Source organism: Youngimonas ophiurae (nom. illeg.) (assembly GCF_049803795.1).
Lineage (GTDB): Bacteria > Pseudomonadota > Alphaproteobacteria > Rhodobacterales > Rhodobacteraceae > Thalassobius.
On record NZ_JBNAGJ010000008.1, the window covers coordinates 54,438 to 111,819 of the forward strand.

Here is a 57,382-nt window from a genome sequence, read left to right on the forward strand (position 1 = left end):
CGGTCTCGGAATCGGCCTCTTCCGTCCCGTTTTCCCCATTCTCCGAGCTGCGGCTGCGGCTACGACGGCGGCGGCGGCGGCGCTTCTTGGGTTTGGCCTCTTCTTCGGTATCGGGCTTGGCGTCTTCTTCGATCACCTCGGCCTCGTCGATCTCTTCCATCAAGGAGCTGTCCACCGACACGACCGGCGCGCTTTGTTCGGGCACGTTGCGGGTGGCGGTCTTGAACTTCTCCATCGAGAAATCGGGGCTGATCAGCATCGGGTCGCCCTCGATGCGGACGGACAGGCCATAGCGCGCTTCGATCTGGGCGACGTGTTCGCGCTTCTGATTCATGATGAAGTTGGCGATGCCGACCGGGCATTTGACCAGCACTTCGCGGGTGCGGCGGCGGGTGCCTTCCTCTTCGATCTGGCGCAGGATGGACAGGGCCAGGTTATCGTCCGAGCGGATCAACCCGGTGCCGTGACAGGCCGGGCACGGCTGCGTGGTGGCCTCGATCATGCCGGGGCGCAGGCGCTGGCGGCTCATCTCCATCAGGCCGAAACCGCTGATGCGGCCCACCTGGATGCGCGCGCGATCCGATTTCAGCTTGTCCTTCATGCGTTTTTCGACGGCGTTGTTGTTCTTACGCTCGTCCATGTCGATGAAGTCGATGACGATCAGCCCGGCCAGGTCGCGCAGGCGCAGCTGGCGGGCCACCTCTTCGGCGGCCTCCAGGTTGGTTTTCAGCGCGGTTTCCTCGATCGAGCCTTCCTTGGTGGCCCGGCCTGAGTTCACGTCAATCGCCACCAGCGCCTCGGTCACGCCGATCACGATATAGCCGCCCGATTTCAGCTGAACCGTCGGGTTGAACATCGAGCTCAGGTAGCTTTCCACCTGGTAACGCGCGAACAGCGGCATCGCCTCTTGGTAATGCTTCACGTTCTTGGCGTGGGACGGCATGATCATTTTCATGAAGTCCTTGGCGATGCGGTAGCCGCGTTCGCCTTCGACATGCACCTCGTCGATCTCGCGGTTATACAGGTCGCGGATCGAGCGTTTGATCAGGTCGCCCTCTTCATAGATCTTCGCGGGCGCGATGGATTTCAGCGTCAGCTCGCGGATTTGTTCCCACAGCCGTTGCAGATATTCATAGTCGCGCTTGATCTCGGATTTGGTGCGTTTGGCACCGGCGGTGCGGATGATCAGACCGGCCCCCGAGGGCACGTCGATCTCGTTCGCGATTTCCTTGAGTTTCTTGCGGTCCGCGGCGTTGGTGATCTTGCGGCTGATCCCACCGCCACGGGCGGTGTTGGGCATCAGGACGCAGTAGCGGCCGGCCAGGCTCAGATAGGTGGTCAGGGCCGCGCCCTTGTTGCCGCGTTCCTCTTTGACGACCTGCACCAGCAGGATCTGGCGGACTTTGATGACTTCTTGGATTTTATAGCGGCGCGGGCGGGGTTTGCGGCGCGGACGGATTTCCTCGGCGTCGTCCTGTTCGGCGACGTCTTCGATTTCGGTATCCTTGTCCACGGTTTCGACGGTGTTGTCGTCGCTGCTGTCTTCCTCGGCCTCTTCTGCCTCGGCCTGCGCATCTGCGGCGGGGGCCTCTGCTGCTGGCTCTTGTTCCGTTTCGGCCGGGGGGTGCTCTGCTACGGCGTCCTCTGCCGCAGCCTCAGCGGTTTGCTCGGCTTCGGCCTCTTGCGCCGGCTCTTCTTCCGCAGGCTCTTCGACCGGAGTTTCCGCCACCCGCTCCATGGGCGAGACGGCCTCATCAACGGCCAGGGTGTCATTTTCCCCCTCGCCCAGATCAATCGTCTCCATCCCGGCGATTTCGGCGCCGGAGGCCTCTTCCGGGGCGGGGGGGTCGGCGGGCGTTTCGGCCACTTCGCGCGTGGCGACCGCATCCTTGCTCTTGCTGGCAGCCGCCTTCGAGCTGGAACGCGACCGGCGGCGGCGCTTGGGTTTGGGTTCGTCCTCGGCCTCGTCCTCGGCTTTTTGGGCCTCGGCATAGGCGCGCTCTTCTTCCATCAGCGCTTCGCGATCGGCGACAGGGATCTGATAGTAATCGGGGTGGATTTCCGAAAACGCCAGGAACCCATGGCGATTGCCGCCATAGTCCACGAAAGCCGCCTGAAGCGACGGTTCGACCCGCGTTACTTTTGCAAGATAGATGTTGCCAGCAAGCTGGCGCTTGTTTTCGGATTCAAAATCGAACTCCTCGACTTTGTTTCCGTCCACCACCACGACGCGAGTTTCCTCGGCGTGGGTGGCGTCGATGAGCATTTTCTTTGCCATGTTATCCGTTTGCACTGCGGCAAAGCCCCCTGGCCCAGCGGAAGATCCGGCGGGCGGGGGCGTTGCGGCAGGTGTCTGTCAGGGGCGAGTGCGGACGCGCGGCAGGGCTGGCCGGTTATGGCCCCTGCTCTCTCACTTGGGTGTCTCGCGCGCCTCATCGCGTTTCTTCTCCGACGGTTTCGCAGGCTCTGCGATCCGCCCATTCATAGCCCTCATCACCGTTTTCGCGGCTCGGGGCGTTTTTCGTGCCTTTTTCAAGGCCAATCGGTCTGCATGGTAGGGCCGTTTTCGGCCATCCGGCCATGCAGCGAAACTCATTGCGGCGGGCACAGAGGTGCCATGCGCCGTTCTGTCAACATAAGGGGTGCTGGGGATAAATGACAATATGCAAAATACCTTTGCGGCCAATCCTTTGATATTCACAGGCGAATTTGACTGTCGTTTACCCGTTACCAATGTTTTGCACCGCCGTTACCGTTGCTTTGCGCGCATGTCACACAGCCCGTTCACCTCGGGGGCATTCTGATTTCCGACTGGGAGACACCGTAATGAAAACTCTGAGCCTGCGCGTTCTGGCCCTGACCGCCCCTGCGCTGACCGCCCTGACTGCCCCGGCCCTGGCCGACCGGATCGAGCTGGGCCCCCGCCCCGCCTATCTGATTGACGCCCTGCCCGATGGCGCGCTGAAAACCAAACTGGCCGCCTGCGCCGATATCGAACCCATGCGCACCGATTTTTCCATCGGACACCGCGGCGCGGCGATGATGTTCCCTGAACATACTGTCGAAAGCTACACCGCCGCCGCCCGCATGGGCGCGGGCATTCTGGAATGCGACGTGACCTTTACCAAGGACCACGAGCTGGTCTGCCGTCACGCCCAGAACGATCTGCATACCACCACCAATATCCTGGCCTCGGATCTGGCCGATACCTGCGTGCAGCCCTTTGGCGTGACCGATGGCAAAGCCTCGGCCGAGTGCCGCACATCAGAGCTGACCCTGGCCCAGTTCAAAACCCTGAACGGCAAGATGGACGCCGCCGATAAATCGGCCACCGATGTGGCGGGCTATATGGATGGCACCGCCGGCTGGCGCACCGATCTGTACGCCACCACCGGCACCGTGATGACTCATGCCGAATCCATCGCCCTGTTCAAGAAGCTGGGCACCAAGTTCACCCCCGAACTGAAAACCCCCGCCGTCCAGATGCCTCATGATGGCTTCTCCATGGACGATTACGCCCAGAAGATGATCGACGAATACAAGGCCGCTGGCGTTGATCCCAAAGACGTATGGGCCCAGAGCTTTGACCTGGATGTGATCAAATACTGGATCCAGGCCGAGCCGGAATTCGGCGCGCAGGCTGTCTATCTGATGGATGAATATGACATCGAGGGCTACTCCCCCATGGACGAGGCCACCTGGCCCAACACCATGGCCGAGCTGAAAGCCATGGGCATCAACTACATCGCCCCGCCGATGTGGATGCTGGTCACGACCGAGAATGGTCAGATCGTGCCCTCGACCCTGGCGATCAAAGCCAAAGAGGCCGACCTGGAAATCATCACCTGGACCCTGGAACGCTCGGGCCCGCTGGCAAACGGCGGCGGCTGGTACTTCCAGTCGATCAAGGACGTAACCAACAACGATGGCGTCTATTTCGAGCTGCTGGACGTTCTGGCGCAACAGGTCGGCATCGCCGGCATGTTCTCGGACTGGCCCGCCACCACCACCTACTACGCCTCCTGCATGGCCCAACAGGCCAACTAAGCGCTACTGATCTTTAGGAAACACCCTCGCTGGAACCAGCGGGGGTGTATTTTTTGGGAACGTCGGTTCAGCGGACAAAAGCGCGCTTTCGCTGCGGTTTCACCAATGTCTACTTGGGGCGGCAAGGCGTCCTGTTACAGGCTGGCATCCAGATCCCAAGTTGAGACAGGCGCATAACCGAATTTCATGTAGGCATCTTGCAACAGGATTTTACGACACCCGTGCACTTGAAATCATTCACACACAGAAAGCGTTGCAAAACCGTTCCGTTCTAAGACAGTGAATCAAAATTTTTGAATGAAGTCTTGATCCAAGTATGTTCGCTCCGCTCGGATGATCGCTTCGTGAGGGATAAGTGACTTCATCCACTCTTCTAGCTCTTTTTGCGTGTCTCCAATAAACTTACCGGATGTGATCTTTTGATCGCTTTGAGGTATCCAGTGACCGTAAGTTGAAGTGACAGAGATCCTGTATATGCCCTTGGGATTGTATCCTATCGAAAGGCGCAGGCTTGGGCCTTTCGTCTCTAATGTGCAAGAGTGAAACTGGCGCTGCGAGTTAATTAGCTTGCATTCTCCACCCAACTGTTCAGCTTTTTCATAAACGTCAGCGATGATTTCATTTCGAAACTCATCCGTTAGATACGTGTCATCAATAAAGACTGATGAAGTCGAAATAGATTGGGCGCATGCGCTCAAAAATAAAGGCGCACCTAAGTGAACTACCCGTTCTTTTCTAGAAGTGGCCTTCTTCAAACCTTCCCACAAAGGGCGCACAGACAGGGTATGGATCAAACGCATCGGGAGTGCCCAAAAAAATTCTCTCAGAGGTTGTCACAAGCCAAAAGTCCAAACAACCGGAAATTCGGGACTCGCGCAGTATCCGTCACTTTGGGCTCAAACCAGACATTAGATCTACGATATTGCCGTTGATCGCACATGATCAGCGGCACCGCGTGTCAGGGTCGCCCGAGCGGGCCTTATCCCAGGTAATCCGCGCGTTGCAGGCCGTATTTGGCCATCTTCTCGTTCAGGGTGCGGCGGGGCAGGCAGAGTTCCTCCATCACCGACGCGATCGAGCCCTTGTGGCGGCGCATCGTGTTGTCGATCAGCATCCGCTCGAACGCCTCCACGTATTCTTTCAGCGGTTTGCCCTCGGTGGTCATGACCGGCTGCATTTCATCGTGATCGGCCATCAGAAGCGAGGTGATCGTCCCGCTGCCCCGGCGCGATTGCAGCACGGCGCGTTCGGCGATGTTGATCAGCTGGCGCACATTGCCCGGCCACGGGGCCTGTAGAAGCTGCGCGGCCTCTTGCGCGCTGACTTTGGGGGCATCGCAGCCGTATTCCTCGGAGAATTGCTCGGACAGGCGGGTGAACAGGGTCAGGATGTCCTCGCCCCGCTGACGCAGGGGCGGCAGGGTGATGCGCAAAGCGGCCAGACGATAGAATAGATCGGGGCGCAGGGCGTCCTCGCAGGTGCGATCCTGTTCCTGCATGTTGCAGATCGCCACGATCCGGGTTTCGGGCGGGGTGCCCTGATCGTTGATCACGCTCAGCAGACGGGCTTGCAGACTGTCTGACAGCGCCTCGACATCCTCCAGCACCAGCGTGCCGCCGCGGGCCTCTTCGATGGCGGGCAACTGGCTGTCCTCGGGCAGCATGGGGCCAAAGAGGCGCTTGGCCAGCGCGTCCTCATCCCAGGCGGAACAAGACAGCAGCACGAATTTCTTACCGGCCCGCGCACCAACCGCGTGCAGGGCATGGGCGACCAGCGTCTTACCCGTGCCGGTTTCCCCGTCGATCAGAACATGGCCGTCGGCCTGGCCCAGATCCAGAATATCCTCTTTCAGGCGCTCCATCACGGGCGAGGCGCCGATCAGTTTCTTCATCAACTGGCCACCATCGGACAGCTCGCGCCGCAGGGCGCGGTTGTCCATGGTCAGCCGGCGGGCGTTGGTGGCCTTCTTGGCCAGCTCGGTCATGCGGTCGGGGTTGAAGGGCTTTTCCAGAAAATCGAACGCGCCCACGCGCATTGCCTCGACCGCCATGGGCACATCGCCATGGCCAGTGATCATGATCACGGGCAGCGCACTGTCAGAGCCCATCAGTTTTTTCAAAAACTGCATCCCGTCCATGCCGGGCATCTTGATGTCGGAAATCACAATGCCGGGATATTCGGGGCCCAGGGCCTTCAGCGCGTCCTCGGCGCTGGCAAAGGTTTCGGTGTCATAGCCCGACAGGGCCAGCCACTGGCTGATGGACTGACGCATGTCCTGTTCGTCATCCACAATCGCGATTTTCATCACTTTCGACATATTGGCCATTGAGGGGGTTACTCCGCCGCTTCTATTTCTGAGTCGTCTGTTAAAATAGGCAGTTGCATTTCGAATACAGCCCCCCCGCCCTCGGCATTACGAGCGGTTAACCGCCCACCAAGGTCACTGACAATCCCTGAGGAGATGGCCAGACCCAGCCCCACGCCCTCGCCCGGTTTCTTGGTGGTGTAGAACGGTTCGAACAGCTCATCGAGGTCATCAATCCCGTGGCCATTGTCGCGCACCGTCAGGGTTGCGGTTTCACCGGCGGCCAGGATGATGTCCACCTCGGGGTCGTCCTGGCCCTGCGTGGCGTCCAGCGCATTGCGCAGCAGATTGATCAGAACCTGCTCAATTCGCACCCTGTCGCCCATCACCATCACGGGGGTTTCGGGAATGGCGCGGGTGATGCGCACATGCCTGTTTTTCAACTGCGGTTCCATCATCGACAAGGCCGAGGCCAGCGCGTCATTCATGTTCACCGGGGTGAAACTGTCGCCGCCTTTGCGGGCATAGGATTTCAGCTGCCGGGTGATCGTACCCATCCGTCCGATCAGATCGTCAATGCGCTGAAACGAGGACAGGGCCTCGTCCGGGCGGTTGCGGTTGAGCAGCAGCCGCGCCCCCGCCAGATAGGTTTTCATCGCCGCCAGAGGCTGGTTCAATTCGTGGCTGACAGCGGCTGACATTTCCCCCAAGGCGGCCAGTTTCTGGCTTTGCGCCAGGGTCTGTTCGGCCACGGCCAGGGTTTCCTGCACGCGCTCGCGCTCGGCGATTTCCCGCTGGAGCCGCGCGTTCAATGCGCGAAGATCCGCCGCATCGCGCTGAAACAGAGCCATTCTGACCGCCGTTTTCCGGCTGAGAAAATAGAAGGCCAGCGCCAGCAGAATCGCGAATCCCATGATCTCCAGCGCCAGAAAGCCGTTCACCTTCTCGCGCACGCTGTCATAGGTGGTGAAACTGGTGATGCGCCAGCCGCGGAAGGGAATGCGCGTTTCCATCCGCATCACGGCCTCGCCGGCGACATAGGCATCGGCCGGCACCGCCGCCCAGTCGCTGGTGGCCTGAATGGCGCGGGCGATGGCGCTTTCGACCGGATCGGTTTTCAGCGCCTCTTCCTCGGACAGGCCACGCCAGCGCGGCTCGGTTGCCATGATGATCCGGCCCGCGCTGTCCGTCACCAGAACCGCGTCGGAAATCCCCGCCCAGGCGCGTTCGAACTTGGCCAGGTCCACCTCAACCAGGATGACGCCGGCCACCTCGCCCTGGCTGTCGATCCGGCGCGAATAGGTGAAGCTGTAGCCGCCGCTTTCGCGCCGGAGCACGGTAAACACCGTGTCCGAGGCCCGCACCGCGTTCAAAAAATACGGATCCTGCCGGTGCTGCGAGCCCAGCCGGTTGCGATCCGTCGCCGCCACCGCGCGCCCGTCCTTATCCAGCAGCATCAGGCTGGCGGCGCCAATTTCGTCAACAAAGGAGATCAGCCGCTGCGTGGATTGCGAAAAATCGCCCGAGTTCAGCGCCCCGATCAGCGCCGCATCGCGCGCCAGCAGCTGCGGCACGATGGCGTTGCGGCGCAGTTCCGACAGCAGGTTGCCGCCATAAAGCGCCAGGCGCAGCTCGGCCCGGTTGCGGGTGTTCTGGGTGAAGCGGTCGGTCAGCAGGTTGTTGGTGACGACCACCGTCACCACGGCCAGAACGGTCAGCACCAACAATGCCACACGCACCCGCCAACTGATGGGGCCGGTGCGTTCAGGCATGTTCTGCAATTTTTCGGTCAGGGCCATGCCGCAGACTACGCCGAGCCGCGGGCACGCTCAAGTCACGCGGTAACAAGCTGGTCCATCAACGCGCGGAACATTGCCACCCCATCGGTGCCGCCGTGGCGTTCGTCTGCCGCGCGCTCGGGGTGGGGCATCATGCCCAGCACGCGCCGGTTCTTGGAAATCACACCGGCAATATCCGCGACCGAGCCATTGGGGTTATCGGTATAGGTAAAGGCGATGCGCCCCTCATCGCGCAACTGCGCCAGCTTTTCATCGGTGACATAGTAGTTGCCATCGTGGTGCGCGATGGGCACGTTGATCACCTGCCCCGCCTCATAGCCCGAGGTAAACGCAGTGTCGGCGGTTTCCACCTTCAGACCCACGGTTTTGCAGATATATTTCAGATTGGCATTGCGGCGCAGGGCACCGGGCAGAATGCCGGTCTCGGTCAGCACCTGAAACCCGTTACAGATGCCGATGGCATAGCCGCCGCGCTCGGTATGGGCGATCAGCGACTTGCAGATGGGCGAGTTGGCCGCGATGGCCCCGCAGCGCAGATAATCGCCGAAGGAAAACCCGCCCGGCACGCCAACGATGTCAATATCGCCAGGCAGTTCGGTGTCCTTATGCCAGACCATGCTGACATCCGCGCCGGCCTGTTCAAAGGCAACGGCCAGGTCTCGGTCGCAGTTGGATCCGGGGAATACGATGACGGCGGCTTTCATGGCGCGGGCTCCTGTCCGGATCAGTTCAGTTCGATCGAGTAGCTTTCGATGACGGTATTCGCCAGCAGCTTCTCGCACATCTCTTTGACGGTCTCTTCGGTGGACCCTTCGGCCAGGTCCAGTTCGATCACCTTGCCCTGTCGGACGCCTTCGACGCCATCAAAGCCCAGCTGGCCCAATGCGTGGCGCACGGCCTCGCCCTGCGGGTCCAGAACGCCGTTTTTCAGCATGACATGAACTCGAGCTTTCATCAGTCTTTCCTTATCTCGCGCTTGGATCGTTATGGTGGATCAGTTGATCAGGGTCGGTTTGATGGGGGTCGCGCCCTTGGGCAGAACGCCCAGGCGGCGAGCCACTTCGGTATAGGCGTCGGTCAGGCTGCCCAGATCGCGGCGGAACACGTCCTTGTCCAGCTTCTGATTGGTTTCCAGATCCCACAGGCGGCAGCTGTCGGGGCTGATTTCATCGGCCACGACCAGACGCTGGAAATCGCCCTCGTAGACGCGGCCGATTTCAATCTTGAAGTCGATCAGCTTGATGCCCACGCCATACATGACCCCCGACAGGAAATCATTCACACGCAGCGCAAGCGACAGAATGTCATCCATGTCCTGCTGGCTGGCCCAGCCGAAGGCGGCGATATGTTCCTCGGTGACCAGAGGATCGCCCAGCTTATCGTCCTTATAGCAATATTCCACGATCGGGCGCGGCAGTTGCGTGCCTTCCTCGATGCCCAGACGTTTGGACATGGACCCGGCCGCATAGTTGCGCACGATGACCTCCAGCGGGATGATCTCGCAGCTGCGCACCAGCTGTTCGCGCATGTTCAGGCGGCGCAGGAAATGCGTCGGCACGCCGACATTGGCCAGGCCCAGCATGAAATATTCGGACAAGAAGTTGTTCAGAACGCCCTTGCCCTCGATCACGTCTTTTTTCTCGGCGTTGAACGCGGTGGCGTCATCCTTGAAGTACTGAACGATGGTCCCCGGTTCGGGGCCTTCATACAGTGTCTTCGCTTTGCCTTCGTAGATTTTCTTGCGCCGTGCCATGGCCACTCCGTCGCTGTGGCCGGGATGAGTCCCGGTGTTTTCGCGTGTTTTGCGCCCTCTTAGTCTATGGGAGCCCCTGTCGCAAGAGAGCGCGCACCGAATGCCCCTTTCGCCCCCGCTTGCCCCTTGCGCGAGGCGCGCCATACGGGCATATCTGTGCAAACACCAACGTCAGCCGAGGACACTGGAATGACCACCTTTGACGATCGCGAACAAGCATTCGAAGCAAAATTCGCCCATGATGAAGCAATGCAGTTCAAGGCCGATGCCCGCGCCAATAAACTGCTGGGCCTGTGGGCGGCGGAATTGCTGGGCAAATCGGGCGATGAGGCCGCGGCCTATGCCAAAACCGTAATCGTCGCGGATTTCGAAGAAGCCGGTCACGAGGACGTCGTGCGCAAAGTCGCCGCCGATCTGGAAGGCAAGGCCGACGCAGACGCCATCCGCGCCAAACGTGCCGAACTGCTGGCCGTTGCCAAGAATGAGATCATGACAGATCTCTAATCCTGTCTGATTTCAACAGGTTACACGAAACGCGGCCCCTTGCGGCCGCGTTTTTCTTTGGCGCTGCCGTGATGCTTTCGTGATGCGGACTGTCGCGGCGCTCACAACCTTCTTGAACAATATGAATTTGCGCTTTGCCCGCAAACGTGACAGGTAGCGGGCAAAATCCGCCCACCCTGAGGATCCGAAAATGACCAATGCACTTTCGAAACTGCTGGAAACCCGCGACTGGCTGATGGCCGATGGCGCGACGGGCACGAACCTGTTCAATATGGGGCTTAGCTCGGGCGATGCGCCCGAACTGTGGAACGAAGAACACCCCGACCGGATCAAGAAACTGTATCTGGGCGCGGTGGATGCCGGCTCGGACCTGTTTCTGACCAACTCGTTTGGCGGCAATGCTTCGCGACTGAAACTGCACGGCGCGGAAAAACGCGCGCGCGAATTGTCGCGGATGAGCGCCGAGATCGGCCGCGAGGTCGCCGATGCCTCGGGGCGCACCGTGATCGTGGCCGGTTCCGTTGGCCCCACGGGCGAGATTTTCGCCCCCATGGGCCCGATGACACATGCCGCCGCCGTTGAAATCTTCCACGAACAGGCCGAGGGCCTGAAAGAGGGCGGCGCAGACGTTCTGTGGCTGGAAACCATCTCGGCCCCCGAAGAATACAAAGCCGCCGCCGAGGCCTTTGCCCTGGCCGATATGCCCTGGTGCGGCACCATGAGCTTTGACACCGCCGGGCGTACCATGATGGGCGTGACCAGCGCCGCGATGGTGGATATGGTGGAAAAACTGCCCAATCCTCCGCTGGCCTTTGGCGCGAACTGCGGGGTTGGCGCGTCTGACCTGCTGCGCACCGTGCTGGGCTTTGCCGCGCATGGCACCGAACGGCCGATCATTGCCAAAGGCAACGCCGGCATTCCCAAGTATCACGACGGCCACATCCATTACGATGGCACCCCCGAGCTGATGGCAGAATATGCCGTTCTGGCCCGCGATGCCGGGGCCACCATCATCGGCGGCTGCTGCGGCACCATGCCCGAGCACCTGTCGGCCATGCGGGCGGCACTGGAAACCCGCGAACGCGGCCCGCGCCCCTCGCTGGAACAGATCGCCGAGACACTGGGCGGGTTTTCCTCGGCTTCGGATGGCACCGGAGAGGACGCCGACGCCCCCGCCAAGGGCCGCCGGGGCTCGCGTCGCCGGCGGGGCTAACCCCCCCCGTGCAGGAACGAAAGGGCCGTGTCTTCGCGGCCCTTCTTTTGGCCCGGATATGCCCCCCTATATGACACAGGTCAGAGCAGAGCCTCGCGCTGTGCCGTAGACTCATGCTTGCGCGAACGTCGTACTTCCGGAGGAGAAGCCATGACAAGCCAAGCCGATTTCAGAACCCGTTGGGCCAGCATGTCCGCCCAGAAACGAGACGATTTCCTGGGGGCGATCCGCGCCTGGGGCAAGCTGAGCGACGACCAGATCGCCGCCTTTCCGGACGTCCCGCAATTGCGTGACATGATGGATTGCCTATGCGCCTGCGAGGAATCCTATGACAAGTCCATCGAGAAATGCAAAGACAGCGCAGACCCGGACAAATGCCGCATCGGAGCGCGCGAGGCCCTGACCCAGTGCTGCGCGAAATGCGGTGACTGAGCGCCCCTCTTGTGCGGATCTGGACCGCGCTCTGGCCCGGTGGCAGGCGATGTCTGCGCCCGAAAGATTCGAATTCGCCCAGCGTTTTCAGTCTCTTGGGTTGGTTGCGGATGCCCTTGGGCGGCCCGTATTCGAAACCGCCCGCCCCCTTCCGCCTGAACCGCCCGAAGAAGAGGACGAAGACGCCACCCCCGAACAGAAATGCGTAAACAGGTGTTTTCGCGCCTTTGATCGCATGATGACAATCTGCGGCCAGGTCCACGAAGAGGGCGGCGATTCCGAGGCCTGCGCATTGTCAGCCCAGATGGCGCTGCGCAGTTGTCTGGCCGCGTGCCGGGGGGAGGATTAGGCGTCAGAAAAGGCTCAGCTGATCGCCCTTTCGGGGTGGCGGCTGAAACAGGTCGCAGCGCAGCGCGGGCTGTTTGCAGTCCAGCCCCAAGCGGCGCGCTGCGGTCTTGAACCGGGCCGCGATCATTTCGGCATAGGGCCCCTGCCCGCGCATCCGGCGGCCCCATTGCGCATCGTAATCCTGCCCGCCGTGCATTTCGCGCAGCCGGGCCATGATCCGGGCCGCACGCTGCGGAAAATGCGCCTGTAGCCATTCCTGAAACAGCGCCGAGACCTCCAGCGGGAGGCGCAGCATGATCCAGCTGGCCGCATCGGCCCCGGCGTTTTTGCCCGCCTCAAGCAGCGCCTCGATCTCGTGATCGTTCAGCATCGGCACGATGGGCGAGGTCATCACCCGCACCGGCACCCCTGCCCCGGTCAGCGCGCGAATCGTGGCCAGGCGCCGTTTGGGCGAGGGCACCCGCGGCTCCATCCGGCGTGCCAGCCTGGCGTCCAGCGTGGTCACGGACACCCCGACCCGCACCAGCCCCCTGGCCGCCATCGGGGCCAGAATGTCCAGATCGCGCTCGATCAGCGTGCCCTTGGTGACGATGGCCACCGGATGATTGAAGGCCTGTAGCACCTTCAGGCAGGCGCGCATGACGCCGTGGTCGCGCTCGATCGGCTGATAGGGGTCGGTGTTGGTGCCGATAGCGATCGGCGCAACCCGATACGAAGGTTTGCGCAGCGCGCGCGCCAGAACCTGCGGCGCCTCGGGGCGGGCCACCAGCTGCGTTTCGAAATCCAGCCCCGGCGACAGGCCCAGATAGGCATGAGTGGGCCGCGCGAAACAATAAATGCAGCCGTGTTCGCACCCGCGATAGGGGTTCAGCGTCCGGTCAAACGGCAAATCGGGCGAGCGGATATAGTTGATCACGCTGCGCGGCCGTTCCTCGCGCACCTCGGTCCGGAAGGCGGGCATGGGCTCGGGCAGATCCCAGCCGTCATGCACGCGCAGCTTCTCTTGCTGTTCGAACCGTCCCGTCCGATTGCTGACAGCGCCCCGCGCGCGGCGTCTTTCCGCCTTGATCTCATGCCGTTCGTCCCAGTTCATCCCAACATTATGAACAAAACAAGAACATTTGCAATAAACGTCACAATCATGGTGAAGATTTTTCAATCCACCTTTGTCACAAACCTCCCTATAAGTCGGAACCAACCCCAGTCCGGTCGCAATCCGTCTAGTCTGACGCGCATTTTGCCGCCACATCTGGAAAAATTAAGACACCGGCGGATCACCCGCCCATAGCTAGGAAGCGCGCCATGTCGGAAGAAGAAGACATCATCCTGTCTGAACTGAACGATGAGGAACTGGTCGAGCAGATGTTCGACGATCTGTACGATGGCCTGAAAGAAGAAATCGAAGAAGGCGTGAACATCCTGCTGGAACGCGGATGGGAGCCCTACCGCGTCCTGACCGAGGCCCTGGTCGGCGGCATGACCATCGTCGGCAACGATTTCCGCGACGGCATCCTGTTCGTCCCCGAGGTGCTGCTGGCCGCCAACGCGATGAAGGGCGGCATGGCAATCCTCAAGCCTCTGCTGGCCGAGACCGGCGCGCCGCGCATGGGCAAGATGGTCATCGGCACCGTCAAGGGCGACATCCACGACATCGGCAAGAACCTGGTCTCGATGATGATGGAGGGCGCGGGTTTCGAAGTGGTCGATCTGGGGATCAACACCGATGCGGATGAATACCTGGCCGCGCTGGAATCCGAAGGTGCCGACATCCTGGGCATGTCCGCCCTGCTGACCACCACCATGCCCTATATGAAAACGGTGATCGACGCGCTGGCCGAACAGGGCAAACGCGACGATTACATCGTGCTGGTGGGCGGCGCGCCCCTGAACGAGGAATTCGGAAAAGCCATCGGTGCCGACGCCTATTGCCGCGATGCGGCCGTGGCCGTGGAAACCGCCAAAAGCTTTGTTGCGCGCAAGCATAATCAGCTCAGCGCCTGACCCCGGATCGGCCCGCCCCGCGCGTGCGGGCCCTTTTGCCTCTGTTGTTTCATGACCCTGCCCAGCGATGACAGCCTGACCTCCCAGGGGCTTGCCCCCTCGCACAAGGCCGCAAGCGTGCTGATCATCGCCTGCGGGGCGCTGGCGCGTGAAATCCTGGCGCTGATCGAACGCAATGGCTGGTCCCATATGGACCTGACCTGCCTGCCCGCCATCCTGCATAACCACCCCGAGCGGATCGCCGATGCGGTGGAACGGGCCATTCTGGACCATCAGAGCAGCCACAGGCATCTGTTCGTCGCCTATGCCGATTGCGGCACCGGCGGCGCGCTTCAGAAGGTCTGTGAACGCCATGCCGTGCCGATGATCCGCGGCCCGCACTGCTATGCCTTTTTCGAGGGCGTCGATCGGTTCGCACAGCACGACGACGAGATCACCGCCTTCTACCTGACCGATTTCCTGACCCGGCAATTTGACGCCTTTGTCTGGAAACCTCTGGGGCTGGATCGCCACCCCGACTTGCGGGACATGTATTTCGGCCATTACACCAAACTGATCTATCAGGCGCAAACCGACGACCCGGCCCTGACCGCCAAAGCCCAGGACTGCGCCACCCGCCTGGGCCTGCAATTCGAGCGCCGCTTCACTGGCTATGGCGATCTGCAAACGGCCCTGGCGGCATTGTGACTTAGGGCAGCAGGGCCTTACGCTTTACTCGCAGCGATGGCGCACCTTGCGCTCAAAGGCACACTAAACCCCCAAAGACCCTATGCCGATCCAAACGGCGAAGCCCATATCACCACCATGCCGCGCCCCCGCGCACAGTAAAACTATAGGGACTGTCCATTTAAACGCACCTCGGGGGCCATAGGCCCCCGACGCCGCTTCGGCGTCTGCCGAAGCTCCCCATGCGTGGCGCAGCCACTCCGCTGGATCACGCCCCCCGGATCACACTGCCCGCATCACGCCGCCGCACATACCTGCCGGATCCGCTCGATCATCGCCCGCACCCCGTTCGAGCGCTGCGCCGACAGATGTTCATTCAGCCCCAGCCGCGCCAGTTCCGCATGGGCATCCACCGCTGCGACCTCGGCCACCGGCACCCCGTTGTACAGCGCGCGCAGCACCGCAATCAGCCCGCGCACGATCAGCGCGTCACTGTCACCATCAAAGGAAAACACCCCGCCCTCGATCTTGGGATGCAGCCAGACCTGACTGGCGCAGCCATCCACCTTGGTTGCGGGCACTTTCAGCGCGTCCTCCAGCGGATCCATCGCCTTGCCCTGTTCGATCACATAGCGATAGCGATCCTCCCAGTCCTCCAGGAAGTCAAAATCCTCAACGATGTCCTCAAACGCTTCGGTGGCCATGCCCGCCCCTTTATCGCTGTGCCGTTTCAGTCTGTCCCCACCTAGGCTGCATCTTGCCAAAGGTCCAGCCCCCGCGCGCGCCTTGCGCCTTTTCAAGCGCGCGCTGATAAGGTAACCCACTCAGGACAGCGACAAAGGCGAATGTAATGCGCAAACCTTTCACGGCCCTTCTGATCTCGTCCCTTCTGCTTGCCGGTTGCGGGGGCTCTGGCCTCAATCCGCTGAACTGGTTCGGACGCGGGCAGCCCGTGCCGGTTGCCACCGAAGGGGCCAATCCGCTGATCCCGGCCAAGCGCCGCAACAGTTTCTTTCGCCGCGGCGAAAAGATCTATACCGGCGTGCCCATCCATCGCGTGACCACCCTGAAAATCGAGCGCGTGCCCGGCGGCGCTCTGATCCGGGCGACGGGCGTGGCGCAGGTTCAGGGCTCGTATGATGTGGCGCTGATCGCCACCAATGACGATCGGCCCGTGGATGGCGTTCTGACTTATGAATTCCGTGCCGAGATGCCCAAACGCCGTGTGGTGCAGGGCTCGGAATGGAGCCGCACCGTCACCGTGGCCACCTTCCTGACAGAGAATGAACTGGACGGGGTGCGCAGCATCAATGTGGTCGGCGCCCAGAACGCGCTGAGCGCGCGGCGCCGGTAATCCACGGCCGGCACCCAGGTTAGCCCCGACGTTAGCCTCCGGCCCCGCTGACGATCCGCCGCTTAAAGCTCGACGATTTTCACCTGTTTGCCCTTGGCAGCCAGGGCGATCTCTCCGTCGCACAGACGCAGCGCATCTTCGCCGAAAACCTCGCGGCGCCAACCGCTTAGCGCAGGCACATCGCGCATCCCGGCGGCAATCGCGTCCAGATCCGCCGCGGGCGCGATCAGCTTCGAGGCCACCCCCGCCGTTTCCGTCTTCGCCTTCAACAGCACGCGCAGCAGATCGGCCAGCGCCGGGTTTACCTGAAGCTTGTCCTTGGCGTTGGACACTTTGGGATGGTCCTCGGGCGGGCAATCCATCCCGATTTTCACGGCGGTCAGAATGCCCTCTGCGATTTCACCCTTGCGGGCCTCGCGCAGCAGCAAGCGCGAGCGGCCCAGATCCTTCATCGACGCCGGTTTGGTCGAGGCCAGCTCGACCAGCGCATCGTCCTTGAACACCCGGTTGCGCGGGATATTGCGCGATTGGGCATAGCCTTCGCGGAACCGGGCCAGTTCACGTACGATGGCCAGGAATTTACCGCTGCTGGTGCGGGTTTTCACCCGCTGCCAGGCGTTTTCAGGATGCACGATATAGGTTTCGGGGTTTGTCAGAACCTGCAACTCTTCCTGCACCCATTTCTCGCGCTTGTTTTTCTTCAGCTGAGCGGCCAGGAATTCATAAATCTTGCGCAGATGCGTCACATCCGCCAGCGCATAGGTTTTCTGATTATCTGTCAGCGGACGGCGGGACCAATCGGTAAAGCGGTGCGATTTGTCCAGGCTGCCCTTGGCGATTTTGCGCACCAGGGTCTCATAGCCCACCTGTTCGCCAAAGCCGCAGACCATCGCGGCAACCTGCGTGTCGAACAGCGGCTCGGGGAAGACACCGGCATCGACAAAGAAAATCTCAAGATCCTGACGCGCGGCGTGGAACACTTTGACAACCGAGGTATCGCGGAACAGATCGTACAGAGGTTCCAACGACAGATCCTTGGCCAGCGGGTCAATCAGCACCGCGTTGTCGTCGGTCTCGCCCGGCATGGCCATCTGGATCAGGCAGAGTTTCGAATAATACGTCCGCTCGCGCAGGAATTCAGTGTCCAGGGTGACGTAATCATGAGTGCGGGCTTCGGCGCAGAATGCGGCCAGGTCTTCCGTCGTCGTCAGTGTTTTCATGCGGGCGGGTATCGTCTCTGCCTAAGTGCGGTTCTGGGCGGTTTTATGCGTATACGTCAAAGCACGGCCAATGGAAAGCCAGCGCGCAACGGAAGCCTAGCCCAGCATCAAGGGCGCGGTTTCCCCTGCTGCAAAACGGCGCAAAACAGCGGGGTAAAGCTGGTGTTCGCGCAGCAGAACGCGCGCGGCCAGGCTGTCGGGCGTGTCGCCGTCCTGAATCGGAACGCGGGCCTGGCCCAGGATCGGGCCGTCATCCAGCGCAGGGGTCACCAGATGAACGGTGCAGCCGGCCTGAGTATCGCCAGCCTCCAGCGCGCGGGCGTGGGTGTGCAGGCCCTTGTATTTGGGCAGCAAGGACGGGTGAATATTCAGCATCCGCCCATCGAATTCACGCACGAAGCTTTCGGTCAGCACCCGCATGAACCCTGCCAGACAGACAATATCGGGCTGAGCGGCCTTCAGCTGGTCCAGCAGAGCCGCCTGAAACGCCTCGCGGTCGCCTTTGAACGGGCGGTGATCCACGGCGAAGGTATCCACGCCCATGTCAGCGGCTTTTTGCAGGCCACCGGCCGCAGGGTCGTTCGAGCCCACCAGAACAGCACGCGCCGGGTGATCGCCCACCATGCTTTCCACCAGCTTCACCATATTCGAGCCACCGCCCGAAATCAGGATGGCCACCCGTTTGGTCACAGCAGCGCGCCCTTATAGGACACGCCCTCGCCCGCACCGATGGTGCCTAGGGCGGTGACGGTCTCGCCTGCCTCGGTCAGCAGTTCGGTCAGGGCGGCGGCGCGGTCTGCGTCCACCACCAGGATCATGCCGATGCCGCAGTTAAAGGTCTTCAGCAGCTCGGATTCTTCCATGCCGCCGGTGGCTGCCAGCCATTTGAACACGGGCGGCAGATCCCAGGCGTTCAGGTCAATCGTGGCGCCCAGCCCCTCGGGCAGAACGCGCGGCAGGTTTTCCGTCAGCCCGCCGCCGGTGATATGCGCCAGCGCGTGCACGCCCCCTGCCCGGACAGCCGCCAGCGATTGTTTGACATACAGCCGCGTCGGCGCAAGCAGGGCCGCGCCAAGGCTGCCCTCTTCCCACGGGCAATCGGCGTCCCAGCCCAGGCCGGACACCTCGACCAGTTTGCGCACCAGGCTATAGCCGTTCGAGTGCACCCCGTTCGAGCCCAGCCCCAGCAGAACCATGCCCTCGGTCACGCCATCGGGCAGATCCGCGCCGCGCTCCATCGCGCCAACGGCAAAGCCCGCCAGATCGAAATCGCCTTCGGAATACATGCCGGGCATTTCAGCGGTTTCCCCGCCGATCAGCGCGCAGCCGGACTGCACGCAGCCCTCGGCGATGCCTTCGACAATGCGGGCGGCCTGATCCAGCTCCAGCTTGCCGGTGGCGAAATAATCAAGGAAAAACAGAGGCTCAGCCCCCTGACACACCAGATCGTTGACGCACATGGCAACCAGATCAATGCCGATCGTGTCCACGTTGCCAGTGTCGATGGCGATGCGCAGCTTGGTGCCCACCCCGTCGGTGGCCCCCACCAGGATCGGATCGCTATACCCTGCGTCCTTCAGATCGAACAGCGCGCCAAAACCGCCCAGCCCCGACATCACGCCCGAGCGTTTGGTCCGTTTGGCGGCCGGTTTGATCCGGTCCACAAGTTCGTTGCCTGCATCAATATCCACGCCTGCATCTGCATAGGTCAGGCCGTTCTTGCCAGTGGTCATCAGCATATCCCCGATTACGTTGCGGCCCCCTTAGACCATTGCGCGGCGCGTGTCCACCGGCCCGCACCAGACACACCAGACACACCAGGCCCCGCATCCGGCAATCGGAGCGGGGCCAGGCACGTGGCGACGAAGGAACGGGTGTCTCCACGGGTTCGAAGGGCCTAGGGCTTGTGTTCTCCGACGGGGCAGTCCCCCTCTTCGGTGAAACAGGCATCGGCGCGCAGCTCCAGCCACATCGCGTTCAGAACAGCGAACAAAGCGGCCAGCGGCAATCCCAGAAGCCAGGCAAAATACCACATGTCATCTCTCCTTTAATACACGGTGTCGGCGTTTTCGGTGACGTCGGCCTCGGTGACCTTGCCCCACAGCACCTTATACACCCAGGCGGTATAGGCCAGGATCAGCGGCATGAAGATCGCCGTGACCACCAGCATGATGAACAGCGTCTGATGCGAGCTGGAGGCATCCCACACGGTCAGCGAACTGTTCGGATCCACGGTCGAGGGCAGGATGAACGGGAACATCGTCAACCCGACCGAGGCAATGATCCCCGTGATCCCCATCTTGGACCACAGCAGGGTCGAGACCTCGCGCCCTGCCCGCAGCCCCAGAACCGCCAGCGCGGTGCCGACAAAGCCCATGATCGGCGCAATCGCGATCCAGGGGCGCGCGGCATAGGCCGACATCCAGCTGCCACCGCGCGTGACCTCGGAATAGAGCGGGTTCGACGGGCCGTTGGGCACCACCGCATTCGTCAGCGCGAACCCATCCACCCCAAGCGCCAGCCAGACACCGGCCAGCGCATAGCCCGCCATGGCCACCAGCCCGGCCACCGTACCGATACGGCGCGCGCGCGCGGCCACCTGGCCTTCGGATTTCAGCGTCAGCCAGGCCGCGCCGTGCATCATCAGCATGGAAAAGGACACCACCCCCGCCAGCAGCGCAAAGGGGCGCAGCAGGCCAAGGAACTTGATGGCAAAGTTGCCGTCATACATCGGCATCAGATCCGGCGTCAGGTAGAAGGGCACGCCCAGCAGCACATTGCCCACAGCCACGCCGAACAGCAGCGACGGCACCGCGCCCCCCACGAACAGCGCCCAGTCCCAGCCATTGCGCCAGGCCGCGCCTTCGCGTTTCGAGCGGTACTTGAACGCCACCGGACGGACAATAAAGGCGGCCAGCACCACGAACATCGCCAGATAAAACCCCGAGAAGCTGACCGCATAGAGCGGCGGCCAGGCGGCAAAGATCGCGCCGCCCCCCAGGATGAACCAGACCTGGTTGCCCTCCCAGACCGGGCCAACGGTGTTGATGGCCATGCGGCGCTCGACATCGGTTTTGGCCACGAAAGGCAGCAGCGCCCCCACCCCCATGTCGAACCCGTCGGTCAGGGCAAACCCGATCAGCAGCACGCCCAGAAGCGCCCACCAGATCACGCGCAATACGTCAAAGTCGATCATTTCATACAGGATCATGTCAGTTACTCCGCCGGAGTTTCAGAGAAAGGGCCCTTGCCGTCATGCGTGCGCAGGCGGTGTTCGTGGCGTTTCAACCAGGCATCCGTTTCAGCGACGTCCAGATAGGGCCCCTTGCGGATGTATTTCACCATCAGGCTCATCTCGATCACAAAGAGGATCGAATAGAAGGTGACGAAGCCGGCCAGCGTGATCACCAGATCGGCGATGCTCAGATGCGAGGCCGACAGAGCGGTGGGCAAAACCCCGTCCACCGTCCAGGGCTGACGGCCGAATTCAGCGACAAACCAGCCCAGCTCGGCCGCGATCCACGGCGTCGGGATGATCGCCACCGCCGCATAAAGCGACCAGCGCGGGAATTGCATCTGCCGGAAGGACGCCCGCCAGAAGAAATAGGCCATCACCGCAATAAAGCTGAAGCCCAGCCCCACCATCAGACGGAAGGCCCAGAACAGCGGCGCCACGCCCGGCACCGTGTCATCGGCGGCCTGGCTGATCTGCGCATCCGTGGCCTCGCGCGGGTCATCGACATATTGTTTCAGCAGCAGGGCATAGCCCAGATTGTCGGAATGTTCCTCGAATGTGGTGCGCACCTCTTGCGGGGTGGCCTCGCGCTGATCGCGGATCGTCATCAGCGCATCATAGGCGATCAGGCCATCGCGGATTCTCAGCTCGGATTCGGCGACCAGATCGTTGATGCCGGGGATTTCCTCGGTCAGGCTACGCGTGCCGATCAGCCCCATCACCCAGGGGATTTCCACGGCATAATGCGTCTCGCGCGCCTCTTGATCAGGGAAGCCGACCAGGGTGAACTGCGCCGGGGCCTCGTGGGTTTCCCACATGCCCTCGATCGCGGCCAGTTTCATTTTCTGGGTGTGGCTGGCCGAGTAGCCGGACTCGTCCCCCAGCACCACGACCGACAGCGCCGCCGCCAGCCCAAAGGCCGAGGCCACCGCAATCGAGCGCCGCGCCAGATCCTTGTGCCGGTCCTGCAGCAGATACAGCGCCGATACCCCCAGCACGAAAATGCTGGCCGTGACATAGCCGGCGGAAACCGTGTGCACGAATTTGGCCTGCGCGACCTCGTTGAACAGCACCTCGAAGAACGAGGTCATCTCCATCCGCATCGTATCGGGGTTGAATTCCGCGCCCACCGGGTTCTGCATCCAGCCATTGGCAATCAGGATCCACAGCGCCGAGAAGTTCGAGCCGATCGCCACCAGCCAGGCGACAACCGCGTGCTGCACCTTGGTCAGCTTGTCCCAGCCAAAGAAGAACAACCCGACAAAGGTGGCCTCCAGGAAGAAGGCCATCAGCCCCTCAATCGCCAGCGGCGCGCCGAAGATGTCGCCCACGTAATGGCTGTAATAGCTCCAGTTCATGCCGAACTGAAACTCCATCGTGATGCCCGTGGCGACGCCCAGCACAAAGTTGATGCCGAACAGCGTGCCCCAGAATTTCGTCATCTGCCGCCAGATCGGGCGGTTGGTCATGACATAGACGGTCTCCATGATCGCCACGAGGATCGACAGACCCAGCGTCAGCGGCACAAAGAGAAAGTGATACATAGCTGTCATCGCAAACTGTAAGCGAGACAGCTCGACTAGTCCGATTTCCATGGTGAACTCCTATGGACGGTTAAAGGCGCATCTGTCACATGCATTCCCCTGACTTATATTCCGCACTCAGAATGTGGATTTGATCTGAATCAATTCTGCATTCAAAATGTGCTTTTAATCACGCAGCCCCCAGCGGCCGGGCCTCAGGCGCGCCAATCCGGATGCGTTGATCGGCGGCCTCTATTTCGGCCGGCCGGTGCGCCGCCATCAGAATCATCGCCTCGGGCAGAGCCTGGCGCACCCCCAGCATCACCGCCCGCGCGGTTTTGTCATCCAGCCCCTCGGTCGGTTCATCCAGCAAAAGAATGGCCGGATTGCGCAGGATCGCGCGCGCCAGTACCAGCCGGCGTGCCTCGCCGCCTGACAGGCCCGCCCCGCGAAATCCCAGCGGAGCCTCCAGCCCGCCTCTGGCTGTGATCACATGGTCCAGACATGCCGCACGCAAAGCGGCCCACAGGCGATCATCAGAGGCCCCCGGCGCCCCCAGCCGCAGGTTCTGCGCAACCGTTCCCGCAATCAGCCCGTGACGCTGAGGCACCATCGCAATCTGCGGCTGCGGGCCATCAATCACGGCTTCCTGCCCGTCGTCCGCCCCCAGGATCACCTGGCCGCCCGCAGGGGGCAAAGCCCCCGCCACCATCAGCAAAACCGTGCTTTTGCCACTGCCGCTTGGGCCTGTCAGCGCCGCGGTTTCCCCAGGTTTCAAGCACAGATCCACAGGGGTGAACAGATCAGAGCCCCCCGCCCCGCCCCGTCCTGCAAGAGCCCTCAGCCGCAATGAAACCGGCGCGCGCGCGGCGGGGGGGATCGGAGGCGGGCCGGCCGGCTCTGCCAGCATGGGACGCACACGGCGCGCCGCCTGGGCCATGCGCCCGATCTCGGTCAGGGCACGCCGAATGGGCGCGACAGTTTCCGCAAGCGCCAAAGCCGCAAACACGCCAATCGCAGCACTGGCCGCGCTCAGATGCCCCGCCTGCGCAAGCGCCGCTCCGGTGCCCAACGCAAGCGCCACAATCGCCCCCCCGGCAATGTCCATCCCCAGCCCCGAGCGCCGCTCGATCCTGTCCAGTTTCTGGCGCGCCGCCCCAAACCGTTCAGACGCGTGATGGCACTGCGCGGCAGCCGCGTCGATCTGGCCATAGACCGTCAGATCCTCTCTTGCGGTAACCATTTGTATTAACCGGCGGCGCGTGGCCTGCAAGGCTGCCTCGGCCTGCCGCGCAGGGGTGCGCGCCAGGCGTTGCCCCAGGAAGAACACGAAATTCGCGCCGATCAGATACCCCGGCCCGACGATCAAAGCCACCAGCGGATCCACCAGCCAAGCCAGCACCCCCGTGACCAACAGCAGCGTCAGGCCTCCGGCCAGCCCAGGCAGAACCAGGCGCAGCAGCACACCGTCCAGGGCGTCAATGTCCGCCGTGACGCGATTTAGCATCGCATCGGCCCTCAGCCGCTCTAGCTGGCGATGCGGCCACCGCAGCAGCCCCGTCAGCAAACGCACCCGAAGAGCCGAAAGCGCCCGTAGCACCGCATCATGCGTCGAGAGCCGCTCTCCGTAGCGGGCAACGGTCCGGCCAAGCGCCAGAAACCGCACCATCGCAGAGGGCGCAAAGACGTTAAACAAGATGCCGATACCCGCGATCCCAGCCGCCGCTGCCGCCGTGATAAACCAGCCCGACAACCCCAGCAGCGCGACCCCCATCAACAGCACCACAGCCGATAGGGTCAGACCGATCAACAGCGGGCGTCTTTCGGCAAGAAACAGCAATTTTGCTATATAAAACAAGTTATTCATGGCGACCGCCCTTCCCCAGATCCAGCACATGATCCATCTGCCGGATAAGATTCGGATCATGTGTCGCCACGATCAGAGTCCCGCCCGAAACCGAAAATTCCAGCAATCCGCGCAGGACAAATCGCGCCGTTTCGGGGTCCAGATCCGCCGTTGGCTCGTCCGCCAGCAGCACTGCCGGATGCCCGTGCAAAGCGCGCGCCAGCATGACGCGGCGGGCCTCTCCTCCGGACAATCCGGCTCCGTTTTCGCCCAGTTGCGCCTGCAATCCGCTGGGCAGGGACGCGACGACTTCGGCCAGCCGCGCCTGCTCTAACAGCGTGTCGGATACCGGCTGTCCGAACCCGATATTGTACCGAAGCGAACGGTTCAGAAAATGCGGAGCCTGCGGCATCCAGCCCAGATTCTGACGCCAGGCATCGACGTTTTCGCGCTCAAGAGGCGTCTGATCCAGCAGCACGGCACCAGTTTTGGCGCGCTCCAATCCGGCCAGCAGCCGCAGCAGGCTGGACTTGCCCGACCCGCTTTCGCCTATGATGGCAAGGCTTTCGCCCAGGGGGATCGACAGATCGGGATAGCGCAGTTCATGCCCCCCCCGCACAAGGGAAAGATCACGCAGATTGATCGCCGTCGGCACGGAAAACCCGCATGGCCCGTTAACCGATCTTAACATGTCCGGGCGCGTTTCGCCCTGCCATTGGGCAAGCTCATCCAGCACCGCCTCGGCGGCGGCCTTATCGTGCCAGGCGGCGGCCAGATCCCGCAGGGGCTGAAAAAAATCCGGGGCCATGAGCAGCAGGAAAATCCCCGCGAAGGGCGTCAGCGGCGCCCCCCAGGTGCCCCAGTGGATTTCGCCCAGCAGCGCAAATCCCACCCAGACGGCGACCATGGCCACGCCCAGGGCCGCGAATAATTCCAGCACCGTCGAGGACAAAAATGCGATGCGCAGAACAGCCATCGTGCGGTGGCGCAACGAATCCGAGGCCTCGGAAAACCCGTCAATCAAGGCCGGGCCGGCGCCGATCAATTTCAGATCAGACAAAGCCGCAAGCCGGTCGATCAGCAGATCGCTCAACTGGCCGATTTCCCCCATCTGGCGCGCGCTGGCCTCTTTGGCGGCCCAGCCCACCAGCGCCATGAACAGCGGGATCAACGGGCCGGCCATCAGCAGCACCACCGCCACCGCCCAGCTGTGCCACAGCGCAAGCGCGAGGATCACGACAGGCATGACGCCTGATCGTAACCGGGCCGGGCGATAGCGCAGAAAATAGGGGCGCAGCGCCTCAAGTTTCTCGGCCAGCAAAGCCGCAAGAGCCCCCCCATTGCCAAGCGCAGAGTCGCCGGCCGCCCGCGCCTCTTGGGTGACGATCCGGCCGCGCACCGCCGCCAGCTGGCGTTCCAGAGCGGCGGAAAGCCGATACTGAGACCCCGCCTCGATCGCGGCGCGCAACGCGGCCAGCGCAAAGAAAACAATGGCCGCGATCAGCGGTGAAACAGGCGTCCCCCCCGCCAGCAATCCCGACAGAACAGCCGCAATCACAGCGGCCTGAAACGGCCAGATCAGCGCCGCCAGCAGGCTAAGCAGAACGCCCGCTTTGTCAGGTTTGAACTGATCCACAAGGTTTTGCGACGGGTTGGGAGACATGGCGCACCTATTTCGCATTCAGAATGCCGATTATAAGGGTTTTTGACCGGCTGTGTTGATCTCGATCAAGAAAAACCTGATTCTTTCATGCCACATAAGCGCAAACAGAAAGGAATTTCGATGCGGGTGGCGACACGAACCAATCTGGCAGCGCGCGTCCTGATGTTCAGCGCCGTACATACCCAGCGGCTTGTCACCACGGCGGAAATTGCGCATGCGTGCAATTGTTCGTCCCACCATCTGGCGCATGTGGTGCAGCGGCTGCAATCGAACGGATACATCAGCACAGTGCGTGGGCGCTCGGGCGGGCTGTGTCTGGCCCGGCCCAAGGATCAGATCTCGGTTGGGGCCATTTTCCGCCTGTTCGAAGGGGACATCCCGATTGCCGAGTGCTTTGACGACAAATCGAATGCCTGCCCGCTGGTGAAAGACTGCCGGCTGCGCAACTATATCCTGCGCGCCCAGGAAGCGTTTTACCACGAGCTGGACATGGTTACTCTGGACGATCTTGTGCGCGGAAACTGCGGGCTGGTCGATCTGCTGACCATGCAGCCTGCCCCGGCCGGCAGGTGCAAATCAGCCTCTTCTGGGGGCTCTGCGCGGTAATTCGGGCGGGGCTTTGTGGCGGCAAACGCGGGGGGCTGCGCAAGAAAGCGCTGCGATCATGCCCCTACCCAAAGCCCCCAACACAAAAGCCCGCAGATGCGCGGGCACCTGCGGGGCTTGGGATACATGGGCTTAGCGCGGCAGGGTCTCGGGCGAGATCGCGCCCTCCAGCCCGGTCGACCCATAGAGCCATTCCACCGTGTCATACCAATCGGTGGGCGTTTTCGCCTTCATGATGGCGTTACGCAGCTCGGCATGGGCCCCGGCGGGGTGATAGATGTGCTGACCGATCTCACGCGATTGCAACTGAATGCGGGCCGTCCGGTTCAGCCGCATCCCCTGATAGGTCTGCAAGCTGCGCTCGATATCATTGGGGTTATCGCCCATGACATGCGCCAGGGCCACGGCGTCCTCCATTGCCATACAGGCCCCCTGAGCGAAATATTGCAGCTGCGGGTGGGCCGCATCGCCCAGCAGGGCCACGCGCCCGTCGATCCAGTTGCTGACGGGCTCGCGGTCACACAGAACCCAAAGTTTCCAGTCCTTGCCCTTTTCGATGATCTGACGGGCGACGGGATTCACGTGCTCAAAGCCGCGGGCGACCTCTTCGTTGGTGACGGGCAGGCCCGCGACGGGTTCGGCCGCGTCATTGTGATAGGTGACCACCAGGTTGAACACTTTCCAGCCGGACAGCGGATAGTGCACGATGTGACACTTGGGGCCGGCCCACAGGGTGGCAGCATTCCAGCGCAGGTCCTCGGGCATCTGTTCGGTCGGGATCACCGAGCGATAGGTGGTATGGCCCGACACGCGCGGGGCGCCATCGCCCACCACACGTTTGCGGATGTTCGACCACAGGCCATCCGCGCCGATCAGGGCCTTGCCGGTGACGCGGTCACCATTGTGCAGGATCGCGGTGACGGAGCTGCCGTCCTGTTCATAGTCGGCCACCTCCGAGGAAGTGCGCAGATCGACCAGCTCGTGCTCCAGGCAGGCGCGCAGGAACACGCCGTGCAGATCGCCCCGGTGCACCACGGCATAGGGGTTTTTAAAGCGCGCGCGGAAATCATCGTCCAGCGGGATGCGGGTGATCTCATCGCCGGAAATCGCGTCCATCAGGCGCAGGTTGTCGATATAGACCGCCATCGAGCGCGCCGCGTCCCCGACCCCCAGATAATCAAACGCGTGAAAGGCGTTCGGCCCCAGCTGAATGCCGGCGCCAATCTCGCCCAGTTCGGGCGCTTTTTCCAGAACCAGCGATTTGATGCCCTTCTGGGCCAGTCCGATGGCCGTGGCCAGGCCACCGATGCCACCGCCTGCAATAAGGATGCGGTCTTCACTCATGATACGTCTCCTCCGTTCGGGGGTGGCACCTGGCCACGCCCCGTCATGTGATTGCCAGAATGGAAGGCCCGATTATTCGGGCGCGCCGATGGTCAGCTCGATGGGCTCCAGCCCGTCCACGCCGCCGGTGATCTTATCGCCAGCCACGACAGGGCCAACACCTGCCGGAGTGCCGGTCATGATCACGTCGCCGGGCACCAGGTGATAGTATTTCGACAGGTCGGCCACGATTTCATAGACGTTGTGGATCAGGTCGCGCAGATGCGCGTCCTGCTTGACCTCGCCGTTGACTTCCAGATGAATGCGCTGCGCGCCCAGCTCGCCCAGTTCGGCGGCTTTGGTCAGGGGGGCAAAGACGGCCGAATCCTCGACATCCTTGCCCAGATCCCAGGGGCGCTGCTTGGCGCGGGCGGCCAGTTGCAGGTCGCGGCGCGTCATATCCAGACCGCAGCCATAGGCGTAGATCTTATCGCCCGCCTCTGCGACCGAAACGCGGAAGGCGGGTTTGCCGATCACCAGCACCAGCTCCATCTCGTAGTGATAGTTCTCGGTGCCCAGGGGATAGGGAATGGTCGAGCCGCTGGCCAGATTGGCCGAGGGCGATTTGGTGAAGTAGAACGGCGCTTCGCGGTCCACCTCGACCCCCATTTCCGCCGCATGCGCAGCATAGTTGCGGCCCACGCAGAAAATGCGGTTGATCGGGTATTGAGCGTCCTCGCCCTTGACCGGGATGGACTGAATTTCAGGGGTATCGAACAGGTAGCTGCTCATCGTGCGCGTTCCTCGTAGTAACCAAGTTTTTCCTGCAGCGGACGGTCATGCACGCGCACCAGGAAGGCCTCTTCGCTGGCTTCGTGCGTGATTTCCGCAAAGACGGGGGCCGAGAACGTGTCCTTCGGGCCCCATTCAAACGTTTCACCGTCAATGGTGGTTTTGCCACGGCCCTTGACCACATGGAAGGCGGCCGAGGACGATTGCAGCGGCGGGGTGGATTTGGCGCCCGCCGGGATCATCATCGCGGTAAAGCCCATGGTCGGCAGCACATCGGTGCCGGTTTCGGGGTTCACATAGTCCAGCTCGGCAATGCCATCATCCGCGTATTTCACGACCTCGCGCAGCGCGGCCTCGGTGCGGGTCCAGGGATAGCGGACCATCGGGTATTTGCGGGTGCCAGCGCCCAGTTTGCGCGACGGCACCAGCCCCGAGGACAGGTATTCCACCTGCCCCGCATCGGGACGGTTGCGCTGCGCTTGCAGCGGGCCTTCGGTGGCGTAAGAGCCTTCCAGGTAGTAGAACAGCGGCAGATCCAGCGCGTCCAGCCAGACGACGGGATCGGTGCCGTCATGGCCGTGGTCATGCCAGTCGCCGCCGGGGGTCAGGACCAGGTCGCCCTCCTCCATCGGCAGGCGCTCGCCGTCCACGACGGTAAAGCCACCTTCGCCTTCGACGATGATCCGCACCGCGGACGGGGTATGCACATGGGCCGGCGCGGTTTCGCCCGGCAGCAGCAGCTGCATCCCCAGATAGATCGAGGCAGTGGCCTGCATCGCCCCTGCCCCGCGGCCCGGATCGGACAGCACCAGCACGCGGCGCTCGGCCTTTTCCACCGGGGTCAGCTCGCCCGCGCGGTGCAGCAGCGGGCGCAGGTTTTCATAGTTCCAGTAGCCCGGACGAGTGGTGGGGTTCGGTTTGCCATGGGGCAGCACGTTCCGCATCATCGGCCAAAGCGGCGCAACGCCTGCCTCGGTCATCGCATCGCGATAATCCTGCGGCAATTCCTCAAGGGTTCCCAGCTGTTCAGCCATGTTAGTCCTCCCAATGGCACACGTGGTGATTCCAGAATTAATGTAAGCGTACTTATTATAAGTGCACTCGTCAAATGCTTCTTCCCATGTTAGCCTTCCGGCGTTGGCGCGCATTGGCACAAACAAGAGGAACCGACCTTGAACCAGCTTTACGGCATGGCGGGCCACCTGATCCGGCGGCTGCACCAGATTTCCACCTCGGTTTTTACGCAGCGCATGAAAGAGGCCGGGATTGACCTGACCCCGGTGCAATTTGGCACGTTATCGGCCCTGCACACCAATCCCGACGTGGATCAGGCCACCCTGGCCGGGCTGATCGCGCAGGACCGGGTGACCATCGGCGCGGTGCTGGACCGGCTGCAAAACAAGGGGCTGATCGAACGCAAAGTCAGCCCGCGCGACCGCCGCGCCCGCATTCTGAGCCTGACAGCCACGGGCCGGCAGGTGCTGGAGACCACCGCTCCGATCGTGCGGGCGCTACAGGATGACATCCTCAGCGGGCTGGATTCGCAGGAAAAAGACACCCTTCTGAGCCTGATGCGCAAAGTGGCCGAGGCAGGCAACGATCTAAGCCGCGCGCCCCTTTTGCCCCCCAAACCCCGTTAGAAAACTGTTAAAAAACCTGCCGCAGCGCCGCATTCCGCTGGAAAACACCGCAGATTCACCTTATGTAACCCCCCCATGCCATAGCTGGAGGATAGCTGGTTGCTCGACCTTACGACCGTTCGCGCCGATCTGGCAGAGCACTATGATCTCGCCCCGTCCGTAGAGCTGGCCGAGGCCACTCAGGACATCTACGCCCGCATGGACCGGGTGGTCACGCCTGCCGATTGGGCGATTTACGCGCCCTATGTGGTGGCCATCAACGCGCTGAAGAAAAAGCGCGGCGCGGTGATCCTGGCGCATAACTACATGACGCCGGAAATCTACCACGGCATTTCCGATTTCGTGGGCGACAGCCTGCAACTGGCCATCAAGGCCACCGAGGTCGAGGCCGATGTGATCGTCCAGTGCGGTGTGCATTTCATGGCCGAAACCTCGAAGATCCTGAACCCGTCGAAAACGGTTCTGATCCCGGATATGGAGGCCGGTTGCAGCCTGGCCGAATCCGTCACCGCCGAGGGCATCGAACAGATGCGCGCCAAATATCCCGGCGCGCCCGTCGTGACTTATGTGAACACCACGGCGGACGTCAAAGCCGCCTCGGATATCTGCTGTACCTCGTCGAATGCGGCCCAGATCGTGGCCGCCCTGCCCGAGGACACGATCATCATGACCCCCGATCAGTACTTGGCACAGAACATCGCCAACCTGGTGCCGGAAAAGAACATCGTCTGGTGGGAAGGCTCGTGCATCGTGCATGAACAATACACCGCCAAGGACCTGCGCGAATTCCGCGAATGGAACCCTGACACCCGCATCATCGCGCATCCCGAATGCCCCCCCGATGTGGTGGCCGAGGCGGATTTCTCGGGCTCGACCAGTGGGATCATCAAATACGTCACCGATGAGAAGCCGCAAAAGGCGATGCTGGTGACGGAATGTTCGATGGCCTCGAATATCTCGGATGAACTGCCCGAGGTGGATTTCGTCGGCCCCTGCAACATGTGCCCCTACATGAAGAAGATCACGCTGGAAAAAGTGCTCTATGCGCTGCACACCATGACCGGCCAGGTCGAGGTGGACGCCGAGGTCGCCGAAAAGGCCAAACTGGCCGTGACCCGGATGATTGATCTGTCGCGCGAGCTGGGCATCTAAGGACACGGACCCTTATGAACATCGTCACGACCGAGCGCGTCATTATCGTCGGCGCGGGGCTTGGGGCGCTCTATGCGGCGCTGGATCTGGCCCCGATGCCGGTTGTGATGATCTCGCCTGAAATTCTGGGCGAAGGGGCGTCCTCGGCCTGGGCGCAGGGCGGTGTCGCGGCCGCCATGGCGCTAAAGGACAGCCCGCAATCCCATGCCACAGACACCCAGCGCGCCGGTGCCGGCACGGTGGATCTGGCCGTGGCCGAACGCGTCACCCAAGAGGCGCGCGAACATATCCTGGACCTGACCCAGCTGGGCACGCCCTTTGATCGCGATGAAAACGGCGGCTATGTGCTGTCGCGCGAGGCCGCGCATTCCTTTGCCCGCGTGGTCCGCGTCAAGGGCGATCAGGCCGGGGCCGAGATCATGAAGGCACTGATCGCGCAGGTGCGTGAAACCGCTTCGGTGCAGGTGCTGGAGGGGGTCATGGCCTCGGGGCTGGAGGTGCAGGACGGCACCGTCACCGGCGTTGAAATCGAAAGCTCGGGCGCGGATCGCTCGCAGCCCATCTTGCTGCGCGGCCCGGCGGTTCTGCTGGCGGGGGGCGGCTCGGGCGGGCTGTTCAAGCTGACGACGAACCCGCCGCGCATCCGCGGCCAGGTGATCGGCATGGCCGCCCGCGCGGGCGCGATGATCGCCGACCCCGAATTCGTGCAATTCCACCCCACCGCGATTGACATGGGCGAAGACCCCGCCCCCCTGGCCACCGAGGCCCTGCGCGGCGAGGGCGCGATCCTGATCAATCGCCACGGCACCCGGTTCATGCTAGAGGCCCATCCCGATGCGGAACTGGCCCCGCGTGACATCGTGGCCCGTGCGATCTTTGCCCAGACCCAGGCGGGCAACCGGCCGATGCTGGACACGCGCGATGCCCTGGGCGCGGATATTCTGGATCAGTTTCCCTCGGTCGCCGAGGCCTGCGCCCGCGCCGGGATTGACCCGGCCACGCAGCCGATCCCCGTGGCCGCCGCCGCGCATTACCACATGGGCGGGATCGACACCGACCCCGAAGGCCACAGCAGCCTGACCAATCTGTGGGTCTGCGGCGAGGCCTCCTCGACCGGGCTGCATGGCGCGAACCGGCTGGCCTCGAACGGGCTGCTGGAGGCCCTGGTCTACGCCCGCCACTGCGCCAAGGGCATCCGCGCCGCGCTGCCAGGTGAGCGCCAGGCCGATCCGGTGACGCTGCACTTCGAACCGGGCGGGCCCACGCCCCCGTCCGAGGCCATCGACACCCTGCGCCGCTGCATGACAAATAACGTCGGCGTGGTGCGCGATGCAGACGGGCTGCGCCAGGCGCTGCGGATCATCGACCAGCTGGAACGCGACCATCCCGAATGCCCCTGCTTTATCAACATGACGGCGACGGCCACGCTAATCACTGCCGCCGCCCTGATGCGCCAGGAATCGCGCGGGGCCCATTGCCGCCGCGATTTCCCCGATCTTCTGGATCGCGCCGAGCGCACCCGTATCACCCTGGACCAGGCGCTCCGCATCCGCGCCGCTGCTGTGGAAAGCGACACATGACCCACTTCGCCCCCCTGCCCGATCTGATCCTGGAACCCATGGTGCGCAATGCGCTGATGGAGGATCTGGGCCAATACGGTGACGTCACCACCCGCGCTGTCATCCCCGCCGGCACCACCTATAACGCCCGCATCAACGCGCGCGAGGATGGGGTGGTGTCCGGAATGCAGGTGGCTGCGATCGCCTTTCGCCTGACCGACCCCGAGCTGGAGGTGAGAACTCTGCTGGCCGATGGCACCCCCTGCAAGAAAGGCGATACGCTGATGGAGATCCGGGGCCGTGCCGCCTCGATCCTGTCGGGCGAACGGGTAGCGCTGAACTTTGCCGGGCGGCTGACCGGGATCGCCACGCTGACCGCGGCCTTTGTCGCGGAAACCAAGGGCACCGACACCCGCATCACCTGCACCCGCAAAACCACGCCCGGCCTGCGGATCGTGGAAAAACAGGCGGTGCTGCATGGTGGCGGCTTCAACCACCGCATTTCGCTGTCCGACGCGATCCTGATCAAGGACAACCACATCGCCGCCGCCGGGGGCATTCGCCCGGTGCTGGAGGCAACCAAGGCCAATGCCTCGCATATGGTGCGGGTGGAGATTGAGGTGGACACGCTGGACCAGTTGGCCGAGGTTCTGGAAACCGGCGGCGCGGATGTGTGTCTGCTGGACAACATGGACACGCCCACGCTGAAAAAGGCCGTGGCCATGGTGAAGGGCGCGCTGGTGCTTGAGGCCTCGGGCAACATGAAGCTGGAGCGCATCGCCGAAGTGGCCGCCACCGGCGTGGATTACATTTCCTCGGGCGCGCTGACCCATTCGGTGCGCACATTGGATCTGGGTCTGGATTTCTGATCCGCCCGGATAAGCGCTAACTGCACAAATATTAAGCATTCAACCGGTTTTTGCTGCATTGCAGCGCATCTTTGAGCGAGTCGCGCTTTTTCTGCGCCCCGGTCCCCCGTATCTGAAACTCAGAAAGACCGGGGACCAGCCACTGTGCCAAATCGCCTATCCATCATCGTGGTTGAAAAAGACCGCGACCGCGCCTTGCAGATTGTCGACAGTCTGAATGGCTCGGGGGACTATGATATTTCCGTTATCGCCGAGGAATCGGGCCTGTCGCGCCGCATCGCGCAGCGCGATCCCGATGTGGTGCTGATCGACATGACCGATCCGTCGCGCGACGCGCTGGAGGAACTGGCGCTGGCCTCGGGGCCGCTGGACCGCCCTGTCGCGATGTTCGTGGATCGCAGCGATGACGCGCTGACCAAGGCCGCGATCGAGGCCGGCGTCTCCGCCTATGTGGTGGACGGGATGCGCTCGGATCGGATCAAGCCGATTCTGGACGCCGCCATCACCCGGTTCCACATGTTCCAGCGGATGCGCACGGAACTGGAGGCCACCAAACAGGCGCTGGAGGAACGCAAAACCCTGGACCGCGCCAAGGGCATCCTGATGAAGGCGCGCGGTGTCTCTGAAGAAGAGGCCTATGCCCTGTTGCGCAAAACCGCGATGGATCAGGGCAAGAAGATGATCGAGGTCGCCCAGTCTCTGGTCACCGCGGCGGGGCTGTTGTCATGACGTTGAACATTACTGCGGGCTTTATCCCGCTGGTGGACGCCGCCCCGCTGATCATCGCCCGCGAACTGGGCTTTGCCGAAGAGGAAGGCCTGAACCTGGAGCTGCGCAAGGCCCCCAGCTGGGCCACGCTGCGCGACCTGCTGGCGCTGGGGCAGATCGAGGCGGCGCATATGCTTTCCCCCACCCCGGTTGCCATGGCTTTGGGCCTGGGCGGGATGACCACGCGGCTGGACGCGCTGTCGGTGATGTCGGTGAATGGCAATGTGATCGGCGTGTCCAAGGCGCTGGCCACCAAGCTGCACGCCGCCGGGCACGATTTCGATTTCAAATCCGCCCAAAAGGCCGGGCGCGCGCTGATCGCCACCGGCCAGAGGCTGCGGATCGGGGTGCCTTTCCCGTTCTCGATGCACGCCGAGCTGCTGTATTACTGGCTGAACTCGCTGGGACTGGCCGCGCCGCAATCGCTGGATATTCGCACCGTGCCGCCGCCGCTGATGGCGCAGGCGATTGCCGCCGATGAGATTGATGCCTTCTGCGTGGGCGAGCCTTGGGGCTCGATCACCGTGGAAAATGACGTGGGCGAGCTGTTGCTGCCCTGCGCCGCGATCTGGGGGTTTTCTCCGGAAAAAGTGCTGGCCGTGCGTCATGACTGGACGGAATCCGACCCTGATCTGACCGGACGCCTGATGCGCGCGGTCTGGCGCGCCGGGCGCTGGCTGAACACCGAAGGCGCGCGCACGACGGCGGCCGAAATCCTGTCGCGCAGCCATTACATCGCCGTCGCCCCCGAGGTGATCGACCGCGCCCTGACCGGGCAGTTGGTGATCTCGGCCCGCGGCGACGAGCGCGAGACACCGCATTTTCTGGAATTCCACGCCGGCGCCGCGACCTTCCCCTGGAAAAGCCAGGCCGCCTGGATCGGCGCGCAGATCGCCGGACGGATGGGGCTGGACCGGACGCAGGCGATGCAGACCGCGCGGGCTGTGTTCCGCTCGGATCTGTACCGCACGCATCTGGCGCAAACCTCGGCCGAGATGCCCGGTGCCTCTGAAAAAGTCGAAGGCTCATTGGCCGAAAACACTGCCGTGGCCTCGGGGGGCGGGCAGCTCTATCTGCTGCGCGATCAGTTTTTCGATGGCCGCGTCTTTGATCCCTTTGCGGCGGCATGATTAAAAAACAGGCAAAATCCCGCAGCCAGCGCCGCATCGCAGCAAAAACCGGGAAATTCGCGCCTGCGGGACTTGCTGAACCCGCCGAATCCCCCTCATCTTGGCCCACAAGACGTAACAAGGGCGTTGCGTCTATCGAAATTCCCCGATGATCCGGGAAACCCTGAGCAAAGCCGCTCGACCCTCTGCATAGGCAGAGTGCGTCAGCGGCTTTTTTGTTGTTCCGACTTTTCGGAGCGTTGAATAAAGGACAGACAGAGAATGAAACGTATCGCCTCTATCCTGGCAGCCACGACCATGCTGGTGACCCCCGCGGCTGCAGAAATGCTGGACGTCGAAAAGGACGAACTGAAGTTCGGCTTCATCAAGCTGACCGACATGGCGCCCCTGGCTGTGGCCTATGAGAAAGGCTATTTCGAGGACGAAGGCCTGTTCGTGACCCTGGAAGCGCAGGCAAACTGGAAAGTCCTGCTGGACGGCGTGATCTCGGGCACTTTGGACGGCGCGCATATGCTGGCCGGTCAGCCCCTGGCCGCCACCATCGGCTTCGGCACCGAGGCGCATATCATCACCCCCTTCTCGATGGACCTGAACGGCAACGGCATCACCGTGTCGAACGAAATCTGGGCCCAGATGAAGGAACACATCCCCCATGACGCAGACGGCAAGCCGATCCACCCGATCAGCGCCGCCGCGCTGAAGCCCGTCGTTGAGAAATACAAGGACGAGGGCAAGCCCTTTAACATGGGCATGGTGTTCCCCGTGTCGACCCACAACTACGAACTGCGTTACTGGCTGGCCGCTGGCGGGCTGGAGCCGGGCTTCTACAGCCCTGAAAACGTGACCGGCCAGATCGGCGCCGATGTGCTGCTGTCCGTGACGCCTCCGCCGCAGATGCCCGCCACCATGGAAGCCGGCACCATCTACGGCTACTGCGTGGGCGAGCCGTGGAACCAGCAGGCCGTGTTCAAAGGCATCGGCGTTCCGGTCATCACCGACTATGAGCTGTGGAAAAACAACCCCGAGAAGGTCTTTGGCCTGTCGGCAGAGTTCCAGCAGGAAAACCCCAACACCACCATCGCCATCACCAAGGCTCTGATCCGCGCAGCAATGTGGCTGGATGAGAACGACAACGCCAACCGCCCCGAGGCCGTGGAAATCCTGAGCCGCTCGGAATATGTGGGCGCTGACTACGAAGTGATCGCGAACTCGATGACCGGCACGTTCGAGTACGAAAAAGGCGACAAGCGCGCCGTGCCCGATTTCAACGTGTTCTTCCGCTATAACGCGACCTACCCCTACTATTCCGACGCTGTGTGGTACCTGACCCAGATGCGCCGCTGGGGCCAGATCGCCGAGGCCAAGCCGGATAGCTGGTACGACGAAGTCGCCAAATCGGTCTACAAGCCGGAAATCTACCTGGAAGCCGCCAAAAGCCTGATCGACGACGGGCTGGCCACCGAGGACATGTTTGACTTTGGTTCGGACGGCTACAAGGCCCCCACCCCGGCCGAGGACATCATCGACGGCATCGCCTATGACGGCAAAGCCCCGAACGCCTATCTGGACAGCCTGCCGATCGGCCTGAAAGGCGCCCAGGTTGTCGAAGGCAACGAAGTAAAGGGCTAACGCCCTCGGGCCGGGCGGCTGCTCCCCTTGCGCCCGGCCCCACCCCTTAACCGCGAAACCCCGCAGGATCAGACAGATGACCGCAATTGACCCCCAAACCCTGTCCGAGGCTGACAAGGCTGCTGAAAAAGAAGCCCGCCGCGCCCGGATGTTCACCCGCATCAACAAGATGGATGCCTGGTTCAAGGTACTGGGCCTTGCTTGGATCACGCCGATCCTGAAAGCCATCGCTGGCGATAACCCCCGCGCCCAGGGCAAGGAAATCTGGCAATTGCTGGGGGTTCCCCTGCTGGCCATCCTGGCCTTCTTGCTGCTGTGGGGCACGCTGGCCCCCAAGGTGCAGACCTCGCTGGGGGCAATCCCCGGCCCCGCCGCCGTGTGGGAACAGGTTGAAAACCTGCACGAGGACCACCTGCGCGAAAAAGACAAAGAGGCCGCTTTCTATGACCGTCAGGACGCGCGCAATGCCAAGCTGATCGCCGCCGGCAAAGAAGATAAGGTCAAAGAGCGCGCCTATACCGGCAAACCCACCTATTACCAGCAGATCTGGACCTCGATCAAAACCGTGTTCTTCGGGTTCCTGATCGCCACCATCGTGGCTGTTCCGGTCGGTATCGCCGCCGGTCTGTCCAAGACCGCCAATGCCGCCGTGAACCCGATTGTGCAGATCTTTAAACCCGTGTCGCCGCTGGCCTGGCTGCCGATCGTGACCATGGTTGTCTCGGCTGTGTATGCCACCAATGACGGGATGTTCTCAAAAAGCTTCCTGATCTCGGCCATCACCGTGACCCTGTGTTCGCTGTGGCCGACGCTGATCAACACCGCATTGGGGGTCAGCTCGATTGATAAGGATCTGGTCGCCGTGTCCAAGGTTCTGAAAATGAACACCTATACCAAGATCACCAAGCTGGTGCTGCCCTCGGCCCTGCCGCTGATCTTTACCGGCCTGCGCCTGTCGCTGGGGGTTGGCTGGATGGTGCTGATCGCCGCTGAAATGCTGGCGCAGAACCCCGGTCTGGGCAAGTTCGTCTGGGATGAGTTCCAGAACGGCTCCAGCCAGTCGCTAGCGAAAATCATGGTGGCCGTGTTCACCATCGGGATCATCGGCTTCTTGCTGGACCGTGTGATGTTCGCCCTGCAATCGCTGTTCACCTTCTCGAATAATCGGTGATCCCCATGTCGATTAGTTTCAAAAACGTCCACAAAAGCTTTGGTGAGGGAACGAACGCTCACCATGTTCTGAAAAACATCAACCTTGAGGTAGAGGAAGGCGAGTTTCTGGTCATCCTGGGCTTTTCCGGCACCGGCAAGACCACGCTGATCAACCTGATGGCCGGTCTGGACACCCCCACCAAGGGCGAGGTCACCTATAAGGGCCAGCCCATCACGGGCCCCGGCCCCGAACGGGGGGTGATTTTCCAAAGTTACTCGCTGATGCCCTGGCTGACGGTGAACGGCAATGTCGGGCTGGCGGTGGACACGATCTTCCCCAATCTCAGCAAAAAAGAACGCGCTGAAAAAGTGGCCCATTACGTTAATATGGTGGGCCTGCCCCATGCGGCAACGCGCCGTCCGGCGGAATTGTCGGGCGGGATGCGCCAGCGTGTGAACGTGGCCCGCGCCCTGGCGATGAACCCCGAGATGCTGCTGCTGGACGAGCCCTTGTCGGCGCTGGACGCGCTGACCCGCGCCAACCTGGCCGATGAGATCGAACACATCTGGGAAGCGGACAAGAAAACCTGCGTTCTGATCACCAATGACGTGGACGAGGCGATCATCCTGGCCGACCGCATCATTCCGCTGAACCCGGACGGAACCCTGGGCGAGGCCTTTACCGTGGACATCCCCCGCCCCCGCGACCGGATGGAGATGAACCACCACGAGGGCTTCAAGAAACTGCGCTCGGAGGTGACGAAATACCTGATGGATGTCGGGATCGAGGCCAAGGCCGAAGGCACCCGCATCCTGCCCAATGTGGAACCGATCCACGCGGGCTCGGACGTGCCGGCCGCCGTGGCCGACGCGCAGAAGGGCATGATCGACCGCAACTTCCTGGACTTCAGCCAGTTGCACAAGATCTACCCCACCCCCAAGGGCCCGCTGACCGTGGTCGAGGATTTCAACCTGAAGCTCAACAAGGGCGAGTTCATCTCGCTGATCGGGCATTCGGGCTGCGGCAAATCCACCGTGCTGACCATGGCCGCCGGGCTGAACTCGATTTCCAAGGGCGCGATCAAACTGGACGGCCGCCATGTGGAAGGCGCCGATCCCGAACGCGCCGTGGTGTTCCAGTCGCCCAACCTGTTCCCCTGGCTGACAGCCCGCGAAAACTGCGCCATCGGCGTGGACAAGGTCTATCCCAAGGCCAGCCAGGCCGAGCGTCAGGACGTGGTGGAATACTATCTGGAACGTGTCGGCATGGCCGATGCGATGGACCGGCCCGCCCATTCCATGTCCAACGGGATGAAGCAACGTGTGGGCATCGCCCGCGCCTTTGCCCTGTCGCCGAAACTGCTGCTGCTGGATGAACCTTTCGGGATGCTGGACAGCCTGACCCGATGGGAGCTGCAAGAGGTTCTGATGGAGGTCTGGGAGCGCACCAAGGTGACCGCCATCTGCGTAACCCATGACGTGGACGAGGCGATCTTGCTGGCGGACCGCGTGGTCATGATGACCAACGGACCGCAGGCCACCATCGGGAAAATCGTCGATGTGGATCTACCGCGCCCGCGCTCGCGCAAGGCGCTTCTGGATCACCCCGACTACTACAACTTCCGCCAGGAAGTTCTTGATTTCCTTGAGGAATACGAGCACGGCGCCAAGCCGAAACCGAAAGCCAAAGCCATAGCCGCGGAGTAAGCCAATGGAAGACGCACAGATTCAGCTGGTTCAGGACAGTTTTGCCAAGGTTGTCCCGATCAAGGAAAAAGCCGCCGAGATTTTCTATGCACGCCTGTTTGAAACAGCCCCCGAGGTGAAACCCTATTTCAAGGGCAATATGGACGAGCAGGGCATGAAGCTGATGACCACGCTGGGGGTTGTCGTCAACGGGCTGCGCGATCTGGATAAAATCGTTCCCGTCGCGCAGCAGCTGGCCGTCAAACACGTGGACTATGGCGTTCAGGCCGAGGATTACGATAAGGTCGGCGCGGCGCTTCTCTATACGCTGGGCGCGGGTCTGGGCGATGGGTTCACCGATGAGGTCCAGAACGCCTGGACCGTGGCCTATACCACCCTGGCCGGCGTCATGATCGGTGCCGCCTATCCGGAGGCGGCCGAATAATCATGCCGCAGAAGCTTGTTGTCATAGGTGCAGGGATGGCCTCGGGGCGGGTGCTGGATCACCTGCTGGCCGACGCGCCGGACGCCTATGACGTCACCCTCTTCAATGCTGAACCTCGCGGGAATTATAACCGGCTGATGCTGTCTCCGGTTCTGGCGGGGGAAAAGACCTATCCCGAAATCGTCACCCACGATGATGCCTGGTATGCGCAAAACGCTGTGACCTGCCGCTTTGGCGAGCGCGTCACCGGCATTGACCGCGACCGCAAGGTGGTGATGTCCGAGACGGGCGAAGTTCCCTATGACAAACTTGTGCTGGGCATGGGATCGACCCCCTTCATGATCCCCCTGCCCGGCCACGATCTGAAAGGCGTGATCGCCTATCGTGACCTCGAAGATACCGAGCGCATGATCGCCCTGGGTGCCAGACCCGGCGCGCGGGCGGTGGTGATCGGCGGCGGTCTACTGGGGCTGGAGGCCGCAGCCGGAATGCAGGCGCGCGGCGTGGATGTGACCGTGGTGCATATCATGGGCCATCTGATGGAGCGTCAGCTGGATCCGGCCGCGGGCTTTTTGTTGCGCCAGGCGCTGACGGATCGCGGCATCAAGGTGATGTGCAGCGCCAATTCGCAGGAAATCGTCGGGCAGGATGGCCATGTCACCGCCCTGCGCCTGGAAGACGGCACCGAGCTGCCCTGCGATCTGCTGGTTATGGCCGTGGGCATCCGCCCGGCCACGGCCCTGGGCATTCAGGCCGGGCTAGAGGTCAACCGCGGCATCGTGGTCAATGACCAGATGGTCACCTCGGACCCTGATATTCTGGCCGTGGGCGAATGCGTGGAACATGACGGGGCGCTTTTTGGCCTGGTCGCGCCGCTTTACGATCAGGCGCAGATCGTCGCCAAAACGCTGCAAGGCATCCCCGCACGGTTCGTGAACAAGGAAGTGTCCACCAAACTGAAGGTCACAGGCTGCGATCTGTTCAGCGCGGGCGATTTCGCCGAGGGCGAGGACCGGCAGGACATCATCCTGCGCGACCCCACCGGGAAATCCTATAAGCGACTGATCCTCAAGGATAATAACATCATCGGGGCCGTCATGTACGGCGATACGGCCGATGGCGGCTGGTTCTATAACCTGATCCGAGATGGCGCCGACATCACCGACATGCGCGAGACCCTGATCTTTGGTCCCGATTTCCAGGGAGGGCCCCCAGTGGACCCTATGGAGGCCGTTGCAGCCTAACCGGATAACGGATGGCTGCAACGGCGAAACAGGACAGTGAATTAACGTCCCCTCCGGGTGCCACACTCGGAGGAGACCCCGCCAAGGGAAACCAGAATGCAAGAACCACAGCGCCCGCCTCTTCCTTTTGCCAGCTGCAAAACCACCTGCCCCTATTGCGGCGTGGGCTGCGGTGTGATCGTCAAACCCGACGCGAAAGGCGGCGTGCAGGCCAAGCCCGACCCCGATCACCCGGCAAATCTGGGACGGCTGTGTTCCAAAGGAACGGCCCTGGGCGAAACCACCTGGCTTCAGGATCGCCTGCTGACACCCCAGATCAACGGCACCCCCGCCGATTGGGACAGCGCGCTGGATCTGGTCGCGCAGAAATTCAAGGACACCATCGCCGAACACGGGCCTGACAGCGTGGCCTTTTATGTCTCGGGTCAGTTGCTGACCGAGGATTACTATGTCGCCAACAAGCTGATGAAGGGCTTTATCGGTTCGGCCAATATCGACACGAATTCGCGCCTGTGCATGGCGTCCTCGGTGGCCGGGCATAAACGCGCCTTTGGCACCGATACCGTCCCCGGCCAGTATACCGATCTGGAAACCGCCGATCTGGTGGTGCTGACCGGATCGAACCTGGCGTGGTGCCACCCAGTGCTGTTCCAGCGTATCGTCGCGGCGAAAAAGGCCAACCCGAAGATGAAGGTCGTCAACATCGACCCGCGCCGCACGGCGACCTCGGATCTGGCCGATCTGCACCTGTCGATTGCACCCGGAGGCGACGCGGCCCTGTTCAACCGCCTGCTGGTGGAAATTCAGCAACAGGGCGCGGTGGACCCTGATTTCGTGGCGGCCCATGTCGAAGGGTTCGATGCGGCGATTGACGCGGCCTCTAGCTGCGACAGCGCGGTCACCGGCCTGTCCGAGACCGATATTCAGACCTTCTGCAACATGTGGATCGGCACGGAAAAGGTGGTCACGGTCTACAGCCAGGGCGTGAACCAGTCCACCGCCGGGGCCGATAAGGTGAACGCGATCCTGAACTGCCACCTGGCCACTGGCCGGATCGGCCAGCCTGGCATGGGGCCGTTCTCCGTGACCGGACAGCCCAACGCCATGGGCGGGCGCGAGGTGGGCGGGCTGGCCAATATGCTGGCCTGTCACCTGGATCTGGAAGTGCCCGAGCACCGCTCGGCTGTGAAAACCTTCTGGAACGCGCCGCAGATGCCCGAAGCCCCCGGTGCCAAGGCCGTGGACATGTTCAAGGCCGTAGGCGATGGCCGGATCAAGGCCCTGTGGGTGATCTGCACCAACCCCGCCGTCTCGATGCCCGATGCCGATACGGTAAAGGCCGCGATCGAGGGCTGCGATTTCGTCGTCGTCAGCGATCTGACCACCGATACCGACACCGCGCAACTGGCTCATGTCGTGCTGCCCGCCACCGGCTGGGGCGAAAAAGACGGCACCGTCACCAATTCCGAACGCTGTATCTCGCGTCAGCGCGGGTTCCTGCCCGCCCCCGGTCAGGCGCGTCACGATTGGGATATTCTGGCCGATGTGGGCCGCCGCATGGGCTGGCATGACATGTTCGATTTCCAATCCCCCGCCGAGGTTTTCCGCGAATACGCCGCCCTGTCCGGCATCGCCGGGCAGCTGGGCAAGGATTTCGACATCTCAGGGCTCAGCGCCCTGACAGACGAGGAATACGACACGCTGGAACCCGTCTACTGGCCCGTCACCGCCGTGCGCACAGGCGGGCGGTTCTTTGGTGACGGGCGGTTTTTTACCCCCTCGGGCAAGGCGCGTATGTTGCCGATCCACTATCGCGCACCGCAATCCACGCCCTCGGCAGAGTATCCGTTCCGTCTGAACACGGGCCGGGTGCGCGACCATTGGCACACCATGACCCGCACCGCCAAATCCGCGCGCCTGTCGCAGCACCTGGGCGAACCCTATCTGGAAATCCACCCCAGCGACGCCGCCGGGCTGGGGCTGGCGCCCGCCGACATCGTGCAGGTGCAAAACCCCTATGGCACGGCCCTGCTGCGGGCGCTGATCACCGATCGCGTGGCCCCCGGACAGGTCTTCGCGCCGATGCACTGGACCGCGCAATATGCCTCGGCCGGGCGGGTGGACGTGCTGGTGGCCCCCAATACCGATCCGGTTTCAGGCCAGCCTGAATCCAAGGCCTCGGTGGTGCAGGTACAGAAATTCCAGGCCAGCTGGTACGGGTTTGCCGTGTCCCTGCAAGAGCCCAATGCCGACACGGAATACTGGGCTCAGGCCCGCAGCGCCAAGGGCTGGCGGATCGAACTTGCCGCCTCGGGCCGTCCCCAGGATTGGGAGGCCTACGCCCGCACCCTGCTGAACGCGCCGAATGCCCAAGCCATGTCCGTGCTGGACCCGGCCAAGGGCAGTGCCCGCATCGCCCTGATCGAGGACGGGCGGCTGATCGGCGCGCTCTTTGCCTCGGCCGAGCCGGTCCAGGTGGCGCGCAACCATGTGGCCCATCTGCTGGGCGACGCTCCTCAGGGGGTGCTGGCAGGCCGTCCCGGTGCGGACCGCCCCGATCCCGGTGCCATCGTCTGCGCCTGTTTCGATGTCGGCGTGAACACCATTCTGGCCGCGATTGCCGAGCAGAAACTGCTCAGCGTCGAGGCCATCGGCGCAGCCCTGAATGCCGGTACGAACTGCGGATCCTGCCGCCCCGAGCTGGCGGCCCTGCTGGCCTCGGCCACGGTACAGGAAGCCGCTGAATAGCCCTCGCACCATTGTGAGCCCGCCAGAGCGCCGCGCCGATGGTATTCCGCGCGGCGCGCGGTTACATTCGCGGAACCGAATAGCTCCAAGGGCCGCCCCATGCAGACGCACATCCCCCTGACCCGAGACCTCGTGCTGATTGGGGGCGGGCATACCCATGCGCTGGTGCTGCTGAAATGGGGAATGCGTCCGCTGCCCGGCGTGCGTGTCACGGTGATCAATCCGGGCCCCACCGCCCCCTATTCGGGGATGCTGCCGGGCCATATCGCGGGGCATTATACGCGCGACGAGCTGGAGATTGATCTGGTCCGGCTGGCCCGTTTTGCCGGGGCCCGCATCATCGTCGGGCGGGCCGAAAATCTGGATCCCAACGCCAAGACAATCACCCTGACTGGCGGGCGAGTGATCCCCTATGACGTGGCCTCGGTCGATATTGGGATCACCTCGGAACTGCCGCAAATTCCGGGATTTTCCGAATACGCTATCGGCGCGAAACCGCTGGATATCTATGCCGAAACCTGGGCGAATTTCCTGGCCGAAGCCAAAGCCAGCGGGCACGCCAAACCCGTTGCCGTCGTGGGTGCGGGCGTCGCGGGGGTGGAATTATCGATGGCGATGGCCCATGCCCTGCGCGCTGCAACCGGACATGCAGACGTGACCCTGATCGAGGCGGCGGACACAATCCTGCCCGCCGATCCCACACCGCGCGCCAGACTTCGCAAATCACTTGAGGAATGCAGCGTAAGTATCAGAACTAAAACATGTATATCTGAATTCACAGCGCAAGGCCCGCGATTGAAAGACGGCTCTATCCTGCCCGCTGGCCTGACAATCGGCGTCGCTGGCGCCCTGCCGCATCCCTGGCTGCAAAACACCGATCTTGCGCTGACCGACGGGTTCATAGACGTGAACTCTTATCTGCAAACCACTGACAATGAAGATCTTTTTGCAGCCGGAGATTGCGCTCATCTGACTCATGCTCCGCGCCCAAAGGCCGGAGTCTATGCGGTGCGCGCGGCTCCGGTGCTGTTCGATAACCTGCGGGCCCGCCTGATCGGGCAGGCCCTGCGTCCGTTTCATCCGCAAAAGGACTATCTGAAGCTGATCACGCTTGGCGAAAAATCCGCCCTGGCCGAAAAATGGGGGCGCGTCTGGTACGGGCCGTGGCTCTGGTGGGTGAAAAACCGGATTGATCAGAAATTCATGCGCATGTTCAAAGAGTTGCCGGACATGGCTCATGCAGAACTTCCCTCTGTCATGGCCCAGGATGTGGCGCATGAACTGGGGGATGGGCAACCGATTTGCGCAGGCTGCGGGGCCAAAGTCAGCGCAGGAACGCTTGGTCAGGCGCTGCTGAGCTTGCCCGCAGTGCACCGCCCCGATGTGCTGACCGGACGGGGCGATGATGCGGCGATTTTGCAGATCGGCGGGCAGAAACAGGTTCTGACGACGGACCACCTGAAGGCCTTTACCGAAGACCCCGCCCTGATGGCGCGGATCGCCGCCGTTCACGCGCTGGGGGATATCTGGGCGATGGGAGCGACCCCGCAGGCCGCGCTGGCCAGCATCATCCTGCCCCGCATGTCGGCGCGCCTGCAAAGCCGCACCCTGACCGAGATCATGTCCGCCGCCCAATCGGTGCTTGGCGCCGCCGGGGCCGAGATCGTCGGCGGCCACACCACCCAGGGCGCAGAAATGACCATCGGGTTTACCCTGACGGGTCTGGCCGAGCACCCGATTACCCATGCCGGCGCGCAGCCGGGGGATGTGCTGATCCTGACGCGGCCGATTGGCTCGGGCGTGTTGCTGGCCGCCGAAATGCAGACCAAAGCCAACGGGGCGCACATCGCGGCCATGCTACACGAGATGTCTCGGCCGCAAACCCAGGCCGCCCAGCTGCTGCGCGGCGCACATGCGATGACGGATGTGACGGGCTTCGGGCTGGCCGGGCATCTGCTGGCACTTTGCCGGGCCTCAGGCGTGGGGGCGCAGCTGGATATACAGGCGATCCCTCTCTATGCGGGGGCGGCAGAGCTGTCCGGGGCCGGTGTCCGATCAACTCTCTATGCGTCGAATTTGGCTCAGGCTCCGGTGCCTGAGGCGACGGGCCCTGCGGCGGCCCTGCTACATGACCCGCAGACGGCGGGCGGATTGCTGGCCGCGGTCGCGCCTCAACAGGCCCCCGAGATCCTGCGCGCCCTGTCGGCCCAGGGCCTGCGCGCGGCCGCGATTGGCCAGATGATCAAAGGCCCGGCCGAGATCCGCTGTCAGCAGGGCTAACCGCGCCGGCGATCCGCGCGGCGGCCTGCGCCAGGTCTTGCGGGCTTAACCCCGGCAATTCCACCACCATGCGCGGTGCCCCCGCCCGGCGCGAGGCGCGGCGATAACCGGGATCGTAATGCTGCCGGATCAGCGCCTCGGCCAACGGCTGGAACTGCGCGGCCCGCGCCATGGCCTGCCAGGCCTGAACCTGCGCGTGCCCGTGAAACTGAGCCAGAGCCTCCAGTTTCTCGATCAACAGCGCGGGATCGGCCAGCAGGTCAGAGTAATTCTCGACCAGATAGTCCGCCCGCGCGCGCAAGGGGGCCTGTATCCGCACATGTTCGGCCCGCAGCATCGCCTGCCACAGCATCGGCGGAATGATCCGGGCGCCGATCTTGTTGCTTTCGGCCTCAAGGAACACAGGGCGCGCGGCATCCATCCCCGCCAGCGCCATCGCGATCCGGGATTCGAACATTTTCTGCGCGGGCTGCCCGCCCGGCCGTCCCCCCAGCACAGAGCCGCGATGCTGCGCCATTGCCTCCAGGTCCAGCACCTGCTGCCCCTGCCCCTGCAAATGCTGCAACACAGCGGTCTTGGCGGTGCCGGTGCCGCCCTCCAGCAGGATCAGGCGCGGCGCGACCGGCGTTTCATACAGCGCGCGCACCACCAGCCGCCGGTAGGATTTATAGCCGCCCTCGACCAGCCCGACCCGCCAGCCGATCTGCGCCAGGATCGAGGCAAACGACCCCGACCGCTGCCCCCCGCGCCAGCAATAGACCAGCGGACGCCACGCGCCGGGCCGGTCCGCCAGCACCCCCTGCAAGTGAGTCGCCGCGTTCCGCGCCACCAGCGCCGCGCCGATTTTGCGCGCCAAAAACGGATCCTGCTGCACATAAATCGTGCCAACCTCGGCGCGCTCGGCATCGGACAGAACGGGCAGCGAAATCGCGCCGGGGATATGATCCTGCGCGTATTCGGCCGGGGCGCGCACGTCGATCAGCTGATCAAATGGCAGTGTTTTCAGATCGTTAAGACATGTCAAAGCCTGTTTCATGCCCCCGTTCTACCCCAGCCGCGCAGCCCAGACCATCCCCCCGTGAGAGCGCCCGAAATTAACTTATTAAAAAACTCAGGTTGACCATCCTGATCTTTTTTGTCAGTTATTCCTCATGTCCAGCCAACCGCGCCTGCGGCCAGCCCGATCCAGAGATCAAATTGGGACGTCCGATATGAGAAACGCGCAAAGCCAAATGGCCGGACATCGCCCGCTTCCGAGCGGCACGGCCAACGAGAGAATGACTTTTCACACCATGCTGTCCGAGGCAGGCCTGAACGCCGGTCTGTGCCTGGAATGGCTGCTCGACCGTGTCGAAAACCCGGAGGCAAACACATGACCACCATGCGACTGAACCGCGATGGCGCCGTACAGGTGCCCGAAAACCTGCCCGTCCACCGCGCCGAGGATCTGACGGCCGGCGGCAGCCAGGCCCGTATCGTTCTGGGCGATCAGGTCTACAGCCTGCGCATCACCCGCGCCGGCAAGCTGATCCTTACGAAATAACCTTCTGCATAACACCTTCTGACAAAGGACAACTTCCATGAAACGCATCTTCCTGACCTCCACAGCCCTGGCGCTGGGTTTTGCGGCCACCGCGGCCACCGCCAAAGCCCCCGCCGCCAAAGAGGTCCTGGACACCTATGCCGATATCGCTCAGGCCAAATACGAAGACAGCCTGATCACGGCCAAAGCCCTGCAAGCCGCTGTCGAGGCGCTGATCGCCAACCCGACCGAACAGACGCTGCAAGCGGCGCGCGATGCCTGGCTGGCCTCGCGCAATCCCTACCAGCAGACCGAGGTCTACCGTTTCGGCAACGCCATCGTCGATGACTGGGAAGGCAAGGTAAACGCCTGGCCGCTGGACGAAGGGCTGATCGACTATGTGGATGCGTCCTATGGCGGGCCGACCGATGAAAACGCCTATGCCGCGCTGAACGTGGTGGCGAATGCCAAGTTCTCGCTTGGGGGGGCGGATATTGACGCCACCACCATCACCCCCGCCCTGCTGGAAGAAACCCTGCAAGAGGCCGACGGAATCGAGGCCAACGTGGCCACCGGCTATCACGCGATCGAGTTTCTGCTGTGGGGGCAGGATCTGCACGGCACCAACGCGGGCGCGGGCGAACGTCCGGCCACCGATTATGCCGCGGATGCGACCTGCACGAACGGCAACTGCGATCGCCGCGGCCAGTATCTGAAAGCGGCCACTGACCTGCTGGTCAGCGATCTGGAATGGATGACGGCGCAATGGAGCGAGGGCGGCGAAGCACGCGCCACCTTGATGGCTGACGAAGCTGCCGGCCTGACCGCCATCCTGACCGGAATGGGCAGCCTGTCCTACGGCGAACAGGCCGGCGAGCGGATGCGCCTGGGGCTGATGCTGAACGATCCCGAAGAAGAGCACGATTGCTTCTCGGACAACACGCATAACAGCCACTACTATGACGGCAAAGGCATTCAGAACGTGTATCTGGGCCATTACACCCGCGTGGACGGCACCGTTGTCAGCGGCCCGGCCCTGACCGATCTGGTTGCGGCCAAGGACGCCGGTCTGGACACCGAAATGAAGACCCGCCTGAATGAAACCATGGCCGCCCTCGGTGCGCTCAAATCGGCTGCGGACAATGGTTTCGCCTATGACCAGATGCTGGAGCGCGGCAACGCAAAGGGCGAGGCCCTGATCATGGGCGGCGTCAACGGGCTGGTCACGCAAACCAAATCCATTGAACGTGTTGTCTCGGCCCTGGGGCTGGACACGCTCGAAATCGAAGGGTCGGACAGCCTGGATAACCCCGGCGCCGTCTTCGAATAAAGCGCCTTACCATGCGCCCCTGTCACCCCCGGTAGCCCTGTGTCTGTTTGCCAACCGGGGGTGATACCACCCCGCCAGCCCGAGGCCCGCTCATGATTATCTGCCACTGCCAGAATATCTCGGATCGCGACATTCATGCCGCTGTCGATTGGATGCGTGCCTCGGATCCAGAGACATTGATCACCCCCGGCAAGATCTACCACGCGCTTGGCAAAGCCGCCGATTGTGGCGGTTGCATGCCGCTTTTCCTTTCAACCATGCGAAAAAACGATAACCTGCACGTACCTATGCACCTGCGTGGCCTGCGCCGCGCACCAACAAAGGAGCACCTGCATGAAGGGCGACGCTAAAGTTATCGAATATCTGAATAAATCCCTGCGTCACGAATTGACCGCCGTCAGCCAGTATTGGCTGCATTACCGGCTGCAAGACGATTGGGGCCTGGGCCACATGGCCAAGAAAAGCCGCGAGGAAAGCATCGAAGAAATGCAGCACGCGGACGATCTGATCGTGCGAATCCTGCAATTGGGCGGCCATCCCAACCTGCAAAAACTGGATCCGTTGCAGATCGGCCAGACCGCCCGCGAAACGCTGGAGGCCGACCTGGCGGCAGAGTATTCGGCCGCCGCGCTGTACAAAGAGGCGCGCGCCTATTGCAACGAAGCGGGGGACTTTGTTTCGATGAAATTGTTCGAACAGCTTCTGGCGGATGAAGAGGGTCATATCGACTTTCTGGAAACGCAGCTGGATCTGTTCGACCGGATCGGTGCAGAGAAATATGAGCAGCTCAACGCAAGCAAAATGGACGAAGCCGAGTAAAGCCCTGCTATGCTTGGTGTTTTTGGGGGTCGGCCCTGTGATGGCCGATCCCGACACGCCCCCCCGCACCCCGCAGGAAAGCGCCCGCATCGCAGCGGCGATGCGCCTGCTGCCCGGCCAGCCGAACCCGTTCGAAAGCAACCCCGGTGGTAAGGGCACGCTGCACGGCGCGGCGCCCGATCGGGTTTTCTCGGCCCCGCTGACGGGGATAGAGCCCGAGGCACGGATGAACTTTGTCCTGGGCCAGGCCATGTTCGAGAAATTCTGGGTGCAGTCGCCCTCGTCCACCAAGGCTTCGGATGGGCTGGGCCCTTATTATAACGCGCGCTCATGCGCCATGTGCCATCCGGGCAATGGGCGCGGCGCGGCCCCCGATGGCGATGGCCCCCTGCCCATGACGCTGATGCTGCGCCTGTCGGTGCAGGGCGGTGACACCCACGGCATCCAAGAGTATCTGGCCACCCTGCCCGACCCGCACCTGGGCGGGCAATTACAGACAGACGCCATTTCCGGGCTGGACCCCGAGGGCGCTCCGACGGTCCGTTACCAGCATATCAAGGTCGATCTGCCCGGCGAAACCGTGACCCTGCGCCGGCCTCTCTATGATGCCGGCGCCCCGCTAAGCGCCCAGACGATGATCAGCCCGCGCCTGGCCCCGCCCCTGCATGGGATGGGCCTGATTGATGCGATTCGCGACGCCGACATCCTGGCCAATGCCGACCCGCAGGATCGCGATGGCGATGGGATCTCGGGGCGGGCGAACTGGGGGCTGTCGCGCGATACCGGGCAGGTCAGCCTGGGGCGCTATGGATGGAAGGCGGGCAATGCCACGCTGCGCGAACAGGTGGCGGATGCGTTTTCCAACGACATCGGGATTTCCTCTCCGATATTCGAGGCCGGATGGGGGGATTGCACGCCCACGCAGACTGCCTGCCGTGCAGCACCGCATGGCGATGGTGACGTGCGCGGAACCGAGCTGGATCAGCAGGGGCTGGACCTGACCACGCTCTATGTGGGCCATCTGGCGGTTCCCGCCCGCCCGGCTGCGCACAGCGCCCTGCCCGGTCGCGATCTGTTCGTGGATCTGGGCTGCGCCGCCTGCCACCGGCCCGCCTATGTGACAGAGCGGCGCGAAAACGACCCGCTGCGCGGTTTTCAGATGATCTGGCCCTATTCGGATTTCCTGCTGCATGACATGGGCGAGGGCCTGGCCGATCACCGCCCCGAACATCGCGCAACAGGTCGTGAATGGCGCACGCCGCCGCTTTGGGGTATTGGACGGACGAAACAAGTCTTGGATTCGGAATATTATCTGCACGATGGCCGCGCGCGCACGCTGACCGAGGCGATCCTGTGGCACGCAGGCGAGGCCCAGCCGGCCCGAGACCGCTTTAGCCTTTTGGCACCTCCCGACCGGGATGCCCTGATCAAATTCTTGGAAAGTTTGTGATGCTCAAACCTCTGCTGACCGCCGCCCTGATGGCCCCGTTGATGGCTCGGCCCGTATCTTTGGCCATATCTTTGGCCATATCCCTGCCTGCGCTGGCAGAGGCCGACCCCGCCCCGCCCGAGGCCGAACGCGCCGTGCAAGAGCATATCCTGCCCGGTTTCTCGGCTCTGGCGGATTCGACGGCGCGGCTGTCGGATATGGCGGCGCAGAACTGCGATCCGGCCGAGCCGGCGCTGCGGTCCGCCTGGGGCGCGGCCTTCGATGACTGGATCGAGGTCAGCCACCTGCGCTTTGGCCCTACCGAGACCGAAAACCGCGCCTTTGCCATGGGATTCTGGCCCGATGGCCGCTCGAAGACGCCCAAGTCTCTGACCCGGCTGATCGCCGATCAGGATCCGATCATCACCACCCCCGAGGGCATTGCCTCGCTCTCGATTGCGGCGCGGGGGTTTTATGCGCTGGAATACCTGCTCTATGATGCGCGCTATCAGGAAAATACCGGCTATGCCTGCGCGCTGACTCAGGCGCTAAGCGCGGATCTGGCGGCAACTGCGGGGGCGATGGCGCGGGACTGGGCGAACAGCTATGCGCAATTGATGCTGACGCCGGGCAGCGAATACAGCCCCTATCAATCCGCCGATGAGGTGCGCCAGGAGCTGTTCAAAGCGCTGGCCACGGGGCTGCAATTCACCTCGGATACGCGGCTGGGGCGTCCTTTGGGCACATTCGACAAACCGCGCCCCAAACGGGCCGAGGCCTGGCGGTCGGGGCGCGCGCTGCATCATGTGATCGTGTCGCTGCAAACCCTGCGCGCGCTGGCGCTGATCCTGTCCGAGAACGACGACCGGCTTAGCGCGGATGTGGCTCGGGCGTTTGATCAGGCCCTTGCGCAGGCCCTGGCATTAGAGGATCCGGTCTTTGCCGGGGTCGATGATCCCGCGCAGCGGCTGAAAATCGAGATCCTGAAACAGACGATCGACACGATCCGCGAACAGCAGTTGGCCAATATCGGAGCCAAGCTGGGCGTCGCGGCAGGATTCAACGCGCTGGATGGCGATTAAACGGGGGCCAAGATGACCACAAGACGCGGATTTTTGGCCGGGCTACTGGCCAGCGGTCTGGCCTCGGGGGCCAGTTGGGCCGATGTCGGCGGGCCTCGGTTTCTGTCAGCGGCCAGGACGGGCGCGGGGCATCGCCTGATCGGCCTGTCAGCAACCCTGGAGCCACTGTTCTCCGTGCCCATGCCTGGGCGCGGCCATGCCGCCGCGGCCCATCCAGAAGCCGCCGAGATCGTCGCCTTTGCCCGCCGCCCCGGCACATTTGCGCAGGTCATAGATTGCGCGAATGGCGCGATCAAAGCCGAGCTGCACAGCCCCGAGGGCCGGCATTTCTATGGGCATGGCGTGTTTTCGGCCGATGGGCGAATGCTGTTCACTCCGGAAAACGATTATGAAAACGGCGCGGGCCGCGTGGCCGTCTGGGATCGGACGCGCGGATACCGGCGAGTGGGGGATTTCAGCTCGGGCGGGGTGGGCCCGCATGACATGCTGCGCCTGCCGGGAACCGATCGGTTCGTCATCGCCAATGGCGGGATCGACACGCATCCCGAAAGCGGGCGCACACCGCTGAATCTGGCCTCGATGCGGGCAAATCTGGCGCTGATCGGCCCCGACGGCAAGATTTCCGAGATCACCCAGCTGGACCCTGCGCTGCGGCTGAACTCGATCCGCCATATGGCTGTCCGGGCCGATGGGACAGTGGGCTTTGCGATGCAGTGGCAGGGCAATGCAACCGATCACCCGCCGCTGGTGGGCCTGTACCGTCCGGGCCGCAAGGAAACGCCCGTCCTGGGCCGCGCCCCGGCCCCGCTGCACGCCCGGATGCGCGGCTATGCTGGCTCGATCGCCTTTTCCGGGGACGGGACGCAGGTGGCGATCTCCAGCCCGCGCGGCGGTATGATTCATGTTTTCGACGCCGAAACCGGCGATTTTCTCTGGCATGTACAAGAAGAGGATGTCTGCGGGCTGAACGTGCTGGGGGCCGGGTTTATCGCCACGGCGGGCACGGGCCGGGTGATCCGGTTCTCCGGGCCTCAGGCGCAGATTATCGGCCAGCAGGAACTGGCCTGGGACAACCACCTGATTTACGTGTGAACGGGCCCGGCCGCACGGCCGGACCCTCTGCGTTTACGCCAGTCCGGGCAGATAGAGCACAATCGCAGGAAAGGCGATCAGCAGCGCAATCGTCACCGCATCGGCCACAAAGAACGGGGTCACGCCGCGGAACACGTCTTGGACGCTTAGATCATCGCGCACCCCGGCCACCACGAAACAGTTCAGCCCGATGGGCGGGGTGATCAGGCAGAACTCGGCCATTTTCACCACCAGAATCCCGAACCAGATCGCACACATCGGCCCCGACATGCCGAAGGCGCTGTCAGCGGCCGAGACCATCTCGCCTCCGTTCAGGGCCATGACGGCCGGATAGACCACCGGCAAAGTCAGCAGCAGCATCCCGATCGCATCCATGAACATCCCCAGCACCGCATAGGCCAGCAGGATATAGATCAGCGTCAGCATCGGCGACTGATCCAGGCTGGTGATCCAGTCGGAAAACGCACTGGGCAGATCGGCAAACCCCAAGAAGCGCACATAGATCAGCACGCCCCAGATGATGGTAAAGATCATCGCGCTGAGTTTCGCCGTTTCCAGCAGAGCGTCCTTGAGCTGGGTCCAGCGCATCCCGCGATACACCGCCATCAGGAACACCACAAAGGCCCCCAGCGCGCCGCCCTCGGTCGGGGTGCCCCAGGCATCGCCTCCAAACGGGTTGTAGATAAAGAAGATGATGATCAGCACCACGAAAAAGATCGGGAAGGCCGGCGGGATCGAGGCCAGCCTCTGCCCCCATGTGAACCCGCGCACGGGCGGGCCGAAATTGGGGACAATCAGCGCCATGCCCACGATCAGCGCGCCATAAACGATGGCGGAAAACGCGCCGGGGATGAAGCCCGCCAGCAGCAGCTTGCCCACGTCCTGTTCCACGATGATCGCGTAAATCACCAGAATAGCCGAGGGCGGGATCAGGCTGGCCAGCGTGCCCCCCGCCGCCACAACGCCCGCGGCAAAGCGCTTGTCATAGCCGATTTTCAGCATCTCGGGGATGGCGATACGGGCAAACACCGCCGCCGTCGCCACCGAGGCCCCGGACACCGCCGCAAACCCCGCCGTCGCAAACACCGTGGACACCGCCAGCCCGCCCGGCAGCCAGCCGACCCAGCGTTTGGCGGCCTCGAACAGGGCCTTGGTCAGCCCCGCGTAATAGGCCAGGTATCCGATCAGGATGAAGGTGGGAATGAGGCTAAGCGCCTGGGACGAGACCTTGGAATGCGGCACCTGCCCGGCGGTTTTCACCGCAATCGTCGCCGCCTTCATGAACCGGGACGGATCATAGCCGAACTTGTTCCAGAAAATCCACGTCAGCCCCACCAGCCCGGCGATGCCCGCCGCAAAGGCCACGCGCATTCCCAGGACCACCATCAGCAGCAAAAACCCCGAGACCCACAGGCCAATATCAATCGGTTCCATCAGCGGGCCTCCTCATCGTCAAAACCGCCCACATGCTGCGCCTCTTCGGCGGCCTGCGCGGCGGCGGACAGCACCAGAGGCACCGCAACAGGTTCAACCAGCCCCAGCACGAAAGCCCGCCCATAGCCCCACAGCTGGAGCACAACCCGCACGCACAGCACAGAAAACGCCACGGGGGCCAGCAATTTGGCCGGCCAGATCGGAATGCCGATGTCGATCGAGCTGTCACGGCTCCACATCGGCGCGGCGAAATCGAAACTGCGCTGGAAATGCTCCCAGCTGCCCCAGACCAGCAGCGCCATCAGGATCAGCGTGGCCAGTGCGGTGATGAATTCAGCCGCCCACAGCGCCCGGCCCTTCAGCCGCCCCACCAGAATGTCCATGCGGATATGCCCGCCGTCGCGCTGCGTATAGGCCACGCCCATGAAGGCGATCAGCGGCATGATCTGCTCGATCCAGTCCACATAGCCGGGCAAGGGCGCGTTCATCGTGTTGCGCCCGCCCACGGAAATGACCGCCAGCACCATCAGCGAAAACACCGCCAACCCGCTGATCAGGGCCAGAATTTTTTCGATCCGATGCAAGGATCGGTCCAGGCGGCTCAGGGTCGAGCCGTCCTCAAGCACAGCGGATGAGCCAGCCATGCGTCCCCCTCTCTGGATGCCCTTTGCGGGCCTATTGCCGTATCTGAAACGGAAACCGCCCGAGGGCCAAAGCCGTCGGGCGGTATGATCTTATTTACGGGTTTCGGCCAGGGTGGTCATGACAGTGTCATACAGCCCCTGCGCGTCGATGCCCTGTTTGGTCATGTCCGCCAGCCATTTTTCCCGGATCGGATCGGCGGCCGCGGCGCGGAACTTGTCCAGCTCGGCCTCGGAGATCATGACCTTGGTCACGTTCTTTTCGGCCAGCACGGTGTCCCATTTCTCTAGCAGCGCGCCATAGTTGGCCAGGTAGTGATCCAGCGCCTCGTCGATCGAGCCATCCAGCGCGGCGCGTTCGGACTCCGACAGCGCGTCATAGGCATCGGTGTTCACCACCACCGGGCAATTCACCGTGCCGGGGTTCAGGTTGGCCGTCCACCAGGTGGCCTGATCAATGGTGCGGAACGCAAAATGCGCGTGCTGCGCAAAGGCCACCGTGTCCACCACGCCGCTTTCCATGGCGTTATAGGCCTCGGTTGCGGTCACGGATGTGGGCACAGCGCCGATGGTCTTGAAGGCCTGACCGATACCGCCCGTCGCGCGCACGCGCATCCCGTTCATCTTGTCCAGCGTATCCCGAGGCTCGCCGGTGCCAACCAGGTTATATTGCGGCATCGGCGAGGGCATGAACAGTTTCGCGTTCCAGCGCGCCAGATCCTTTTGCGCGGCCGGATGGGCATAGACCGCGCGGGCCACGGCCACCTCTTCGGCAAGGGTATTCACGCCCAGAAAGGGCAGTTCCAGCACGGTGATGGTGGGATTCTTATCGCGGTGATAGCCCGCACAGAACTGCGCCATTTCAAACGCGCCGATGGAAATCCCGTCCAGGTTTTCCTTGTTCTTGGACAGGCCGCCATAGCTGATGTTCAGGGTAAATTCGCCGCCGGTTTTTTCGCTGACCAGCTCGGCCAGTTTTTCGATATGTTCGGTAAAGGCCCGGCGTTTGCCCCAGACGGACACGTTCCATTCGGTTGCCATGGCCTCGGTTGCAAAGCCAAAGGCAAGCGCCGCAACAGCGGCCTTGGTCATCAGGTTCTT

General features: G+C 62.8%; 52 protein-coding genes and 1 pseudogene (2 of these 53 only partly in view). 29 read left to right on the plus strand and 24 right to left on the minus strand.

Annotated elements, in window-relative coordinates:
- Positions 1–2,278, minus strand: partial view of an Rne/Rng family ribonuclease gene (locus ACP15O_RS15430; protein ID WP_425097017.1) — the 5' portion only. The gene continues 545 nt to the left of window position 1, outside the view; the window shows 2,278 of its 2,823 coding nt (coding positions 1–2,278); it begins with the start codon at positions 2,276–2,278; its stop codon lies off the left edge, out of view.
- A gap of 548 nt (positions 2,279–2,826) precedes the next feature.
- On the opposite strand from ACP15O_RS15430, the gene ACP15O_RS15435 reads away from it, so the two are divergent.
- Positions 2,827–4,047 (plus strand): glycerophosphodiester phosphodiesterase family protein, encoded by a 1,221-nt coding sequence (locus ACP15O_RS15435; protein WP_425097018.1) that lies wholly within the window; start codon positions 2,827–2,829, stop codon positions 4,045–4,047.
- Positions 4,048–4,331: 284 nt separating this feature from the next.
- On the opposite strand, the gene ACP15O_RS15440 is transcribed toward ACP15O_RS15435, so the two are convergent.
- From ACP15O_RS15440 to purC, 6 genes are all read right to left on the minus strand, one after another.
- Positions 4,332–4,847, minus strand: coding sequence for a hypothetical protein (locus ACP15O_RS15440; RefSeq protein WP_425097019.1), 516 nt, complete (start codon positions 4,845–4,847; stop codon positions 4,332–4,334).
- 179 nt (positions 4,848–5,026) lie between these two features.
- Complete coding sequence (locus tag ACP15O_RS15445) at positions 5,027–6,364, minus strand: sigma-54-dependent transcriptional regulator (protein WP_425097109.1); 1,338 nt, start codon at positions 6,362–6,364, stop codon at positions 5,027–5,029.
- Between the two features lie 17 nt (positions 6,365–6,381).
- Positions 6,382–8,151: a sensor histidine kinase gene (locus tag ACP15O_RS15450; RefSeq protein WP_425097020.1), complete on the minus strand. Its 1,770-nt coding sequence runs from the start codon at positions 8,149–8,151 to the stop codon at positions 6,382–6,384.
- 35 nt (positions 8,152–8,186) lie between these two features.
- Positions 8,187–8,855 (minus strand): phosphoribosylformylglycinamidine synthase subunit PurQ, encoded by a 669-nt coding sequence (gene purQ, locus ACP15O_RS15455; protein ID WP_425097021.1) that lies wholly within the window; start codon positions 8,853–8,855, stop codon positions 8,187–8,189.
- A 20-nt stretch (positions 8,856–8,875) separates the two neighbouring features.
- Positions 8,876–9,106 carry a phosphoribosylformylglycinamidine synthase subunit PurS gene (purS, locus tag ACP15O_RS15460; protein ID WP_425097022.1) on the minus strand — a complete coding sequence of 77 codons (231 nt, stop codon included), beginning with the start codon at positions 9,104–9,106 and terminating at the stop codon, positions 8,876–8,878.
- Between the two features lie 39 nt (positions 9,107–9,145).
- Positions 9,146–9,904, minus strand: a complete 759-nt coding sequence (gene purC / locus ACP15O_RS15465; protein WP_425097023.1) for a phosphoribosylaminoimidazolesuccinocarboxamide synthase — start codon at positions 9,902–9,904, stop codon at positions 9,146–9,148.
- 189 nt (positions 9,905–10,093) lie between these two features.
- Here purC and ACP15O_RS15470 point away from each other — a divergent pair, with 189 nt between their 5' ends.
- The 4 genes from ACP15O_RS15470 to ACP15O_RS15485 all read left to right on the plus strand — a co-directional run bounded on the left by ACP15O_RS15470 (position 10,094) and on the right by ACP15O_RS15485 (position 12,402).
- A complete protein-coding gene (locus tag ACP15O_RS15470) occupies positions 10,094–10,408 on the plus strand; it encodes a DUF1476 domain-containing protein (RefSeq protein ID WP_425097024.1) in 315 nt (104 codons plus the stop codon).
- Positions 10,409–10,598: 190 nt separating this feature from the next.
- Positions 10,599–11,621, plus strand: coding sequence for a betaine--homocysteine S-methyltransferase (gene bmt, locus ACP15O_RS15475; protein ID WP_425097025.1), 1,023 nt, complete (start codon positions 10,599–10,601; stop codon positions 11,619–11,621).
- 150 nt (positions 11,622–11,771) lie between these two features.
- Positions 11,772–12,053, plus strand: coding sequence for a hypothetical protein (locus ACP15O_RS15480; protein ID WP_425097026.1), 282 nt, complete (start codon positions 11,772–11,774; stop codon positions 12,051–12,053).
- The gene (locus tag ACP15O_RS15485) at positions 12,046–12,402 is read left to right on the plus strand and encodes a hypothetical protein (protein ID WP_425097027.1); all 357 of its coding nucleotides are present in this window, start codon (positions 12,046–12,048) and stop codon (positions 12,400–12,402) included. The genes ACP15O_RS15480 and ACP15O_RS15485 overlap by 8 nt, the downstream gene beginning before the upstream one ends.
- Positions 12,403–12,405: 3 nt before the next feature.
- Here the strand turns inward: ACP15O_RS15485 and ACP15O_RS15490 are convergent, their stop codons facing one another.
- Positions 12,406–13,494, minus strand: coding sequence for a PA0069 family radical SAM protein (locus tag ACP15O_RS15490; RefSeq protein WP_425097028.1), 1,089 nt, complete (start codon positions 13,492–13,494; stop codon positions 12,406–12,408).
- 209 nt (positions 13,495–13,703) lie between these two features.
- Here ACP15O_RS15490 and ACP15O_RS15495 point away from each other — a divergent pair, with 209 nt between their 5' ends.
- Positions 13,704–14,402: a corrinoid protein gene (locus ACP15O_RS15495; protein WP_425097029.1), complete on the plus strand. Its 699-nt coding sequence runs from the start codon at positions 13,704–13,706 to the stop codon at positions 14,400–14,402.
- Between the two features lie 51 nt (positions 14,403–14,453).
- A complete protein-coding gene (locus ACP15O_RS15500; protein WP_425097030.1) occupies positions 14,454–15,089 on the plus strand; it encodes a DUF1638 domain-containing protein in 636 nt (211 codons plus the stop codon).
- A 275-nt stretch (positions 15,090–15,364) separates the two neighbouring features.
- Here the strand turns inward: ACP15O_RS15500 and ACP15O_RS15505 are convergent, their stop codons facing one another.
- Positions 15,365–15,772: a SufE family protein gene (locus ACP15O_RS15505; protein WP_425097031.1), complete on the minus strand. Its 408-nt coding sequence runs from the start codon at positions 15,770–15,772 to the stop codon at positions 15,365–15,367.
- A 146-nt stretch (positions 15,773–15,918) separates the two neighbouring features.
- Between ACP15O_RS15505 and ACP15O_RS15510 the strand changes: the two genes are divergently transcribed.
- A complete protein-coding gene (locus ACP15O_RS15510) occupies positions 15,919–16,422 on the plus strand; it encodes a hypothetical protein (RefSeq protein WP_425097032.1) in 504 nt (167 codons plus the stop codon).
- A gap of 62 nt (positions 16,423–16,484) precedes the next feature.
- Here ACP15O_RS15510 and rnd read toward each other — a convergent pair whose 3' ends face one another.
- The 8 genes from rnd to cydD form a co-directional block, all read right to left on the minus strand.
- Positions 16,485–17,642: a ribonuclease D gene (gene rnd / locus ACP15O_RS15515; protein WP_425097033.1), complete on the minus strand. Its 1,158-nt coding sequence runs from the start codon at positions 17,640–17,642 to the stop codon at positions 16,485–16,487.
- 96 nt (positions 17,643–17,738) lie between these two features.
- Positions 17,739–18,332, minus strand: coding sequence for a phosphoribosylglycinamide formyltransferase (gene purN / locus ACP15O_RS15520; protein WP_425097034.1), 594 nt, complete (start codon positions 18,330–18,332; stop codon positions 17,739–17,741).
- Positions 18,329–19,375 (minus strand): phosphoribosylformylglycinamidine cyclo-ligase, encoded by a 1,047-nt coding sequence (gene purM / locus ACP15O_RS15525; RefSeq protein WP_425097035.1) that lies wholly within the window; start codon positions 19,373–19,375, stop codon positions 18,329–18,331. The genes purN and purM overlap by 4 nt, the downstream gene beginning before the upstream one ends.
- Positions 19,376–19,539: 164 nt before the next feature.
- Positions 19,540–19,677, minus strand: coding sequence for a cytochrome bd-I oxidase subunit CydX (cydX, locus tag ACP15O_RS15530; protein WP_425097036.1), 138 nt, complete (start codon positions 19,675–19,677; stop codon positions 19,540–19,542).
- Between the two features lie 12 nt (positions 19,678–19,689).
- The gene (gene cydB, locus ACP15O_RS15535) at positions 19,690–20,853 is read right to left on the minus strand and encodes a cytochrome d ubiquinol oxidase subunit II (RefSeq protein WP_425097037.1); all 1,164 of its coding nucleotides are present in this window, start codon (positions 20,851–20,853) and stop codon (positions 19,690–19,692) included.
- Between the two features lie 5 nt (positions 20,854–20,858).
- Complete coding sequence (locus ACP15O_RS15540) at positions 20,859–22,472, minus strand: cytochrome ubiquinol oxidase subunit I (protein ID WP_425097038.1); 1,614 nt, start codon at positions 22,470–22,472, stop codon at positions 20,859–20,861.
- A gap of 118 nt (positions 22,473–22,590) precedes the next feature.
- Complete coding sequence (locus ACP15O_RS15545) at positions 22,591–24,267, minus strand: amino acid ABC transporter ATP-binding/permease protein (protein ID WP_425097039.1); 1,677 nt, start codon at positions 24,265–24,267, stop codon at positions 22,591–22,593.
- On the minus strand, positions 24,260–25,909 hold the full coding sequence (gene cydD / locus ACP15O_RS15550; RefSeq protein WP_425097040.1) for a thiol reductant ABC exporter subunit CydD: 1,650 nt from the start codon (positions 25,907–25,909) through the stop codon (positions 24,260–24,262). Before cydD ends, ACP15O_RS15545 begins: the two co-directional genes overlap by 8 nt.
- An 87-nt stretch (positions 25,910–25,996) precedes the next feature.
- Here cydD and ACP15O_RS15555 point away from each other — a divergent pair, with 87 nt between their 5' ends.
- Complete coding sequence (locus ACP15O_RS15555; RefSeq protein ID WP_425097041.1) at positions 25,997–26,515, plus strand: RrF2 family transcriptional regulator; 519 nt, start codon at positions 25,997–25,999, stop codon at positions 26,513–26,515.
- Between the two features lie 132 nt (positions 26,516–26,647).
- Here the strand turns inward: ACP15O_RS15555 and ACP15O_RS15560 are convergent, their stop codons facing one another.
- The 3 genes from ACP15O_RS15560 to ACP15O_RS15570 form a co-directional block, all read right to left on the minus strand.
- Positions 26,648–27,859, minus strand: coding sequence for a 3-hydroxybenzoate 6-monooxygenase (locus tag ACP15O_RS15560; RefSeq protein ID WP_425097042.1), 1,212 nt, complete (start codon positions 27,857–27,859; stop codon positions 26,648–26,650).
- Positions 27,860–27,931: 72 nt separating this feature from the next.
- Complete coding sequence (locus ACP15O_RS15565) at positions 27,932–28,630, minus strand: fumarylacetoacetate hydrolase family protein (RefSeq protein ID WP_425097043.1); 699 nt, start codon at positions 28,628–28,630, stop codon at positions 27,932–27,934.
- Positions 28,627–29,664, minus strand: a complete 1,038-nt coding sequence (locus ACP15O_RS15570; RefSeq protein ID WP_425097044.1) for a cupin domain-containing protein — start codon at positions 29,662–29,664, stop codon at positions 28,627–28,629. Before ACP15O_RS15570 ends, ACP15O_RS15565 begins: the two co-directional genes overlap by 4 nt.
- 138 nt (positions 29,665–29,802) lie before the next feature.
- On the opposite strand from ACP15O_RS15570, the gene ACP15O_RS15575 reads away from it, so the two are divergent.
- From ACP15O_RS15575 to selD, 13 genes and pseudogenes are all read left to right on the plus strand, one after another.
- Complete coding sequence (locus ACP15O_RS15575) at positions 29,803–30,270, plus strand: MarR family winged helix-turn-helix transcriptional regulator (protein WP_425097045.1); 468 nt, start codon at positions 29,803–29,805, stop codon at positions 30,268–30,270.
- A 99-nt stretch (positions 30,271–30,369) separates the two neighbouring features.
- Positions 30,370–31,422: a quinolinate synthase NadA gene (nadA, locus tag ACP15O_RS15580; protein WP_425097046.1), complete on the plus strand. Its 1,053-nt coding sequence runs from the start codon at positions 30,370–30,372 to the stop codon at positions 31,420–31,422.
- Between the two features lie 14 nt (positions 31,423–31,436).
- On the plus strand, positions 31,437–33,002 hold the full coding sequence (locus tag ACP15O_RS15585) for an L-aspartate oxidase (RefSeq protein ID WP_425097047.1): 1,566 nt from the start codon (positions 31,437–31,439) through the stop codon (positions 33,000–33,002).
- Positions 32,999–33,850, plus strand: a complete 852-nt coding sequence (gene nadC, locus ACP15O_RS15590; RefSeq protein ID WP_425097048.1) for a carboxylating nicotinate-nucleotide diphosphorylase — start codon at positions 32,999–33,001, stop codon at positions 33,848–33,850. Before ACP15O_RS15585 ends, nadC begins: the two co-directional genes overlap by 4 nt.
- Before the next feature lie 144 nt (positions 33,851–33,994).
- Positions 33,995–34,579 carry an ANTAR domain-containing response regulator gene (locus ACP15O_RS15595; protein ID WP_425097049.1) on the plus strand — a complete coding sequence of 195 codons (585 nt, stop codon included), beginning with the start codon at positions 33,995–33,997 and terminating at the stop codon, positions 34,577–34,579.
- The gene (locus ACP15O_RS15600) at positions 34,576–35,748 is read left to right on the plus strand and encodes an ABC transporter substrate-binding protein (protein WP_425097050.1); all 1,173 of its coding nucleotides are present in this window, start codon (positions 34,576–34,578) and stop codon (positions 35,746–35,748) included. The genes ACP15O_RS15595 and ACP15O_RS15600 overlap by 4 nt, the downstream gene beginning before the upstream one ends.
- 261 nt (positions 35,749–36,009) lie before the next feature.
- A complete protein-coding gene (locus tag ACP15O_RS15605) occupies positions 36,010–37,377 on the plus strand; it encodes a CmpA/NrtA family ABC transporter substrate-binding protein (protein ID WP_425097051.1) in 1,368 nt (455 codons plus the stop codon).
- Positions 37,378–37,453: 76 nt separating this feature from the next.
- On the plus strand, positions 37,454–38,548 hold the full coding sequence (locus ACP15O_RS15610; protein ID WP_425097052.1) for an ABC transporter permease: 1,095 nt from the start codon (positions 37,454–37,456) through the stop codon (positions 38,546–38,548).
- A gap of 5 nt (positions 38,549–38,553) precedes the next feature.
- Positions 38,554–40,236, plus strand: coding sequence for an ABC transporter ATP-binding protein (locus ACP15O_RS15615; protein ID WP_425097053.1), 1,683 nt, complete (start codon positions 38,554–38,556; stop codon positions 40,234–40,236).
- A gap of 4 nt (positions 40,237–40,240) precedes the next feature.
- Positions 40,241–40,660 carry a globin family protein gene (locus tag ACP15O_RS15620; RefSeq protein ID WP_425097054.1) on the plus strand — a complete coding sequence of 140 codons (420 nt, stop codon included), beginning with the start codon at positions 40,241–40,243 and terminating at the stop codon, positions 40,658–40,660.
- 2 nt (positions 40,661–40,662) lie between these two features.
- Positions 40,663–41,901, plus strand: a pseudogene (locus tag ACP15O_RS15625) (NAD(P)/FAD-dependent oxidoreductase); the annotation flags it as partial.
- Between the two features lie 99 nt (positions 41,902–42,000).
- Entirely contained in the window at positions 42,001–44,652 is a 2,652-nt protein-coding gene (locus ACP15O_RS15630) for a molybdopterin-dependent oxidoreductase (protein WP_425097055.1), read from the plus strand.
- Between the two features lie 99 nt (positions 44,653–44,751).
- On the plus strand, positions 44,752–46,932 hold the full coding sequence (gene selD, locus ACP15O_RS15635; protein ID WP_425097056.1) for a selenide, water dikinase SelD: 2,181 nt from the start codon (positions 44,752–44,754) through the stop codon (positions 46,930–46,932).
- On the opposite strand, the gene mnmH is transcribed toward selD, so the two are convergent.
- Positions 46,895–47,968 (minus strand): tRNA 2-selenouridine(34) synthase MnmH, encoded by a 1,074-nt coding sequence (gene mnmH / locus ACP15O_RS15640; protein WP_425097057.1) that lies wholly within the window; start codon positions 47,966–47,968, stop codon positions 46,895–46,897. The genes selD and mnmH overlap by 38 nt on opposite strands.
- 345 nt (positions 47,969–48,313) lie before the next feature.
- On the opposite strand from mnmH, the gene hemP reads away from it, so the two are divergent.
- The 7 genes from hemP (at position 48,314) to ACP15O_RS15675 (ending at position 54,206) form a co-directional block, all read left to right on the plus strand.
- Complete coding sequence (gene hemP, locus ACP15O_RS15645) at positions 48,314–48,475, plus strand: hemin uptake protein HemP (RefSeq protein WP_425097110.1); 162 nt, start codon at positions 48,314–48,316, stop codon at positions 48,473–48,475.
- 37 nt (positions 48,476–48,512) lie between these two features.
- The gene (locus tag ACP15O_RS15650; protein ID WP_425097058.1) at positions 48,513–49,784 is read left to right on the plus strand and encodes an imelysin family protein; all 1,272 of its coding nucleotides are present in this window, start codon (positions 48,513–48,515) and stop codon (positions 49,782–49,784) included.
- A 92-nt stretch (positions 49,785–49,876) separates the two neighbouring features.
- The gene (locus ACP15O_RS15655; RefSeq protein WP_425097059.1) at positions 49,877–50,134 is read left to right on the plus strand and encodes a (2Fe-2S)-binding protein; all 258 of its coding nucleotides are present in this window, start codon (positions 49,877–49,879) and stop codon (positions 50,132–50,134) included.
- Complete coding sequence (bfr, locus tag ACP15O_RS15660; protein WP_425097060.1) at positions 50,118–50,603, plus strand: bacterioferritin; 486 nt, start codon at positions 50,118–50,120, stop codon at positions 50,601–50,603. Before ACP15O_RS15655 ends, bfr begins: the two co-directional genes overlap by 17 nt.
- A gap of 40 nt (positions 50,604–50,643) precedes the next feature.
- The gene (locus ACP15O_RS15665) at positions 50,644–52,053 is read left to right on the plus strand and encodes a di-heme oxidoreductase family protein (RefSeq protein ID WP_425097061.1); all 1,410 of its coding nucleotides are present in this window, start codon (positions 50,644–50,646) and stop codon (positions 52,051–52,053) included.
- Positions 52,053–53,114: an imelysin family protein gene (locus ACP15O_RS15670; protein WP_425097062.1), complete on the plus strand. Its 1,062-nt coding sequence runs from the start codon at positions 52,053–52,055 to the stop codon at positions 53,112–53,114. The genes ACP15O_RS15665 and ACP15O_RS15670 overlap by 1 nt, the downstream gene beginning before the upstream one ends.
- A 12-nt stretch (positions 53,115–53,126) precedes the next feature.
- Positions 53,127–54,206: a DUF1513 domain-containing protein gene (locus ACP15O_RS15675; RefSeq protein WP_425097063.1), complete on the plus strand. Its 1,080-nt coding sequence runs from the start codon at positions 53,127–53,129 to the stop codon at positions 54,204–54,206.
- Between the two features lie 33 nt (positions 54,207–54,239).
- On the opposite strand, the gene ACP15O_RS15680 is transcribed toward ACP15O_RS15675, so the two are convergent.
- The 3 genes from ACP15O_RS15680 to ACP15O_RS15690 all read right to left on the minus strand — a co-directional run.
- Positions 54,240–55,640, minus strand: coding sequence for a TRAP transporter large permease (locus tag ACP15O_RS15680; protein ID WP_425097064.1), 1,401 nt, complete (start codon positions 55,638–55,640; stop codon positions 54,240–54,242).
- A complete protein-coding gene (locus ACP15O_RS15685) occupies positions 55,640–56,284 on the minus strand; it encodes a TRAP transporter small permease subunit (RefSeq protein ID WP_425097065.1) in 645 nt (214 codons plus the stop codon). Before ACP15O_RS15685 ends, ACP15O_RS15680 begins: the two co-directional genes overlap by 1 nt.
- 90 nt (positions 56,285–56,374) lie before the next feature.
- A protein-coding gene (locus ACP15O_RS15690) for a C4-dicarboxylate TRAP transporter substrate-binding protein (RefSeq protein ID WP_425097066.1) crosses the window boundary here: on the minus strand, positions 56,375–57,382 show its 3' portion. Its footprint extends 3 nt past the window's final position; the window shows 1,008 of its 1,011 coding nt (coding positions 4–1,011); the start codon falls outside the window, past its right edge — the gene reads right to left on this strand; it ends in the stop codon at positions 56,375–56,377.

Coding starts and splice junctions, on each gene's coding strand:
- ACP15O_RS15605 (WP_425097051.1), top strand. CDS start 36,010: ATGAAACGTATCGCCTCTATCCTGGCAGCCACGACCATGCTGGTGACC.
- ACP15O_RS15470 (WP_425097024.1), top strand. CDS start 10,094: ATGACCACCTTTGACGATCGCGAACAAGCATTCGAAGCAAAATTCGCC.
- ACP15O_RS15655 (WP_425097059.1), top strand. CDS start 49,877: ATGATTATCTGCCACTGCCAGAATATCTCGGATCGCGACATTCATGCC.
- ACP15O_RS15450 (WP_425097020.1), bottom strand. CDS start 8,151: ATGGCCCTGACCGAAAAATTGCAGAACATGCCTGAACGCACCGGCCCC.
- ACP15O_RS15665 (WP_425097061.1), top strand. CDS start 50,644: ATGGCCGATCCCGACACGCCCCCCCGCACCCCGCAGGAAAGCGCCCGC.
- ACP15O_RS15445 (WP_425097109.1), bottom strand. CDS start 6,364: ATGTCGAAAGTGATGAAAATCGCGATTGTGGATGACGAACAGGACATG.
- ACP15O_RS15480 (WP_425097026.1), top strand. CDS start 11,772: ATGACAAGCCAAGCCGATTTCAGAACCCGTTGGGCCAGCATGTCCGCC.
- mnmH (WP_425097057.1), bottom strand. CDS start 47,968: ATGAAACAGGCTTTGACATGTCTTAACGATCTGAAAACACTGCCATTT.
- ACP15O_RS15630 (WP_425097055.1), top strand. CDS start 42,001: ATGCAAGAACCACAGCGCCCGCCTCTTCCTTTTGCCAGCTGCAAAACC.
- ACP15O_RS15435 (WP_425097018.1), top strand. CDS start 2,827: ATGAAAACTCTGAGCCTGCGCGTTCTGGCCCTGACCGCCCCTGCGCTG.
- purC (WP_425097023.1), bottom strand. CDS start 9,904: ATGGCACGGCGCAAGAAAATCTACGAAGGCAAAGCGAAGACACTGTAT.
- bfr (WP_425097060.1), top strand. CDS start 50,118: ATGAAGGGCGACGCTAAAGTTATCGAATATCTGAATAAATCCCTGCGT.
- ACP15O_RS15670 (WP_425097062.1), top strand. CDS start 52,053: ATGCTCAAACCTCTGCTGACCGCCGCCCTGATGGCCCCGTTGATGGCT.
- ACP15O_RS15440 (WP_425097019.1), bottom strand. CDS start 4,847: ATGCGTTTGATCCATACCCTGTCTGTGCGCCCTTTGTGGGAAGGTTTG.
- hemP (WP_425097110.1), top strand. CDS start 48,314: ATGCGACTGAACCGCGATGGCGCCGTACAGGTGCCCGAAAACCTGCCC.
- ACP15O_RS15490 (WP_425097028.1), bottom strand. CDS start 13,494: ATGAACTGGGACGAACGGCATGAGATCAAGGCGGAAAGACGCCGCGCG.
- ACP15O_RS15615 (WP_425097053.1), top strand. CDS start 38,554: ATGTCGATTAGTTTCAAAAACGTCCACAAAAGCTTTGGTGAGGGAACG.
- ACP15O_RS15650 (WP_425097058.1), top strand. CDS start 48,513: ATGAAACGCATCTTCCTGACCTCCACAGCCCTGGCGCTGGGTTTTGCG.
- ACP15O_RS15545 (WP_425097039.1), bottom strand. CDS start 24,267: ATGAATAACTTGTTTTATATAGCAAAATTGCTGTTTCTTGCCGAAAGA.
- ACP15O_RS15540 (WP_425097038.1), bottom strand. CDS start 22,472: ATGGAAATCGGACTAGTCGAGCTGTCTCGCTTACAGTTTGCGATGACA.
- ACP15O_RS15610 (WP_425097052.1), top strand. CDS start 37,454: ATGACCGCAATTGACCCCCAAACCCTGTCCGAGGCTGACAAGGCTGCT.
- purS (WP_425097022.1), bottom strand. CDS start 9,106: ATGAAAGCTCGAGTTCATGTCATGCTGAAAAACGGCGTTCTGGACCCG.
- ACP15O_RS15685 (WP_425097065.1), bottom strand. CDS start 56,284: ATGGCTGGCTCATCCGCTGTGCTTGAGGACGGCTCGACCCTGAGCCGC.
- nadC (WP_425097048.1), top strand. CDS start 32,999: ATGACCCACTTCGCCCCCCTGCCCGATCTGATCCTGGAACCCATGGTG.
- ACP15O_RS15600 (WP_425097050.1), top strand. CDS start 34,576: ATGACGTTGAACATTACTGCGGGCTTTATCCCGCTGGTGGACGCCGCC.
- ACP15O_RS15680 (WP_425097064.1), bottom strand. CDS start 55,640: ATGGAACCGATTGATATTGGCCTGTGGGTCTCGGGGTTTTTGCTGCTG.
- ACP15O_RS15570 (WP_425097044.1), bottom strand. CDS start 29,664: ATGGCTGAACAGCTGGGAACCCTTGAGGAATTGCCGCAGGATTATCGC.
- rnd (WP_425097033.1), bottom strand. CDS start 17,642: ATGAAAACACTGACGACGACGGAAGACCTGGCCGCATTCTGCGCCGAA.
- ACP15O_RS15555 (WP_425097041.1), top strand. CDS start 25,997: ATGCCACATAAGCGCAAACAGAAAGGAATTTCGATGCGGGTGGCGACA.
- cydX (WP_425097036.1), bottom strand. CDS start 19,677: ATGTGGTATTTTGCCTGGCTTCTGGGATTGCCGCTGGCCGCTTTGTTC.
- ACP15O_RS15620 (WP_425097054.1), top strand. CDS start 40,241: ATGGAAGACGCACAGATTCAGCTGGTTCAGGACAGTTTTGCCAAGGTT.
- ACP15O_RS15505 (WP_425097031.1), bottom strand. CDS start 15,772: ATGGCCACCGAAGCGTTTGAGGACATCGTTGAGGATTTTGACTTCCTG.
- bmt (WP_425097025.1), top strand. CDS start 10,599: ATGACCAATGCACTTTCGAAACTGCTGGAAACCCGCGACTGGCTGATG.
- ACP15O_RS15510 (WP_425097032.1), top strand. CDS start 15,919: ATGCGCAAACCTTTCACGGCCCTTCTGATCTCGTCCCTTCTGCTTGCC.
- cydD (WP_425097040.1), bottom strand. CDS start 25,909: ATGTCTCCCAACCCGTCGCAAAACCTTGTGGATCAGTTCAAACCTGAC.
- purQ (WP_425097021.1), bottom strand. CDS start 8,855: ATGAAAGCCGCCGTCATCGTATTCCCCGGATCCAACTGCGACCGAGAC.
- ACP15O_RS15585 (WP_425097047.1), top strand. CDS start 31,437: ATGAACATCGTCACGACCGAGCGCGTCATTATCGTCGGCGCGGGGCTT.
- ACP15O_RS15560 (WP_425097042.1), bottom strand. CDS start 27,859: ATGAGTGAAGACCGCATCCTTATTGCAGGCGGTGGCATCGGTGGCCTG.
- selD (WP_425097056.1), top strand. CDS start 44,752: ATGCAGACGCACATCCCCCTGACCCGAGACCTCGTGCTGATTGGGGGC.
- ACP15O_RS15565 (WP_425097043.1), bottom strand. CDS start 28,630: ATGAGCAGCTACCTGTTCGATACCCCTGAAATTCAGTCCATCCCGGTC.
- ACP15O_RS15675 (WP_425097063.1), top strand. CDS start 53,127: ATGACCACAAGACGCGGATTTTTGGCCGGGCTACTGGCCAGCGGTCTG.
- purM (WP_425097035.1), bottom strand. CDS start 19,375: ATGACCACTGGCAAGAACGGCCTGACCTATGCAGATGCAGGCGTGGAT.
- cydB (WP_425097037.1), bottom strand. CDS start 20,853: ATGATCCTGTATGAAATGATCGACTTTGACGTATTGCGCGTGATCTGG.
- ACP15O_RS15500 (WP_425097030.1), top strand. CDS start 14,454: ATGACCCTGCCCAGCGATGACAGCCTGACCTCCCAGGGGCTTGCCCCC.
- ACP15O_RS15495 (WP_425097029.1), top strand. CDS start 13,704: ATGTCGGAAGAAGAAGACATCATCCTGTCTGAACTGAACGATGAGGAA.